The following is a 46,075-nucleotide window of genomic DNA, read 5'->3' on the forward strand; positions in this document are numbered from 1 at the left end:
TGGCGGTGCGGCGCGTGGTCGTGCGCGCTCATGGTGTCCCCCGTGGGTCGTGGCGAACCGCTCGCGCGTTCCGCTTCGCCTGAAGTGAAGCGCACCTCGCCGCGATGGGCAAAGGCTGCAACGGGGACCGTTGTCATTACCCATAACGCCCGCCTGACCTGCGGTTATGCCGGGCGCTCCGGATCGTGGGAAAATCACCCCATGGCCCAGCGCCCCGGTGTGCCGACCGCGCCAGAGCTCCTCCTGGAAACGGACAGGGGCTCCACCGCGATGAGCCCGCGCCGGACGTACCACGTCGGCCGGGACCCCCTCTGCGAGATCTGCCTCGACGACGCACGCGTCTCCTGGCACCACGCGGTGCTGCGTCCGGACGGCGACCACTGGACGGTGGAGGACGAGGACAGCACCAACGGCACCTGGGTCGACGGCCACCGCGTCCGCGAGTGGGCGGTCGGCGTCGGCAGCGAACTGCGCTTCGGCAGCGCCGCCGACGGCCCGCGCGTCCGCTTCGCCGAACCGGCCGCCGACTCCCGCCCCGCCTCGGTCTCCCGCCCGGACATGACCAGCACCTTCCGGCGGCCGACCTCGGTCCGCCCGCTGGCCGACCGGGCCGCCGTCCGCATCGGCCGCGCCCCCGACAACGACCTCGTCATCAACGACCTCGTCGTCTCCCGCCACCATGCGGAACTGCGCGCCCGCCCCGACGGCAGGTACGAGATCGCCGACCTCGGCAGCCACAACGGCACCTATCTCAACGGTGCCCGCCTCGCCGGGGCCTCCGCCATCGGCGAGGGCGACATCGTCGGCATCGGCCACTCGGCCTTCTGCCTGGTCGGCGACCAGCTGCAGGAGTACGTGGACACCGGCGAGGTCTCCCTCGACGTCCAGAACCTCGGCGTGGCCGTCGACCACGGCCGCAAGACCCTCCTCGACGGTGTCTCCTTCCCCGTCGGCGCCACCACCCTGCTCGCGGTCGTGGGCCCCAGCGGCGCCGGCAAGTCCACCCTGCTCGGCGCACTGACCGGCCTGCGCCCCGCCGACCACGGCACCGTCCTCTACGACGGCCGCGACCTCTACCGGGACTACGCCGAACTGCGCAGCCGCATCGGCCTCGTCCCGCAGGACGACATCCTGCACGCGCAGCTCACCGTGCGCCGCGCCCTCGTCTACGCCGCCGAGCTGCGTTTCCCGCAGGACACCGCCAAGGCCGAACGCGAGGCCCGGGTCGACGAGGTGATCGGCGAACTCGGCCTCCAGCAGCGCGCCGACCAGCCCATCCACAGCCTCTCCGGCGGCCAGCGCAAACGGGTCTCCGTCGCCCTGGAACTGCTGACCAAGCCCTCCCTGCTCTTCCTGGACGAGCCCACCTCCGGGCTCGACCCGGGTATGGACCGCTCGGTGATGAACATGCTGCGCGGCCTCGCCGACGACGGCCGCACCGTCATCGTCGTCACCCACAGCGTGCTCAACCTGAGCGTCTGCGACCGCCTCCTGGTCCTCGCGCCCGGCGGCCGCGTCGCCTATTACGGGCCCCCGGACGAGGCGCTCGGCTTCTTCGGCTTCGACCAGTGGCCCGAGGCCTTCGAAGCCTTCGAGAACGAGCGCGAGCGGGACTGGGCCGGCGAGCACCGGGCCTCACCGCTCTACCGCCGCTACGTGGAAGTCGCCGGCGGGGCCCCGCCCGCGGGGGCCGGCGAACGGGCCGCGGGCATCACGCCGAAGCCGCCGCCCAAGGCACAGAGCTGGGGTTCGCAGCTCTCCACCCTGATCCGCCGCTACGCCGCCGTGCTGAGCGCCGACCGCACCTTCCTGATCATCATGGTCGCCCTGCCGTTCGTCATGGGCGCCATGGCCCGCGCCCTGGCCGGCAGCGAGCTCAACGCGGAGACGGCGCTCAACGCCCTGTTCATCCTGTGCGTCGGCGGAGTCCTGACCGGAGCCGCCAACGCCGTCCGCGAACTGGTCAAGGAACGCGTCATCTACCAGCGCGAACGCGCCGTCGGGCTCTCCCGGTCCGCCTACCTGATGTCCAAGGTGGTGGTCCTCGGCGCCGTCACCATCGCCCAGGCTGTGGTCCTCACCCTGGTCGGCCTCGCCGGAGTCAAGACCAACGCACCCGGCGGCAAGGGCCTCTTCCTGCCCCCGCTCATCGAGATCACCCTCGTCGTCGCCCTGCTGTCCGTCACCGCCATGGTGCTCGGACTGCTGATCTCCGCCCTGGTGTCCAAGGAAGAGGTCACCATGCCGCTGCTGGTCCTGCTCACCATCGTGCAGGTCGTCTTCTGCGGCTCCCTGCTGAAACTCACCGGGGTCCTCGTCATCGAACAGTTCGCCTGGTTCGTGCCGGCCCGCTGGGCCATGGGCGCGATGTCGGCCACCATCGACCTCGGCGCCATCGTGCCCGGCAAGATCACCCAGGACCCGCTGTTCGACCACAAGCCCCGCCTGTGGCTCATCGAGGTGGGGGCGCTGGCAGCCCTGGCCGTGCTGTTCGGCGTGCTGACGGGCCGGGTGCTGCGCCGCCACGAGCCGACCATCATGCGGAAGTAGCCGCGATGACCAGCCCCGGCCAAGCCGCGGACTTCCGGCCCACCCACATCGTCCCGCAGGACGGCCTCCCCGCGTGGGAGACCCCGGACCTGTCCCGGCCGACCGTGCCGCTCGACGCCTTCCTCCCCGTACGGCTGCTGTCCCGGCGCGGGGAATGGGGGGAGATCCTGTGCGCCAACGGGTGGTCCGCCTGGGTGGACGGGCGCCTGCTCCTCGCCGTGCCGCAGCCCCCGCCGACGGGCGGGCGCCCGCTGACGCGCGTCGAGGACCCGCAGCCGCTGCTCACCCGCTGCGCCGACGAGCTGGAACGCTACCGGCGGGCCGTCACCGACCTCGCCGCCGGGCGGAGCGATCCCGAGTCCTTCCGGCGGTCCCTGCGGGGACTGCGCGTCGGCGTCGTCGTCGACGGGGAGTCCGTGTGGCTCTACGACGAGACGGCGGGACGGTGGATGTACGCGGACGGGAGCCGCCTGGCCACCTACGCGGTCGTCGCGGGACCCGGTGCCCAACCCGCGCCCCGGACACCGCCGCAGGAAGCCGACACCGAGGGCGGTGCCGACGTACGAGGTGTTCCTGAAGCCCCGCATGTTCCGCACGAACCCACGAGGATCGTGGATCTGCCCGGGCCGGAGGCGGGCTGATGGGCTCCGGTCCGGCTGCGGAGCCGTTCCGGGGGCGTGAGTCCGACCTGCGGGGGCGGCGGATCGCCGGGTACGTGGTGGAGGCCGAGATCGGGCGCGGCGGGATGGCTGTCGTCTACCGCGCGCACGACGTACGGCTGGACCGGACGGTCGCGCTGAAACTGCTCGCGCCCGAACTCGCGCGCAACGACGTCTTCCGGCAGCGGTTCGCACACGAGTCGAAGGTGGCGGCGGCCATCGACCACCCGCACATCGTGCCCGTCTTCGAGGCGGGGGAGACCGACGGGATGCTGTACATCGCCATGCGGTACGTGGCCGGCCAGGACCTGCGGGCCATGCTGGACCGGACGGGCCCGCTGCCCGTGGAGGCGGCGGCCCGGATCGCCGGCCAGGTCGCCTCGGCGCTGGACGCGGCGCACGCCCACGACCTGGTGCACCGGGACGTGAAACCCGGCAACATCCTGGTCGCGGGCGGTACCGACAGCGAACACCCCGAGCACGTCTACCTGACGGACTTCGGGCTGACGAAGAAATCGCTGTCGCTGACCGGGTTCACGAGCGTCGGGCAGTTCGTCGGGACCCTGGACTACGTGGCGCCCGAACAGATCGCCGGGAAGCCGGTCGACGGCCGGTGCGACGTCTACAGCCTGGGGTGCGTGGTCTACGAGACCCTGGCCGGCGGCCCGCCGTTCCAGCGCGACGACGACATGGCGCTGCTCTGGGCCCACCAGTACGATCCGCCGCCCGCGGTGTCCTCCCGCCGGGAGGGCCTGCCGCCGGGGGTGGACGAGGTGCTGGCGCGGGCCCTCGCGAAATCGCCGGAGGACCGGTGGGGGAGCTGCCTGGAGTTCACGGGAGCGCTGCGCCGCGCGGGTGCGGGGGAGGGCGTGAGCCCCGGCGCGGCGGCGTTCGTCCGCGCACCCGCCCGGGCGCCCTCCGACGGGCCACCGCCACCGCCGCCCCGGTGGGCCCTGCCGGTGTTCTAGGCGGGTGCGGCTTCTGGTTCCTGGTCCTGGTTACCGGTCCTGGTCCTGGCTCTAGTGCTCGTTGTCGGGAGCGGGCGTGCACACGACGTGGGCCGTGACCTCGGCGTGTGCGGCCGAGGCGTACCAGCCCTTGCGGCCGTCCGCGTCGACGACGGGGTGGGAGGCCAGGACGGTGTGCTGGAGCGTGCCGTCGCGGCCGTGGTCCCAGTGGGTGGTGGAGTACCCGCCGGACTGTACGGCCGTACCGCGCGGACAGAACACCCTGCTGACGGACACCGCCTGGGCGGAGCCGTCCTTGCGGCCCGTGTCGCCGGAGAGGTGGCGGGCGCCGGGGCCGGTCGCCTGGGTGGGGAGGGCGGTGGAGAGGGTCAGGGCGAGCGCGGAGAGGGCGATCAGGCCAGCGGCGTGAAGCGGCCGGAACAGGCCTTTGGTCATGTTCACGGAGACGAGCGTGTCATGCGGAAACGATCCCCCGATGAGCCGATTTGCGGGTGTTCACTCGAACGGCGCAATGGCGTTGCGGCGGCGGGGGAGCAGGGCGCCCAGGAAGCCGGCCACCGCGCCCGCGAGGAACGCGAGACTGACCGTGCGCCAGAGCAGCGGGCTCAGCTCCACGTCGCCACCGAGGTCGGAGGCGTCGCCGATGCCCAGCAGGGAGAGGCCGAACTGGGCCTGGACCCGGGCCAGCAGGCAGACCACCAGCGTGGCCAGGGCCAGGGCGACGGCCAGGTGGAGGGCGTGCTGCCAGGGACGGACGTGCGCGGGCGAGCGGGCGGCGGCCAGCGCGCCGGCGCAGAGCAGGAGGACGACGGCCAGTGCGACCAGCCACCAGGCCCGGGAGTCCCGCTCCGCGAGCGAGGCCACGTCGATCGTGGACAGGCCCGAGGCGGAGCCGGAGCCCTGGCCGGTGGCGCGCAGCACCTCGTCCAGGACCTGCGGTACGGGCAGCCCGAACGGGCCCTCGGCCTTCCCCTCCCAGGCCCCGCCGAAGCCGAGCGTGAGGGCGGGCCAGACCAGGTTGGGCAGCCCCAGCAGGATCACCGCCAGGGTGCGGTCCGCATGCCCCCGGGTGCCCGCCACGACCAGGCCGACAGCGATGCCGACGACGACGTACGCGAGGAGCAGCGCGACCACGGCGAACGCCGCCGGTCGCACCGCCGCGTGGAAGCGGACCAGCCCCGCCGGCAGCGGTGCGCGCCGGGACACCAGCAGGGCGATCACCAACAGGCCCAGGATCCAGAGCAGTCCGAAGCCGAGGGTGGCGGGGATCGCGGCCTCGAAGCCCACCGTCGGCCCGGCATCGAGGATTTCGCCGATGTCGCCGAGGATCGAATCGCCGGTGGAGATCGCGAAGTTCCGGCGGGCCAGCAGGGCGACGCCGGTCAGCGCCGCCAGCCAGAGGATCACCAAGGGCGCGGCGCGGGCGAGCAGTTCGCGGGCTCCGGCCACGGCCCGGTTGTGCAGGGGGCGCAGGAAGAGCCAGCCGGTGGTCAGCGCGCCGGCCAGGCTGACGGAGAGGGGGAGTACGGACAGGCTCGCGTCGGCCCCGGCCAGGAAGCCGGCTCCGCCCGTCACCTCGACCGAGCCGCCCGCGGCCATCAGGACGACGGCTGCCACCACGTGCGGGAACGCACCGTCGGGCAGATCGCCGGCGCCGGCGAGGGCGAGCCCGGCGGAGGCGACGACCGCCATGACCACGAAGCCTGCCAGGACCGCGACGAGGGCGTCGCGCCAGGCTCGAGCGGCCGGTGCCTTTGTAGGGCTCACCCTGCCACCGTAGGCAGCTCCGCTTGCGGCCACCACCCGGACGGCGCACACAATGGTCGCCAGGAGTGCACCAAATCCGGAGATTTCCGCTGATGATCCGCGGAAGTTCCATAAGGGAACGTCCACGGAGCATCGTCCGAAGGGCCCGCAGTCCGCAGGGTCCGCAGTCCGCAGGTTCGCGGGTCCGCAGGGTCCGCAGCGGAACGTCCACAGGGGACCGGAACCCCTCCGCCTGGGAAGAAGAGCCCGTGACCACTCAACCCTCCGGCCAGCAGCCGCCGTGGCCGACACAGCCGTCACAGCCGCCCTCGCAGCCGCCGTCGTCTTCGTCCGGGCGCCCCGCCGGCCCGCCCTCCGGGCCCCTGTCCGGGGGCCGGGAAGGCCCGCCGCCACCCCCGCCGCCGGCCCCTCCCGGAGGATCCGGGAGCGGGGTGCCCCCCGGGCCGCCCGAGCCCCCGCACAAGCCCTGGTGGCGTTCCCTTCCCCGGCTCGCCACCACGATCGTCGCCCTCGCCGCCGCCGTGACCCTGGCCGTCGTACTGACCAGGCCCAGCGGCGGCGGGGGCACCACCACCTCCGCCGGCAACGAGGTCTTCCTGCAGCCCGTGTCGGCGTCCGGGCCCGACCCCTTCACCGAGTCCACCGCCGCCAAGGAGGCCACGGCCCCGCCCGAGAGCCCGCCGCCCCCGACGACGGGGACGTCGCCCGAGCCGAAGGCCCCGTCGGCCACGGGAACCACGGCCACCCGCAGCGTCAGCGGCGCCTCGCCCGAGCTGTACGCGGGCACGAACAACGTGGCCAGCTGCGACGTGGAGAAGCAGATCCGGGTGCTCTCGGCGCAGCCCGCCAAGAACGCCGCCTTCGCCTCCTCGCTCGGCATCCAGCCGACGGCCGTGCCGGCGTACCTGCGCTCCCTCACCCCGGTCCAGCTCCGGGTGGACACCCGGGTCACCAACCACGGCTACCGGGACGGAGCCCCCACCAGCTACCAGGCCGTGCTCCAGGCCGGGACCGCCGTACTCGTGGACGACCGCGGGGTGCCGCGGGTGCGCTGCGCCTGCGGGAACCCGCTCGGGCCGCCGGTGGCGCTGAAGGCCAACCCGAAGCGGTTCGGGCAGCCGTGGACCTCGTACCAGCCCTCCAGGGTCGTGGTCATCGCGCCGTCCGTGACCATCGTGAACAACTTCGTGATCTACAACTACCAGGACCGCCGCTGGTTCGAGCGCGACCGGGGTGACCACCACGGCCGGCACGACAGGCCGATCCCGCCGCCGGTGATCCCGACGCCGATCTTCACCACGCCGCCGCCGTCACCGACGTTCACCTCGCCGTCCCCGACGGTCACTTCCCCGTCGCCGACCTCGCCGTCCCCGACGGTGTCGCCGACCGACTCGCCGTCGCAGTCGCCGTCCGAGTCGCCTTCGCAGTCCCCGTCGGAGTCCCCGTCGGAGTCTCCGTCCGAGTCGGTCTCGCCTTCGGAGTCGGTCTCGGAGTCGCCGTCCGAGTCGCCTTCGGAGTCGGTGTCGGCGTCGGTGACCGGGTCGGAGTCTCCCTCGGAGTCCCCGTCGGAGTCACCGTCCGAGTCCCCCTCTCCGTCACCGTCGGTGTCCGAGTCGGCCTCCGCCTCACCGTCCGCGGACCGGCGGGCGACCTCGCCGACGCCGTCCGTGTCGCCCTCGAAGAGCGCGGTGGTGCCGTCGCCCTCCCGGAGCTCGTCGGAACCACAGCCTCCGGCCCCGCCCAAGATCTCCTCGGCGGCGCCGGTAGTGCCCGAACCCCCGGTGGCCTCGGTGCGGCCTGAGCCGCCGAAGCCGCCGCCCCCGTCGCTGGTCTCGCCGCAGCCCGAGCTCCCGCCGCCGCCCCCGCCCCCGCCCCCGCCGGTCACCTCGCTGGTCCCGCCCCCGCCGGGTACCGACGAGGGTTCGGATGGCGGTCCGGTCGCCGGTAACGGCAGCCGGTAGGGTCCCGCCCGGCACGCAGACCTCCCCGTGGGCCGCCGGCCCACGGGGAGGTCTGGCAGGTGGGGATCCCGCGTCCGCCCCTGGACGGCCGGCCCGCTCTCCTTCGCGGACAACGGGATCCTCAACGACCATCAAGGCCATCAAGCTGTTCCGAGACCACCTCGGCTGCTCGATCCACGAGGCTCCGGACATCCTCCAGTCCCGCTCCGAGCACCTGCGCCGCGAACAGTCGGACGGCTGCACGACGGGCGGAGTCAGCCAAGCGACTGGGTTCGCCGAGCAGGCGCCTCGATTGGATGAGGCAGCTGTGGAGTTGCGGCCGGTGCTGCGAGGTCGAGGGCGCGGGCGAGGGCGGCGGTGACGGGAGCCCAGTGGCCGGGCAGGTGTTGCAGGATCCAGTCGGTGGCCAGCGCGAAGAAGTCGGCCAGGTCGCGTTCGACGGCGTCGAGGAGGGTGCGCAGTTCGGTGACGGACAGTTCGATCACCGGGCTGTCGCTCAGCTCGCCGTTGACGGTGAGCCGGACGGTGTCGCCCAAGCGCTCGGCCATGGGCGACACGGGGTCGTGGCCGAACCCCAGCAGACTGCCACCGTCGGCGAACCGGTGCCAGTCGCGCCAGTCCTCCAGCCCGTCACAGCACCCCGGCTGGAAGGTGACGCCCGTGGACGTGTCCCTGACCTGCAGGCCGCCGGCAGCGAAGACGTCCTCGAAGGTCAGCAGTCCGTGGAGGAAAGAGGCGAGGGGGTCGGCCGGCCGGGGCGGCCGGTCCCCGTCGGGGTCGCTGTCATTCCAGCCGGCGATGCCGGCGATCGCCGCCCCGACCTCGGTGGGTGAGAGCTCCCCGCCGAGGGGCAGGAAGCCGAACCGCTCGATCCCGGCGACAGGCCAGAGGTCGAAGTCGTCAGGGGTGCACATCTCGAGGACGGGCCGCATCACGATCACCCTGCGAAGTGTTCCGCATCCCGCGCACGCGCCGCCTCCCCATTACGTCCGGCACTCCGACCGGCCAACGAGCCGGTCCCTTCGGCCAGTCGGCCGGGCCGGCGGCCGGCGAGCCCGGAATCGGCCCCCTGCCCCATCGTTCTGTCCCGCCGGACAAGCGGAGGACAGAACGATGGGAGGGGGCCGCCTCACATGCGGACCTGCTGTCGTGCGGGGCGGCTAGCGGACGCGGCCGTACATGTTCGGGTTGTACGCGCTGAAGCTGGAGACACGGACCTGCTTGCCCGGGCGGGGGGCCTCGATGTACTTGCCGCCGCCGAGGTAGATGGCCACGTGGTGGATGCCCGAGGCGCTGCCGTTCGAGGTCCAGAACACCAGGTCTCCGCGGCGCAGTTGGGAGCGGGAGATCGGGGTGGTGGCCCGGTACTGGTCGGAGGCCACCCGGGGGAGGGTGATGCCCGCGGAGCGGTACGCGGCCCGGACCAGGCCGGAGCAGTCCCAGCCGCGGGGACCGTTGCCGCCCCAGACGTACGGGTCGCCGAGGTGGCTGTTGGCGAAGGAGATGGCGCCCTCGATGCCCTGGCGGACGGGGGCGCCGGAGGAGCCCGAGGAGCCCGAGGAGCCGGAGGAACCTGAGGAACCCGAGGAGCCGGACGAGCCGGAGCCGGAGTTGCCTGCGAAGCGCTCGTACTTGGCCTTGTGCTGGGTCCAGCGCCACCACCCGGTGCCGTCCTTGTACCAGTACACGCGGTCCGTCGCGTCCCAGCCCGCGCGGCCTCGGAAGGTCGGCTCGGATGTGCGTACGGAGGAGGAAGAGGGGGAGGGAGAGGGTGAGGACGAGGAGGCGCCGGAAGAGGAACGGCCGCTGTTCGCAACGTACTTGCTGTAGTGCTGGGTCCAGCGCCACCAGCCGGTCGCGTCCTTGTACCAGTACTTCGAGCCGTCCCAGCCCGCGTGCGCCGGGGCCGGTTCGGCGGACGCGGTGCCCACTCCGGTGCCCATCAGCAGGGTGGCGCCGACGGCCGCGACCACGGCGCCGCGCAGGGTGCAGCGACGGCGGCGGGCCTTGGCGGCCGTCATGGCCGTCGTGCCGCGCGCGCAGCCGGTGCAGTCACAGCTGTCGGGTATTTCTTCGGTGAACTCGGGCGTGCGCATGCATGGTTCCTTATCCATCGGGGGTGTTTTCAGCGGGCGTCGGCGGCAGGGCCGCGCGCCGTGTAGAAGGCAACGGTCAAGTCCTTGACCAGGGCCTTGCGTTCGTAGTCGTCCATGCTCACGAGCCCGCGGTCCGACATCCGGTGAACGGTGTCGTCGACGGCGTCGAGTACGGAGGTGAGGACGGAGTCCCGGTGCCGGGCATCGATCGAGGCGACCCGGCGGCGCTGCATCGCGGCGGCGACCTCGGGGGCGTACTCGACGTGCAGCGGCCGGGCGGAGAAGACTTCGACGCCGACGGCCTTGCACTCGGCGGCGAGCAGCCGGGTCAGCTCGTCGCCGACGGCCTCGGTGTCGCGCAGGGTTGCCGGTCCGGCCGGCTCCGGGCCGAAGGAGTCGGCCGGCATCCGGGAGAGCACTCGGGCGGTTGTGGACTCCACCTGTCCGCTCAGGTACGCGGTGTGGTCGTCGACCGCGAGCAGTGCGCGTGCGGTGTCCCTGACCCGCCATACGACGAGGACGACGGACCGTAGCGCGGTTCCCTCGGAGTCGACGACGCAGAGGGGCTCGCTGCGCCAGTGGCGCAGCCGTACGTCGACGCGGGTGTGCCGGGGCAGCGGGTTGGACCAGAGGAGGCCGGTGCGCCGGATCGTGCCGCGGTAGCGGCCGAAGAGGGTCAACGACCAGGCCTGGCCGGCGCGGCCGCGCCGCAGTCCGCAGAGCGCGGCGAGCGTCAGGAGCGCGCAGCACGCGACGACGGCCAGGGGCCAGGCCTCGGCGGGGGAGGTCGAGGGGCGGAGCTCCTCGAACCGCGCCAGGACGGCGACGCCGGCCGTGGCCAGAGCGGCGGCGAGCAGGGCCCACCAGCCGGAACAGGCCCGCGCGGGGTGTTCGGTGAGCTCGGGGTCGAGCACGGCGGGGAGCGTCCGCGGGGTGGCCGGAGCCGCTGGGGCCGGTCGGGCGGGCCGGGGTATCGCCGCGTGTACGGCGGCCTGCCGGAGGGTGTCGGGCTCGGCGGGTCCGCGGCTTGCGCGGGGGCGGTCGGGGCTGCCGGGAGCCCCGGCTCCGCCGGGTGCGCCGGATCCGTGGGCTCGGCTGGGGCCGCCGGGGCCGCCGGGGCCGCCGGGTCCGAAGGCTCCGCCGGGTTCGGCTGAGCCGCCGGAGCGGACGGTGGGCGTGACGGGGGCGCCGGCCTCTTCCTCGTCGCGGAAGAGCGGACCGAGGACGAGCGGATCCCGGTAAGGCCGTACGACCAGACTCCCGCGCCCGGTGCGGGGTCCGAGGGAGCCGCCGTCACCCGAGTCGGAGGCGTAGGCCCAAGCGCGGTCCGAGCCGGGGCCCGAGTCAGTGGCAGGCGTAGGGGGCGAGGCGTAGGCCGAGCCGTGGTGCGAGGTGGTGCCAGTGCCAGTGCCAGTGCCAGTGCCGGTGCCGGTGCCGGTGCCAGTTCCAGGCGCAGGCGCATAGGCGGCGGCCGAGTCGTGGCCGGATCCAGTTCCAGGGGCAGGCGCAGGCGCAGGAGCTGACGCAGAGGTCGAGCTTGAGCCGTGGCCCGAGCTGGGGCCGGAGCCGGAGCCGGTTCCAGTTCCATGGACAGGTGCAGGCCCTGACATAAAGGTCGAGGCAGCGGCCGAGCCGCGGTCAGAGCCGGATCCAGTTCCAGGCGCGGACGCAGAGGCCGATCCGGTGCCCGATCCCGTGTCGGATGCGGAGCTGGGCGCCGAGTCGGCGCCGGACGGGGACCCAGTGGCAGGGGCGGGCGCAGTGACCGGAGCGGCGCCCGACGCAGGGGGCGGGGCAGACATCGAGGCCAGGGTGCGGTTGGGGGGCGCGGCGTGGAGTGGGGTGTCGTTCAGGGGGGTGGGGGCGGTGGGCCGGGTGGATATTCGGTCCGGGGTTTGCGGCCCTTCCTTTGCCACGCTTTCCCTCCCGCCTTCCACCACTTCGTCCTCCCCTCCTCTCGGTGCTCCGGCCGGTTGTCCGGTCGTCTTCGGCGCTTGCGACAAGCCACACCCCACACAGCCGTGGGCGCCAACGACCCCGTGCCGGGGGGTTCCTGACGCCAGCAAAGATGATCATGAACGGATCGATCTTCGCGAAATCGTACAAGTCGCCTATTCGGCGAAAGTCGCGACAGGCCGGGACTTTGGTCCCTTTTCGTCCCGATGTTCGGCGTCCTGGGTGGCCGCTACCGCACAAGGGGTCCGGGGCCCCGCAGACACGCCGGGCCCGCCCTTCGCGTACCGCGAACCCGTGCCCTTCCCCGTACCGCCGCCGCCGGCTCCCGCAGACCGGCACGCACCGGCGAAGGGTGAGACCCTGAAGGTGTGGCCGAAAGGGGAGTGACCCCCCAGGTCGAGTGGCCTGCCCGGACGGACACGAGCCTCGCGCTCAACCACATGGGCACCTTCGACTGGGACCTCGACAGCGGGCAGATGTTTCTGGACACCACCGCCCTCGAGGTCCTCGACCTGCGCCCCGAGGAGTTCACGGGCACCCCCGCCGGACTGCGGATGCGCCTCGCGCCCGGCGAGGAGGCCCGGCTCGACGCGCGGGTCGCGCAGGCGCTGAAGGCCGGCCGCAGCCACTACGGGGCCTACGTGCGCAGCCGCGACCGGGACGGGGCCCCGGGCTGGACCCATGTCCAGGGCCGTATCCTGCGCGACCCGCACGGGCGTCCGTACCGGGTCATCGGGATCGTCCGGGACGCCGTGCACGACCCCGGCGAGCCCGGCGCGGCCGGTGAGCGCGACGAGGGCCGGCGCCGCATGACGGGGGTCGTCGAGCGGACCACGGCGATCCTGGCGCACGCCCGCACCGTCAACGACGTCACCGACGTCCTCAAGGACCCCGAGGCCCTCGGGCATCTCGGCGCGGTCAGCGTCATGCTCGGCGTCGTCGACGGCGGCCGGATCCACCTGGTCGCGGAGGGACAGCTCGGCGCGTACGTACCGGAGACCGAGTACACGCGGATCGACGCGCCGCTGCCGCTGAGCGAGGCCGTACGCACGATGCGGCCGGTGTTCATCGGCTCCCGCGAGGAGTTCCAGCAGCACTACCCGGACCTGTGGCCGTACATCGAGCCGCTGTCCGTCCGCAGCGGCGTCTACCTGCCCCTGATCGCGCAGGGCCGTCCCGTCGGCGCGCTCGGGCTGCTCTACACGCGGGAGGGCGATTTCAACGCCGAGGAGCGCAACGTACTGATGGCGCTGGGCAGCGGCATAGCGCAGAGCCTGCAGCGCGCCATCCTCTTCGAGCAGGAGCACGACCTCGCCGAGGGCCTCCAGAAGGCCATGCTGCCGCGCCGGATCCCGGAGGTGGCGGGCGCGCTGATCGCCGTGCGGTACCGGGCCGCCCGGATGGGGCGGGACATCGGCGGCGACTGGTACGACGTGGTCCCGCTCGGCGAGGGCCGGGTCGGCGTGATGATCGGCGACGTGGAGGGCCACGACACGGACGCCGCCGCCGTCATGGGCCAGCTGCGCATCGCGCTGCGCGCGTACATCGCCGAGGGCCACGACCCCGGCGCGGCCATGGCGCGGGCCTCGGCCTTCCTGCGGGACCTGGAGACGGAACGCTTCGCCACCTGCACGTACGCCGACATCGACCTCACCAGCGGCATGGCCCGGCTGGTCCGCGCGGGCCACCTCGACCCGGTGGTGCGGCGCGGCGACGGCAGCTGCCACCGGGTGCAGGTGGCTGGCGGGCTGCCGCTGGGCCTGCCGGCGCGCGAGCCGGGGGCGGCCGGTGCGGGAGCTTCCGGCGGCCCGGGATCCCCCGATGCCGCCGGTACGGGATACCCGGTCACCAGCCTCGAACTGCATCCCGGGGACACCCTGCTGCTGTGCACGGACGGTCTGACCGAACGGCCCGGCAGGGACTCCGACACCGGTCTGCACGAGCTCATGGAAGCGGTCCGGGACGGGCCGGCGGAGGTGGAGGAACTCGCCGACGTGCTGTGCGACCTCGTCGGGGACTCGGGCGGCGGGGACGACATGGCCCTGCTCCTGCTGCGCCGCCGCGGCACCCCGCTCCCGCGCGGCAGCGGCCCGCTGCGCCACCGGCTCACCCCCGGGGACCCGAACGCCCCGGCGCTGGCCCGCCATCTGATCCGGGCGGCAGCCGCCGCGTGGGGTGCGTGGGAGCAGGCCGACGAGATCGAGCTGGCCGCGGACGAGCTGATGACCAACGCGCTGGTCCACACGGACGGCGTCAGCGGCGTCAGCATGCGGCTGACCCCGGAGGGCCGGATCCGGATCGAGGTGGAGGACACCAGCAGCGCCCTGCCGCGGCGCCGGGAGGCCGACGACTGGGCGGTGTCGGGACGCGGCCTGATGCTGGTGGACCGGCTCGCGGATGCCTGGGGCGTGGAGCCCCGGGGTGACGGGAAGTGCGTGTGGTGCGAGTTCGCCGTCCCGGCGCCCTCCCGCTCGGATCCCGCCGACCCGGATCCCGCCGACCCGGCCTCTCCCCTCGCGGACCCCGCCCTCCCGCCCCTGGGGCCCGGCACGGTGTAGGCGTCGGCCTGCGGGGGCGGGTACGGGTAGAGGTACGAGTACGAGTACGAGTACGGGCGAATGGCTGACAGTCACCGACTCGCGTTGTGTTCATGTACTCATATGCCCGGAGCTGGATGATCCTGCCTGGATGTCCACCCTGCGCCCGCTGTTGCCCGTCGTGCTGCCGGCCCTGCTCACCGCGCTGCTCGTGGCGCCGGCGCTCCCGCAGGCCCACGCCTCGGGGAGCGGTGAGCGCGAGGGGATCGAGACGGCCCGTACCGCCCGGCAGATCGCTCCCGGGGTACGGCTGGAGTCCTACGACCGGCTCGAAGCCGACCGGTGGCTGCGCATCGACGAACTCGACGTCCAGCTGGCCGGTACGGGTACGGGTGCGCGTGCGGGCAGTGGCGCGGGTACCGGCACCGGCTCCGGCACGGGTGCCGGTCCGCGGGTGGAGTACCTCGGCGGTCGGGGCGTCGCCACCGTCGCCGACTCCGCCGCCCGCCACCCCGCCGGGCCGGGCCGCCGCGTGGTCGCCGCCGTGAACGGGGACTTCTTCGACATCCGAGGCACGGGCGCCCCGCTCGGCCCCGGCATCGGCGCCGGCCGGCTGCTGCACGCGGCCTCGCCCGGCGCCGGACAGGCCGTCGGCTTCGGCGCCGACGGGCCGGGCCGGGTGCTGCGCCTCGCCCTCGGCGGGAGCGTCACCCTGCCCGGCGGCCGGGTCCGCCCGCTCGCCGGTTTCAACACCGCGCGGCCGCCGGCCGAGGGCTTCGCCGCCTACACCGCCGACTGGCCGGCGGACGGACTCCCCGTGTCCGGACCGGCGGTGGAACTGCGCGACGGCCGGGTCGCGGCCGTGCGCGCGGCGGTACGCCGGTCCGTGCGCCGGGAGCGTCCCGTACCCGGCACCACCGTGCTGGTCGCGGCCGGCGCGGCGGCGCCGGAACTCGCCGCCCTGCGCCCCGGTGACGCGGTCGCCGTGGCGGCCCGGCCGGTGGCGGTCGGCGGTGGGCCGCTCCCGGCGAACGCGGTCGGCGGCCGGGAGGCGCTCGTGGTGGCCGGGGTCCCGCAGAACCACGACGGCGAGCCGAACAACGCGGCCGCGCCGCGCACAGCCGTCGGATTCTCCCGCGACGGCCGCCTGGCCCGCCTGGTCACCGTAGACGGCCGTCAGCGCGACAGCGGAGGGCTGACCCTGACGGCGCTCGGCCGGCTGATGCACCGGCTCGGCGCCCACGAGGCCCTCAACCTGGACGGTGGCGGCTCCTCGACCCTGCTCGCCGCGCTGACCGGGGAGACGGCCCTGACCGTGGAGAACTCCCCGTCCGACGGCCGCCAGCGCACGGTCCCCAACGGCCTGGTCCTGACCGCCCCGGCCGGCTCCGGCCGCGCCACCGGCTACCGGATCGAGCCCGTCGGCGGGGCCGCGCGCGCCTTCCCCGGCCTCACCCGGACCCTCGGGGCCACCCCCTACGACGCACACCTCGGCCCGGTGCCGGCGCAGGAGAAGACGCCGGGGTGGTCCCTCCCGCAGGGCCGGGGCCGGATCGATCCCGGCGGGGTCCTGCGCGCGTCGGGCACCGGCCCGGTGGAGGTGCGGGCCCGCCTCGGAACGGCGAGCGGGGTGCTCCGCCTCGATGTTCTCGGCCCCCTGACCCGGATCCGGGCCGTTCCGGAGCGGATCGGGCTCGCGGAGGAAGGAGAGACCGCGCGGTTCGTCCTGACCGGATACGACGCGCAGGGCGCCGCCGCCGTGGTCGAACCCCGGGACGTGGAGCTCGACTTCGACCGTTCCCGGTGGAGGGTGGCCGACGACGGGCGCGGCGGATTCACGGTGACCGCCCGAGTCCCGAACGCGACGGGCCAGCTGCGCGCCACGGTGCGGGGGGCGGTCCCGGCCGCCTCAGGTTCCGCGGCTGCGGCGGGTGCGGCGGGTGCGGCGGGGCCAAGGGGCGCCTCGCCCGCACCGGACACCTCCGGCGCCGCCGTGCCCCCGAACCGGGCCGTGGCCCCGAACCGGGCCCCGAACCGGGCCCCGAACCTGGCTCTAGGCCCGGCCCCGGCCCCGGCCCCGAACCTGACCCTGGGCCCGGCCCTGGCCTCGGCCTCGGCCCCGGCCCCGGCCCCGAACCTGACCCTGGGCCCGGCCCCGGCCCCGAATCTGGCCCCGGCCCCGAATCTGGCCCCGGCCCCGGCCCCGGCCCTGGCCTCGGCCCCGAACCCGGCCCCGAACCTGACCCTGGGCCCGGCCCTGGCCTCGGCCCCGAACCCGGCCCCGAACCTGACCCTGGGCCCGGCCCCGGCCCCGAATCTGGCCCTGGGCCCGGCCCCGGCCCCGAATCTGGCCCCGGCCCCGGCCCCGAACCTGACCCCGGCCCCGGCCCCGGCCCTGGCCCCGAATCTGGCCCTGGCCCCGAACCTGGCCTCGGCCTCGGCCTCGGCTCAGAGCCTGGCCGCCCCAGCGGCCCCGGCCTCGGCCCTAGTGGCCCTCGGGGTGGGCCTGTCCGACGTGCCGCTCGCTGACCTGGAGGACGCCGCCCGCTGGGCCGGTCCAGGCGCAGCGCCCGGAGCGGGTCGTCCGGGCCGGGGGCTCGCCCTCGCACCGCCCGCCGGGGGCAGGACCGCCGCAGCGACCCCGCCCCGGCCCCTCCGGGTCCCCGAACTGGCCCGGTCGCTCACCCTCTGGGTGAACGGCGACGGCTCCGGGGCCCGGCCCGCGGTGGAACTCGCCGACGGAGACGGGGCCGCCGCAGTCCTGCGCGGGCCGGCGGTGGACTGGACCGGCTGGCGGCAGATCAGCCTGCCGCTCCCGGCAATGGCGGAGCGCCCGTTCACCGTGACCCGCCTCTCGGCCACCACCCCCGCGGCCACCCGCACCCCGGCCAAGGCCCAGGCCAACGCCAAGGCCCCCGCCCTGGACCCGGCTCTGGCCCCGGTCCCGGCCTCGGTCCCGGCCTCGGTCCCGGTCCCGGTCCCGGCCCTGGCCCCGGCCCCGGCCCCGGCGTCGGTCAAGCCCGTCGCCGCCCCGCGGCTGTTGCTGGACACGCTGGTGGCGCGGACGCCGCCGACCGGGGTGGTTCGGACGGACGGGGCTTCGGACCCGATCGTGGCCACGGCGGCCCGGGTGGACGCCCGGCCCTGGCGGTTCGCGGTCGGCCCCGCCGGAGCCCGGCCGGCCGCGGCCTCCGCCGTCGACTTCGCGCTGACCGGCACCGGCCGTCCGGCCTTCGTGCACCGGGGCGTACGGTTCCTGACGCTCGGCGCCACGCGCCGCACCCTCGCCGGCGGCGGGCTGGACCGGGTCACGGCCCTGCGCGCGGCCCTCGCGACGGCCGCCCGGGAGCCGGGCACGGGCGCGCTGGCCGTCGTAGAGCCGTACGCGCCACAGGCCGTCGACCGCAAGGAGGCCGCCCTGCGCCTGCGGCTCCTGGCGGAGTTCCGCCGGGCCACCGGCAAACGGGCCGCGGTCGTCATCGTAGGTACTCCCCGCTTCGCGGCCGGCCGCACCGAGGGCCTGCTCACCGTCGCGGCCCCGCGCACCGGCCGCACCGTGATCGGCGCCGACGCCTTCGCGGCGGGCGACTGGCTCTCCGTACTGCCGGCCGGCAGCCGGTGAATCCGGTCAGGAACGGAGAAGCGCCGACCGCCCACCCGCCCGTAGCGTGAAACTCATGGACATCGACAGGGACTTCGACATCAACCTCGCGCAGTGCTTCATCGCCGTCGACGACCACGACACGGCGGTCCCCTTCTACCGGGACGTCCTCGGGCTGGAGGTGCGGGGCGACGTCGGCTTCGAGGGGATGCGCTGGGTGACCCTCGGTTCGCCCGCGCAGCCCGATGTGGACATCGTCCTCGAACCGCCCGTCGCGAACCCGAACGCCTCGTCCGCCGACCGGGAGGCCATGGCGGAACTGCTGGCCAAGGGCCTGCTGCGCGGAGTCATCTTCCGCACCGACGACTGCGACGCCACCTTCGAACGCATCCGGGCCGCCGGCGGGGACGTACTGCAGGAGCCGATCGACCAGCCGTACGGGGTCCGGGACTGCGCCTTCCGCGACCCGGCCGGCAACATGATCCGGTTCCACCAGCCCCGCACGCGCTGAGATCCACCGCCCCTCTTACCGGGCGCCGCCCCCGGACGACACCGCCGATCGGGTAGACAGGGGAGCGTTGCCGCGACCGCTAAAGGCGGCGCCGGCCCGACAGAGCGGCGTCAGCCCAACAGTATGGAGACACGATGAGCAAGGTCACGAGGACGGGCACGCAGTCCGCCGAGCCGCACGCCGCCGACGTCCACGACCTGATCCGCGTACACGGTGCGCGGGTGAACAACCTCAAGGACGTCAGCGTCGAGATCCCCAAGCGCCGGCTCACGGTCTTCACCGGCGTGTCCGGCTCGGGCAAGAGCTCCCTGGTGTTCGACACGATCGCCGCCGAGTCGCAGCGGCTGATCAACGAGACCTACAGCGCCTTCCTCCAGGGCTTCATGCCGACCCTGGCACGGCCCGAGGTGGACGTCCTCGACGGGCTGACCACCGTGATCACCGTCGACCAGCAGCGCATGGGCTCCGACCCCCGCTCGACGGTGGGCACCGCCACCGACGCGAACGCGATGCTGCGCATCCTCTTCAGCCGGCTCGGCAAGCCGCACATCGGCTCGGCCAAAGCCTTCTCCTTCAACGTGGCGTCGATCAGCGGGGCCGGCGCCGTCACCATCGAGCGTGCCGGGCAGACCGTGAAGGAGAAGCGCAGCTTCAGCATCACCGGCGGCATGTGCCCGCGCTGCGAGGGCCGGGGCTCGGTCAACGATATCGACCTGACCGCGCTGTACGACGACACCAAGTCGCTGAGCGAGGGCGCCCTCACCATCCCCGGCTACACGATGGAGGGCTGGTACGGCCGCATCTACGCCGGCTCCGGCTTCTTCGACATGGACAAGCCGATCCACAAGTACACCAAGCGGGAGCTGCACGACCTGCTCCACAAGGAGCCGACCAAGGTCAAGGTCGACGGGATCAACCTCACCTTCGAGGGGATCATCCCCAAGCTCCAGAAGTCGATGCTGTCCAAGGACGTCGAGGGGCTGCAGCCGCACGTCAGGGCCTTCGTGAAGCGCGCGGTGACCTTCAGCGTCTGTCCCGACTGCGCGGGCACCCGGCTCAACGAGGGCGCCCGGTCCTCGAAGATCAAGAAGATCAGCATCGCCGACGCCTGCGCGATGCAGATCAGCGACCTGGCGAAATGGGTCCGCGACCTCGACGAGCCCTCGGTGGCCCCGCTCCTGGCCACGCTGCGCCAGACCCTCGACTCGTTCGTGGAGATCGGGCTCGGCTACCTCTCGCTGGACCGGCCCTCGGGCACGCTGTCGGGCGGCGAGGCCCAGCGCGTCAAGATGATCCGCCACCTCGGCTCCTCGCTCACCGACGTCACCTACGTCTTCGACGAGCCCACCGTCGGCCTGCACCCCCACGACATCCAACAGATGAACCGCCTCCTGCTGCGGCTGCGCGACAAGGGCAACACGGTGCTGGTCGTGGAGCACAAGCCGGAGACGATCGCGATCGCCGACCACGTCGTCGACCTCGGCCCCGGCGCCGGCCAGGGGGGCGGCACCATCTGCTTCGAAGGCAGCGTCGAGGGGCTGCGGGCGGGCGACACCATCACGGGCCGGCACTTCGGCGACCGGGCGAGCCTCAAGGAGACGGTGCGCGAGCCCAGCGGAAAGCTGGAGATCCGCGGCGCGAAGAAGCACAACCTGCGAGGTGTCGACGTCGACGTACCGCTCGGGGTGCTCGTCGTGGTCACCGGAGTCGCCGGCTCCGGCAAGAGCTCGCTCGTCCACGGCTCGATCCCGGCGAGCGAGGGCGTGGTCTCGGTCGACCAGGGCGCGATCAGAGGCTCCCGGCGCAGCAACCCGGCCACCTACACCGGCCTGCTGGACCCGATCCGCAAGGCCTTCGCCAAGGCCAACGGGGTGAAGCCGGCCCTGTTCAGCGCCAACTCCGAGGGCGCCTGCCCCGCCTGCAACGGCGCCGGGGTCATCTACATGGACCTGGCGATGATGGCCGGCGTCTCCACCACCTGCGAGGAGTGCGAGGGCAAGCGCTTCCACGCCTCGGTCCTGGAACACCACCTCGGCGGCCGCGACATCAGCGAGGTCCTCGCGATGCCGGTCACCGAGGCCGCCGAGTTCTTCGGCGAAGGCGAGGCGCGCACCCCGGCCGCGCACAAGATCCTGGAGCGGATGGCGGAGGTGGGCCTGGGCTACCTCAGCCTCGGCCAGCCGCTGACCACCCTCTCCGGCGGCGAGCGGCAGCGGCTCAAGCTGGCCACGCACATGGCGGACAAGGGCGGGGTCTACGTACTCGACGAGCCGACCGCCGGCCTGCACCTCGCCGACGTGGAGCAGCTCCTCGGGCTGCTCGACCGCCTCGTCGACTCCGGCAAGTCGGTGATCGTGGTCGAACACCACCAGGCGGTCATGGCACACGCCGACTGGATCATCGACCTCGGCCCCGGCGCCGGTCACGACGGCGGCAGGATCGTCTTCGAGGGCACCCCCGCCGACCTCGTCGCCAACCGCTCCACCCTCACGGGAGAGCACCTGGCGACCTACGTGGGCGCGTAAGGCCCTTAGAGCCGTACGAGGGTGACCTCGGTCGCCTTCACGCTGGTCCACACCGCGGCGCCGTCGACGATTCCCAGTTCGGCGGCGGCCTCGGGGGTGATCTCCGCGACGAGGTCGGGCGCCCGGTCCGAGCCGATCAGCACGCGCAGCCGGCTGCCGACCGAGGTGATCTCCCGTACGGTGCCGGGCCATACGTTGCGGGGGCTGCCGCCCGGGCGGTCCCGGTGTACGGACACCGCCTCGGGGGCGATGATCGCGAGTGCCTGTGCCCCTTCGGGCAGCGTCTCGGCCACCACCAGGCGGCCCCCGGCGGCGAGTTCCAGCCCGTGGGCCGAGGCCGTGCCCGGCCAGGCGTTGCGCCCCAGCATCCGGGCCACCCACGGGGAGCGCGGGTGCCGGGTCACCTCGGCGGGCGGAGCGTCCTGCAGGGTCCGCCCGTCGGAGAGTACGAGGACCCGGTCGGCCAGGGACACCGCCTCGACGGGGTCGTGCGTGACGATGAGGCATACCCCGCCGAAGCCGGCCAGATGCGTGCGCAGGGTGTGCCGGACCCGGGCGCGGGTGGTCTGGTCCAGGGCCGCGAGGGGCTCGTCGAGGAGCAGCAGCCGGGGCCGGGCGGCCAGCGCGCGGGCCAGCGCCACTCGTTGGGCCTGCCCGCCGGAGAGCTGCGCGGGCTTGCGGTGGGCGAGGTGCCCGACGCCGAGCCGGTCCAGCCAGGCCTGTGCCTCGGCCCGGGCCGAGGCCCGCGGCACCCGGCGGGCGCGCAGCCCGTACGCGGTGTTGGCGAGCGCGCTCAGGTGCGGGAACAGCGCCCCGTCCTGGGGAACCCAGGCGACCTGACGCAGGTGCGGGGGCAGGTCGCTCACATCGGCGTCGCCGAGCCGGAGCTCGGCATGGGCGCGGGGGGTCAGACCGAGCAGGGCGCGCAGCAGGGTGGTCTTGCCGGCGCCGTTCTCGCCGACGACGGCGATGGTGGTGCCGGGTTCGGCGTCGAGGGTGAGCTCGTTGAAACCGGTGACGGTGGCGTGCAGCGGCCAGTGCCCGCCGTCGGCCGGAGCCCCGGCCGACGACCGCGCAGGCTCCGCGGGGGAGACCGGAGCCCCGGGCGGTACGGGTCCCACGGGATCCGGGCCGGCAGCCTCCTCGGGGACCACGGACGCACCGGGGTCCTTGCGGGCGACCGGGGTTCCCGTCCACCTCCCGCGCAGGGCGATGAGTACGGCCATGGCGATCGCGAGCAGCAGCAGGGACACGGAGGTGGCGGCTTCGGGCTGGTCCTGGAGCAGCAGGTAGACCTGGAGCGGCAGGGTCTGGGTGGTGCCCGGGAGGTTGCCCGCGAAGGTGATGGTGGCGCCGAACTCGCCGAGCGCCCGCGCCCAGGTCAGCGCGGCTCCTGCGACCAGGCCCGGGGCCACCATCGGCAGCGTCACGGTGAAGAACACGCGCAGCGGGGTGGAACCGAGGGAGGCGGCGGTCTCCTCGTAGCTCGGCCTGAGCCCGGCGAGCGCGCCCTCCAGGCTGATCACGAGGAAGGGCATCGCGACGAAGGTGGCCGCGACGACCGCGCCGGAGGTGTGGAACGGCAGCGTGATCCCGAAGGTGCCCTCCAGCCAGGGTCCGAGCAGCCCGCGCCGGCCGAAACCGAGGAGCAGGGCCACACCGCCGACCGTGGGCGGCAGCACCATGGGGAGCAGGACCAGCGAGCGCACCAGCGCCTTGCCCTTGAACTCGACGCGGGCCAGCAGCCAGGCGAGCGGCACCCCGAGGAGGAGGGAGAAGCCGAGCGCCCACAGGGACACGACCAGCGAGAGCCGGAGCGCCTCGACCACCCCGGGGCTGGTGAGGTGCGTGCCGAGATCGCGCCACTGGGTGCGGGTGAGGATGCCGACGAGCGGCATCAGCAGGAACGCCACGGCGAGCAGCGCGGGGAGCGCCAGAGCCACGGGGGGCCGGGCGCGGCGGGTACGGAGTCTGCTCATGTGGGTTCCTGGCCGGGGGTGTCGGGACGCCGCCGGGGAGGTCGGGAGGCCCGGCGGCGTGTGAAGCGTAATGCGGGGGCGGCAAACGGAGAGGGACCGCCCGTCCCCCCGGACCGGGCGGTCCCTCTCCGTTCGCCGGAACCGGCAGGCGGTTACGGCTTCTGGAAGCCCGCGTCCTGGAGGATCTTCTGGGCCTCCGGGGTGCTCAGCCAGGCCACGAACGAGGCCGCGGCCTCGGCGTTCTTGGAATCCTTGAGCGTGGCGGCCGGGTACGAGGCCACGGCGTTCTCGGCGTCCGGGATGTCCACGACGGCGACCTTGTCACCGGACTTGAGGGTGTCGGTCTTGTAGACGAGACCGGCGTCGGCCTCGCCCAGCTCGACCTTGCTCAGCACGGCGCGGACGTTGGGCTCCTGGGAGACCGGCTTCACCTCGACCTTCTGGGCGTCGAGGATCTGCTTGCTGTAGCGGCCCACCGGGACCTCGGGCGCGGCCAGCACGACCTTGAGCTTGGTGTTGGCGAGGTCCTTGAGGCCGGCGACCTTGAACGGGTTGCCCTTGCCGGTGGCGATGACCAGACGGTTCTTGGCGATGATCGCCGGGTCGTTGGTCTGGGCCAGCAGGCCTGTCATGGTCTTGTTGTCGGCGGTGACCAGCGCGTCGGCCGGGGCGCCCTGCTTGACCTGGGCGGCGAGCTCCTGCGAACCGGCGAAGGAGAAGGTGACCTTGGTGCCCGGGTGCGCCTTCTCGTACGCGGCGCCGGCGGTCTTGAAGACGTCGGTGAGGGAGGCGGCGGCCAGGACCGTCAGGTTCGCGGCCTTGGGCGCGGCGGACCCGGAGGTGCTCGGGGAGGCGGCGGCCCCGTCCTTCTTGTCGTCGCTGCTGCCGCAGGCGGCGAGCGCCGGTACGAGCAGGGCGGCGGAGAGGGCGAGCGCGGCGGTACGGCGGTTCAGGGGCAGGATCGGGGACATGAGCTGGTGCTCCTCGGTCGGGTCGGCGGCCGGCCCTGTGCCGGATCCGCGCGGTGGTGACCCGCGCCGGTGACGGGCGGAGCGGGTGGGAAGCGTCGTACTGAGTGGTGTGGAACGGGGTGGTGCGGTGGGACTGAGCGGTACGGGGTGGGGTCAGGTGCGGTCGATGTGCACGCTGGTGGACTTCACGCGGGCGGTGGCCCGCATGCCCACCTCCAGCCCGAGCTCGTCGACGGCCTCCCGGGTGAGCAGGGAGACCAGGAGGTGGGGGCCGGCCTGGATCTCGACCTGGGCGGTCACGTCGCCGAGCTTGACGGCGGTGACGATGCCCGGGAAGGCGTTGCGCGCCGAGGTGCAGGTCTCGCCGTCCTCGGCGTGGGCCCCTTGCGCCACCTCGACGGAGAAGGCGGCCAGGGCACGGCCGTCGACCACCCGGCGACCGCTCTCGTCGCGATGGGTCGCGACGCGGCCGGCGTCGGCCCAGCGGCGCGCGGTATCCGGGCTGACGCCCAGAAGGCGGGCCGCCTGACCGATGGTGTAGGACTGCATGTGCGACAAGGTAGGGGCACGTGTCCCGCATTTGCAATTCCATTGGGATGATATCCATGGCAGATACCGCGGCCTTGTCGTAACCGCCAAAAGCCGTTCCGTTTCAACGGGCTCGGCCCGGCCCGTCCCGCCTCGCTAGAGTCGGGGCATGGCTGAAGAGGGAACCGCGGGTTCGGGGTCGGCGCGGGTCGACGTGTGGATCTGGTCGGTCCGGCTGACGAAGACGCGGGCGATCGCCGCCACCGCGTGCCGTGCGGGACACGTGCGGGTCAACGGCGAGCGCGCGAAGCCTGCCCAGGCGGTGCGGGCCGGGGACGAGGTGCGCCTCTTCCATGCGGGGCGGGAGCGCATCGTGGTGGTCCGGCGCCCGGTGTCCAAGCGGGTCGGCGCCCCGGCCGCCGCGGAATGCCTGACGGACAACAGCCCGCCGCCGCCGACCCCGGTGGAGGCCGCGGTGGTCGGCATCCGCGACCGCGGCGCGGGCCGCCCGACGAAGCGCGAACGGCGCGAGATCGAAACCCTGCGCGGCGGTCGCTAGTGCTCTGACCGCCTCGCGTGGACCACCCTGCAGGACCCCGTCGGCAACGAGTTCTGCGTCTCCGACTGGCTCTTCCCGGGCAAGCTGACTCTTCCCGGGCGGATCGGTGCCTTGCGCGACGGTCGGGCCGCGGTGGCCGTTCCTTGTCGACGCCGCGACGCCGCGACGCCGCGACGCCGCGACGCCGTAGCCGCGTGGGCGGAGCAACACCGCCCCGCATGGTTCAACCCGGACCCCCTGCCACTCTGCGCCCTCAGCTGTACCGGCGAGTTCCCGCCCTGCACCCGGGTTGAGCAAATTTCTGCAAGCCATTGCGGCAGTTCTCTCCACAAAGGGCCCATTCGGGCTGTCCGGACGCGCCGGGTGGCGAGGTTTTCGGTTCACAAGGGGTTCACGCGCTGGTGACAGGTGGATAACCTCCCCGCAAAACCTTGCGGCAAGTTTTCAATGCCGCGGAGCCGCAGGGCTGTTGGGCCCCACTTCGAGGAGCAGACCTTGAGATCACGCACGCGATCACATCCCAGAGGGCGGTCCACGGCCCTGGCGCTGGCAGTCGCCGGATGTCTGGCGGCCGCACTGCCGGCCGCCGGAGCCTCTCTCGCCGCGGCGGCCACCGCGACCGCGGCCACGGCCGCCCCCGCCGCGGCGGCCGGTGACGGCACGGCGACGGTCTTCTACTACACCAAGACCCGCAACTGGGCTGCCTACAACCTGCATTGGGCTCCCGACGGCGGTAGCTGGACGACCGTCCCCGGCACCGGGATGGAAGCAGCCTGTACCGACTGGGTGAAGAAGACCGTCAGCCTCGGTTCGGCCGCCGGCCTCCAGGCGACCTTCAACAACGGCCAGGGAACCTGGGACAACAACGGCGGCAAGAACTACGCCCTGGGTACCGGGGTCATCACCGTCAAGGACGGGGTCGTGGCCCACAGCGACCCCTGTGTCACGGACCCCGGTACCGGCACGGGAACCGGCGCGAGCGCCACCGTCTACTACGCGACGACCACGGTCGGCTGGTCGACCGTCAACCTGCACTGGGCCCCGTCCGGCGGCTCCTGGACCGCGGTCCCCGGCACCGGCATGGACCCGGCCTGTACGGGCTGGGTGAAGAAGACGGTCCTGCTCGGCTCGGCCTCCGGACTGGCCGCCACCTTCAACAACGGCAACGGCACCTGGGACAACAACAACGGAAGGAACTACGCGCTCGGTACGGGCCTGTCCACGGTGAAGGACACCACGGTCACCGCGAACGCCGCCGACCCGTGCGCCGCCGTCGTCCCCGACACGACCGCACCCACCGTGCCCGCGAACCTGCGGGCCGCCGCCACGGACGTGTCCACCGTCGTGACCTGGGACGCCGCCACGGACGACCGGGGAGTGACCGGCTACCAGGTCACCCGCTCCGGCGGCACCAAGGGCACTTCTCTCACGTCCGTCACCTCCACGGTCCTCACCGAATCCGGCCTGGAGGAGCGCACCGCCTACACCTACACGGTCAAGGCGGTGGACGCCGCCGGGAACCTCTCCACCGCTTCCGCCGCGGCCTCCGCCACCACGGGCACCCGGCCCCCGGCCCCGGCCGGATCCGCGCCGCTGGGCGGCGACCCGCGCAAGGACCCGATCTACTTCGTGCTCACCGCCCGCTTCAACGACGGTGACAGCGCCAACAACCGGGGCGGCAGCCAGCACGTGAAGTCCGGGAACGCCGCCAACAACGACCCCATGTTCCGCGGGGACTTCAAGGGGCTGGTCGAGAAGCTGGACTACGTCAAAGCCCTCGGATTCTCCGCGATCTGGATCACTCCGGTCGTGCTGAACCGCTCCGACTACGACTTCCACGGCTATCACGGCTACGACTTCTACAAGGTCGACCCCCGCCTGGAATCGGCGGGCGCTTCCTACCAGGACCTCATCAACGCCGCCCACGCCAAGGGCGTCAAGATCTACCAGGACGTGGTCTACAACCACAGCGCCCGCTGGGGAGCTAAGGGCCTGTTCACCCCCACCGTCTTCGGCGTGCGCGACGCGCAGTGGTCCTGGTACTACGACGAGAAGCAGACCGGCTTCGAGTACGACGGCCTCACCGTGGACCCCAAGAGCGGAAAGTCGTACTACAACGGTGACTTGTGGTCGACGGCCGAGCCGGCCGGGAACACCTGCGTCAACTGGGGCACGGCCACGCCGTACAAGAGCGCCGAGGGCTACACGATCTACAACTGCCAGTGGCCCAACCCGACCTCGGGCATGTTCCCCAAGGCCCTGTTCCACCAGTGCTGGATCGGCAACTGGGAGGGCGAGGACGCCCGTTCCTGCTGGATCCACGAGGACCTCGCGGACTTCAACACCGAGAACGCCGCCGTCCAGAACTACCTCATCGGCGCCTACAACAAGTACATCGACATGGGCGTCGACGGTTTCCGGGTCGACACGGCCGTGCACATCCCCCGCGTCACCTGGAACCGGCGCTTCCTGCCCGCCATCCAGCAGCGCGTGGCCCAGCAGTTCGGCGCCCAGAAGGCCCAGGACTTCTACGTCTTCGGCGAGGTCGGCTCCTTCGTCAACGACAAGTGGAACCGCGGCTCGGCCAACCAGTCCGCCCAGTACTTCACCTGGAAGGAGTCCGCGACGTACAGCGCGGACGACGCCACCGCCGCCGTCCAGCAGTACACGACCGACAACGACCCGGCCAAGCAGCCGACCAGCACCAACGCCTTCCTGAGCGGCAACCTCTACCACGCCCCCGACCACAGCAAGTTCTCCGGCATGAACGTCATCGACATGCGCATGCACATGAACTTCGGGGACGCGAACAACGCCTTCCATAACGGCAAGGACTCCGACGACAGCTACAACGACGCCACCTACAACGTCGTCTACGTCGACAGCCACGACTTCGGCCCCGGCAAATCCTCCACCCGCTACGCGGGCGGCACCGAAGCCTGGGCCGAGAACATGGCCCTGATGTGGACCTTCCGCGGCATCCCGACCCTGTACTACGGCTCCGAGATCGAGTTCCAGGCCGGCAAGCAGATCGACTGCGGCCCGACCTGCCCGCTCGCCGGGACCGGCCGCGCCTACTACGGGGACAAGATCGCGGGATCGGTCACCGCGTCCGACTTCTCCAAGGTCGCCGCCGCCACCGGGCCCGTCGCCACCACCCTCGAATCCCCGCTGGTCAAACACCTCCAGCGGCTGAACGAGATCCGACGTGCCGTGCCCGCCCTCCAGATGGGCCAGTACTCCACCGAGGGGGTCTCGGGAGGCATGGCCTTCAAGCGCCGCTACACCGACACCGCCACCGGAGTGGACAGCTTCGCCCTGGTGACGGTCACCGGGGCCGCCACGTACACCGGCGTACCCAACGGCACGTACAAGGACGCGGTCACCGGCGATGTGAAGACCGTCACCGCCGGCACCCTGTCCGTCCCCGCTCCGGGGAAGGGCAACCTGCGGGTCTACGTCCTCGACCTGGGCGGCAGCAACGCCGCCCCCGGAAAGGTGGGCGCGGCCGGGCCCTACCTGAAGTAGAGCCGCGGGCCGGTCACCGAAGGAGGCCGGACAGGAGCTCGCGCTGGTCGTTGGCGAGGAGGGCGAGTTGCGTCCGGTTGGCGAGGCCGCACTTGTGCAGGGCACGGGAGAGATGGGTCTTGACCGTGCCCTCCGCGAGGCCGAGCCGTTCGGCGATCTCCCGGTTGCCGAGTCCGTCGGCCAGCGCGACCACGCAGCGCAGTTCGCCCTGCGAGAGGCTGTGGACGCGCGCCATGACCTCGGGTGTCGGAGCCGGATGGTGATGCGTGGCGAACCGGCTCATGACGGTGGAGATCACGTCGGGGCTGAGCACGGCGCGGTGTCCGGCCGCGCTGTGCACGGCCTCGCGCATCTCCGCGCCCGAGGCGGTCTTCAGCACGACGACGTCGGGGGAGTCAGCCGGCCGCGGAGCCCGGCCTGCCCGAGGCCGGTGCCCGGAGCGACCGTACGGGCGCTCCCGCCGGCCCGTTGCGGACGTCGAGCGTCCAGCCGGCGGAGTCAGCCCGCAGCGACAGCCGCACCGCCGAACCGGGCGCGTACCGCAGGATGTTGGTCAGCCCCTCGGTGACCACCCGGCGGGCCGCCTCCCGATGAGCGCGGGCAGCCGCTCGAAACCCTCGGCGAACCCGTCCGCGAGCCGTACGTCGACCTCCGCCGCCCTGACGCTGCCGAGCGAGCGGCTCAGGGCGTCGAGTCCGGCGACGCCGTCCGGCGCCCTCGTGTCCAGCTCGCGGAGCCGAAGCACGGCGGTCATGCCCCGCAGATGGTCCGAGGCGACCGCGCACTGCCGCTGCGCCGCGTCGAGGAGCCCGTCGGCCGCCGGATCCCGGCCGCCCGGAGCTCCGTAGCGATTAGACGGTGAACGGCCCTTGTTTCGGGGCCTGAGCCCCGCCCTCGCGGGCCATTTCGTAAGCGGAAGTGAGCGAGCCCACTCAACTCGCTCGCGTGTTCGAATTACGCGTTATCCTGGATCCATGCACGCACTCCAGGGCTCGCTCTTCGACCAGGGCGACGAGATCCGCATCGGCCCGCTGACGGGCGCCCGGCGTACGGAACTGGGCGCCGGTGCCTGGGTGGACCACCTGCCGGGCTGGCTGACGGGCGCCGACGCGCTGTTCGAACGGCTCGCGGCCGACGTCCCGTGGCACGCCGAGCGCCGGCAGATGTACGAGCGGGAGGTGGCGGTCCCGCGCCTGCTGGCCCACTACGGCGAGGCCGACCCGCTGCCGCATCCCGCCCTCGCCGAGGCCAGGGCCGCGCTGAGCCGCCACTACGCCCCCGAGCTGGGCGAAGCCTTCGTCACGGCGGGCCTGTGCCTCTACCGCGACGGCCGCGACAGCGTCGCCTGGCACGGCGACCGCACCGGCCGCTCCGCCACCGAGGACACGATGGTCGCGATCGTCTCGGTGGGCGACCCCCGCGACCTGGTCCTGCGCCCCCGTGACGGCGGCCCCACCCTGCTCCGCCTGCCCCTGGGTCACGGCGACCTGGTGGTGATGGGCGGCTCCTGCCAGCGCACGATGGAACACGCGATCCCCAAAACGGCCCGCCCGGTGGGCCCCCGGATCAGCGTCCAGTTCCGCACGCGCGGGGTCCGCTGAGCCGACGGGCGCGGAGGCCGGGGGTGCCGGGGATGCCCTACGCCGTGTCGAGTTCCTTGGGCGGGCGGCCTGCCGAGGCTGCCGCGTGGAGGGAGCGCAGGGCCAGCAGCAGGATGCCGATGTCGTCCAGGTAGACCGGGTCCGGGATCAGGTCCACCGGGGAGACCGTGTACGCCACGGCGGCCCAGAACAGGGCCTTGTCGCGCAGCGGGATGCCCGCGTCGCGCAGGAGCCGGCGGGCGGCGAAGACCCGTACGAGGAGTACGGCCGCGGTGACCGCCAGGCCGGCCGCCACCACCGCCGCCACGATGAGCCAGGCCGTCGTCGTGTCCATCAGGCGCCCTGGGTCCGGAGCCGGCGGCTGACCTCGCCGAGCCCGTCCGCGAGCGCGTCGAGCTGTTCGGGGGTGAGGACGTCCACCAGTACCTCCCGGACCGTGGTCACGTGCCCCGGCGCGGCCTCCGTCAGCCGGGTGCGGCCCGCGTCGGTGAGGACTGCGTATATCCCCCGGACGTCGGAGGGGCAGGTGCGGCGGCGGACGAGGCCCGCCTTCTCCATCTGCGTGACCTGGTAGGTCAGGCCGCTCTTGGAGTTGACGAGCCCGTTGGCGAGCTCCGTCATGCGCAGTTCGCCCTCCGGCGCCCTGGCGAGCCGTACGAGGATCTCGTACTGCGGGTGGGAGAGTCCGGAATCGTCCTTGAGCTGCTGATCGAGGCGCCGGTTGACCAGGGCGGAGGCGGCCAGGAACCCGTCCCAGGCCCGCATTTCGCGGTCGTCCAGCCATTTCGTCTCAGCCATGCGTCCAGGCTACACGCGACGTTCCAATTTGAATCAGCGGCGGATGCGGAGCTAGGGTCGGGGGTAGTGATTCGAATTTGAACAACCCGGGTACGGGCAACCGGCCCCGGGCCGCCCGACCGGAAGGACCCCCACCATGAGCAGCCCCATGACCAGCTCCTCCGTCACCACGCCGAAGCCGCGCGCCGGCGAACCGGCCGCGTCCTCCGCGCGCCCCTCCGGCGCCCCGGCGCCGGCCGTCCCCGCCCACGACGCCGGCCTGCTCCTCCTGCGCGTGGTCCTCGGCCTGACCATGGCCGCCCACGGCACCCAGAAGCTCTTCGGCTGGTTCGGCGGCGGCGGCATCAGCGGCACCGGCCAGTTCTTCACCGCCAGCGGCTACCCGGCGGGCGATGCCATGGCCGTCCTGGCCGGGCTGACCGAGACCCTCGGCGGACTCGGCCTCGTCCTCGGGCTGCTCACCCCGCTGGCGGGCGCCGCCCTGGTCGGCACCATGATCAACGCCATCGCCGTGCACGGGGCCGGCTCCTTCTTCGCCCCGGAGGGCATCGAGTACGAGCTCCTGCTCACCGCCGGCGCCGCCGCCCTCGCGCTCACCGGCCCCGGCCGGTACGCCGCCGACCGCTTCCTGCCCGTCCTGCGCGGCCACCGCCTCGCCCACGGCGCCCTCGCGGTCGGCCTCGGCGTCGTCACCGCGGGCGTGCTGCTCCTCGTGCGGAACTGAGTACGGAACCGAGCCGCTCCGAGGAGCCGCCCCGGGGAGCCGTGCCGCGGAGCCGCCCCGGGGGCGGCTCCGCGCGGGACCCGTACGGGCTGATTGAGTGCGCGCATTCGGGGGAAAGTGCCCTAAATGACACAACCCATCGAAGACTACGCACTCATCGGCGACCTGATGACCAGTGGACTGGTCGGCCGCGACGGGTCCATCGACTGGCTGTGCCTGCCGCGTTTCGACTCGGCCGCCTGTTTCGCCGCACTCCTCGGCGACGAGGAGAACGGCCACTGGCGCATCTCCCCGGCCGCCGCCCCCGACTCCGCGCGCTGCGTCCGCCGCGCCTACGTCGACGGCACGCTCGTCCTGGAGTCCTTCTGGGAGACCGAGGACGGCGCCTCGTTCAAGGTCATCGACTTCATGCCGCAGCGCGACACCGCGCCCGACCTGATGCGCATCGTCGAAGGCCTCACCGGCGAATCGACCGTGAGCAGCATCCTGCGCCTGCGCTTCGACTACGGGCACGTCGTGCCCTGGGTCCGGCGCGGCGGCAACCGCGAGGGCGACCGGGTCGCCGTCGCCGGACCCGACGCCGCGTGGCTGCGCAGCGAACCTTCCGTGCACACGTGGGGCGAGGGCATGAGCACCCGCTCCGAGTTCACCGTCGCCGCCGGGGAGCGCGTCGCCTTCGTGCTCAGCTGGCACCCCTCGCACGAACCGCGCCCCGAGCCCCTGGACCCGTACGCCGCGCTGGAGCAGAGCCTGGCCGACTGGCGGGAGTGGACCGGCCGGTGCACCTACGAGGGCCCCTACCGGGAAGCGGTGGTCCGCTCCCTGATCACCCTCAAGGCCCTCACCTACGCCCCGACCGGCGGAATCGCCGCCGCCGCGACCACCTCCCTGCCGGAGGAGCTCGGCGGCGTCCGCAACTGGGACTACCGCTACTGCTGGCTGCGCGATTCCACCCTCACCCTCGGCTCGCTCGTGGCCACCGGGTACCTCGACGAGGCCCGCGCCTGGCGCGAATGGCTGCTGCGGGCCGTCGCGGGCGACCCGGCCGACCTGCAGATCATGTACGGGATCGGAGGCGAGAGGCGCATCCCGGAGAGCGAGCTGCCCTGGCTGAAGGGGTACGCGGGCTCCGCGCCGGTCCGGGTCGGCAACGCGGCCGTCGACCAACTCCAGCTCGACGTGTACGGAGAGGTCCTCGACTCCCTGTACGTCGCCCGCTCCGCCGGACTCCCCGCCGAGTGGCACTCCTGGAAGATCCAGCTCGCGCTCCTCGACTTCCTGGAGCAGAACTGGCACCGGCCCGACGAGGGACTGTGGGAAGTGCGCGGCCCGCGCCGCCACTTCACCCACTCCAAGGTGATGGCGTGGGTCGCCGCGGACCGGGCCGTGCGCACCCTGGAACTCAACCCCAAACTCCCCGGCGACGTGCACCGCTGGCGCGCCATGAGGGAGGCGGTGCACCAGGACGTGTGCGAGAACGCCTACGACGCGGAGCGGCGCACCTTCACCCAGTACTACGGGTCCCGCGAACTGGACGCCGCCACCCTGCTCATCCCGCGCGTCGGCTTCCTGCCGCCCGACGACCCCCGCGTCATCGGCACGGTCGACGCGGTGCGCGAGGAACTGGGCCGCAGCGGTCTGGTCCGCCGCTACAGCACCGAGGGGCTCTCGGTGGACGGCCTGCCCGGCGACGAAGGGGCCTTCCTCGCCTGCTCGTTCTGGCTGACCGACGCCCTGCACCTGACCGGCCGCGAGAAGGAGGCGCGGGAGCTCTTCGAGCGGCTGCTGGCCGTACGCAACGACGTGGGACTGCTCGCCGAGGAGTACGACCCCGTCTCGGGACGCCAACTCGGCAACTTCCCACAGGCGTTCAGCCACGTCGGCCTGGTGAACACCGCGCTCACCCTGGGCGGCGGGAGCCCGGCGGTCGTGGCGGGGTGAGGGCGAGCCGGTCAGTCCGGGCGCAGCGCCCGGGCCAGCCGGCCGCGCAGCCGCGCGAACTCGGGGGAGGCGCGCAACCCCGCGACGTCCGTCGCCGGGTCACGGGGGAGCGGCACCGGCAGGTCCTCCACCACCCGGCCGCCACCGGGCCCCGCCGCCATCACCAGGACGCGGGACCCCAGCAGCACCGCCTCCTCCACGGAATGCGTCACGAACAGCACCGTCGTGCCGAGCCGACCCGCCAGGGAACGGACCTCCTCCTGGAGGCGCTCCCGGGTCAGCGCGTCCAGCGCGGCGAACGGCTCGTCCATCAGCAGCAGTTCGGGCTCCGCCGCCAGGGCGCGGGCCAGGGCCACCCGCTGCTGCTGGCCGCCGGACAGCTCCCAGGTACGGCGGCCGGCCATGCCGGGCAGGCCCACCCGGTCCAGCAACTCGGCGGTCCTGTCCGGCCGCCGGGACCGCGGCACCCCGTGACGGGCCAGCGCGAAACCGAGGTTCCCGCCGACCGTGCGCCACGGGAACAGCCTCGGCTGCTGGAACACCACCCCCGCACCCCGCCCGGGGCGCGGGGCCCCGCCCCGGACCAGGGCGGTGCCCGAAGCCGGACGGGCGAAGCCGGCGATCACCCGCAGCAGGGTGGTCTTGCCGCAGCCGGAGGGGCCGACGAGGACGACGAACTCGCCTGCGCGGACCCGTAGGTCCACCGAGTCCAGCACCGTCACGGGCTGCTTCGCCGGGCCGTAGCGGACCGACACCCCCGAGAGGTCCACGGTGAGGTCGTCATCGGAGGCACCCGTGGCGACGCCGATGGCGGGTTCAGTTCGCGGCACGACCGAGCTCCTCCACCGCGAGGGCCCGGCCGAAGGCGGCCTCGTCCGGAACGGCGTCCACCTTCTTCTGCTCCTTCAGGAAGACGGCCGCGTCGTGCAGGGTCGCCGCCAGCTTCCCGGGGGCGCCGGGCGTGCCGAGGTAGTCGGGGCCGGTCTGCTCCTTCGCGCTCAGCAGCACCAGCTCCGCGAGCTGGCGCTTCGCCTCCTCCGGGGCCAGCCCCAGCTCCGCGCCGATGGACTTCGCGGCCTGGTCGGGGGCGGTACGAGCCTGACCGACGGCCTGGTCCTGCGCCTTGATCCAGGCCGTGACCACCTCGGGGTGCTTGGCCGCGAACGCGTTCGCCACCACGCCCAGGTCGGCGGTGGGCTTGCCCTGTTCCGCGAGCTGCCGGCTCGTGATGAGCACCTTCCCGTCCTTGGTCAGCTCGCTCAGCGTCGGTGTCCACACATAGGCCGCGTCGATGTCCCCGCGCTTCCAGGCGGCCAGGGCGTCCTGCGGCTGGAGGTCGATGGTCTGTACGGCCGACGCGTCCACCCCGGCGGACTTCAGTGCGGCGAGCAGCGAGTAGTGGGCGGTGGAGCCGAAGGGCGTGGCCACCTTCTTCCCGGCCAGGTCCTTGACCGAGCCGATCGCCGGCTTGGCGACCAGCGCCTCGTTGTCGCCGATCAGGTCGTGGATCCAGACCACCTTGTACGGAATGTTCAGCGGGGCGGACAGGCCCTTGGTGACGGGGCTCGACCCGGCCAGGCCCAGGTCCACCGAACCGGCGATCACGGCCGTGTTGACGTCACCGCCGGACTCGAACTTCACCCACTTCACGTCGGCTCCGGGCAGTGCCTTCTCCAGCAGCCCCTGGTTCTTCACGATCAGGTCGGCATTGGGTATCGCCTGGTAGGCGATCCGTACGGTGGTCCGCCCCGGCCCGGCCGCCGAGCCGTCCCCGTCCGCCCCGCAGGCGACGGTGGCGGAAGCGGCCAGGGCGACGGTGGCGGCCAGCAGCAGGGTGCGGCGGGACACGTTTCTGGGCATGACTTAACTCCACGAGTGAGAAAGGGTGTTGGGGAAGAAGGGGGGAGAGGCGGGCGTCAGCTGCGCCCGCGCCAGGGGACGGCGAACCGTTCGATCCCCCGGAGCAGGGCGTCGAGCACGATCCCGGACAGTCCGATGGCGAGGATGCCGGCGATCACCAGCGCCGTCTGGTTGTAGCGCTGGGCGTCGCGGATCATGCCGCCGATGCCGGGCACACCGTTGATGGTCTCCGCCGCCACGACGGAGGTGTACGCGACCCCGACGGCGATCCGGATGCCGGTGAGGATCTCGGGCAGCGCGGAGGGCAGCCGCACCGACAGCAGCAGCGATGCCGGACCGGAACCCAAAGCCCGTGCGGCTTCGACGAGTTCGTCCGGTACGGTCCGGACGGCCGCCGCCGTGGCCGCGGCGATCGGCGGCAGTGCGGCGATCACCAGCAGCCAGATCTTCGGGGCCTCGTCGATGCCGAACCAGATGACCAGCAGCGAGAGGTACGCGAGCGGCGGCAGGGTGCGCAGGAAGGTCACGGCCGGCTCCAGCACCACGGCGATCGGCCGGACGGTGCCGATCAGCAAACCCAGCGGCACCCCGGCCAGCACGGCGTACGCGGACCCGGTGCCGATGCGGCCCAGACTCACCCCGAGGTGTTCGACCAGCAGGTGGCCGCCGTAGCCGCGGACACCGTCGTGCGTGGTGGACGCCAGCAGGAACTGCCGCCACACCTCACCGGGCGAGGGCACCAGTACCCTGGGCCACAGCTCGGCCGCCACGGCCGCCTGCCAGGCGGTGAGCAGCACGGCCAGGGCGAGGAGGCGCAGCGCGCTCCAGCGCAGTGCCTCCCGGATCCGGGCACGGGACCGCTGCGGTGAGGTGTCCGACGGGGCTTCGGGCGGGGCCGGCCGGGGGCGGACCCCGGTGGTGAGCGCGGTCATGCGGCCGCCGCCCCGGTCAGGGCGCGCAGGCGCGGGGCGACCTCTTCGCCCACCCGGTAGGCCTCTTCGAGGTGCGGATAACCCGACAGGATGAACTCGTCGACTCCCAGGGCGCGGTACTCCGCCAGCCGCGCCGCGACCTCGTCGTGCGAGCCGACCAGGGCCGTCCCCGCTCCCTCGCGGACCAGGCCGATGCCCGCCCATAGATTCGGCGCCACCGTCAGCCGTTCGGCGTCCGCGACCCCGCCGTGCAGGGCCGCCATCCGGGCCTGCCCGGTGGAGTCCATGGCGGCGAACCGCTCCTGGCTCGCCCGGACCGCCGCCGGATCCAGCCCGGCGAGGATCCGGTCGGCCTCCGCCCAGGCCTCGGCCGCGGAGTCCCGGCTGATGATGTGCAGCCGGAGTCCGAAGCGGACCGTGCGGCCGGCCGATCGGGCCCGCTTGCGCAGCCGGTCGATACGTGCCGCGATGGCCGACGGCGGCTCGCCCCACAGGAGTTGTACGTCGGCCTGCCGGGCGGCGACCTCCTCGGCGGCGGGCGAAGCCCCGCCGAAGTACAGCGGGACCGGGTGGCGCAGCTCCGGATCGGTGAGCCGGGCCCCTTCGATGTGCAGGTGGGCGCCCTCGTGGTCCACGGACTTCCCGTCCAGGAGGTCGCGCAGCACGGCCATGACCTCGCCGGTGCGGGCGTAGCGCTCGTCGTGCGCCAGCCGGTCCCCGTAAGCGCGCTGCTCGGCGGGGTCCCCGCCCGTCACCACGTTCAGCCCGAGCCGGCCACCGGCGAACCGGCGGAAGGCGTCGGCCTGTTGGGCGATCAGTGTGGGGCTCGAGAACCCCGCGCGGAACGCCACGAGGAATCCGATCCGGGTGGTGTGCTGCGCGAGCGCGGCCGTCAGGATCCACGGATCGACACAGCCGAGCCCCACCGGCGTCAACAGCGAATGGAATCCGGCCTGTTCGGCGGCGCGCGCGACCTGTGCGAGGTACGGAACGTCTGCGGGCCGGCGGGTGGCCGTACGGCTGCGTCCCTGGACGGCGGTGACCCCGCCGGGGTCGCGGCCGTCCCCGCCGGTGGGCAGGAACCAGTGCAGCAGGAGCGGATTCTCGGGCATGGCGAAACCTCGTCGGAGCAGCGTGACGCGACGCACCGCCGCGCGAGGAGCGGCTGCGGGCGACGGTGGCACGTGTACGGGGAAGTGCGGGCAGGAATGCGGGAGTCCGCGCTACCGGAGGCGTGGCCGGGACCAGTCCTGTGGCCAGGGCTGCGGCCGCCGCGAACGGCGCGGTGAAGAGCGTGCGGAAGAGCACGGTGGAGGGTGCGCCGAGAGGCGCGGACTCATCCGTACGGAGTCAGATACGGCGGACCGGTGAGGTCAACAGCCGTGCGTACGGGAGACGGCAGCCCGACAGAGCATGGTCGACACACGCAGCAGATCCACGTGACGACGCGATACGAGTACGGAGGCCATGGGGTGCATCCTGTCGGTGTCCGGGGGGTATCGACAAGCGGGGTCCGGATCGTGGACGAAATCGTCCCAGATGTTGGGCGGTGGGGTGATCTCGGCGGCTACCGGCCGCGGTTGAAGGGCAGCTTGCCGAGCACCACGGCCATGCCGCACGTGTTGGTGAGGGCGGAGAAGACCAGCCCGGCCGCGATCCCGGCGCTGAGGAGCTGGAACGCGGGATGCACCAGCAGGCCGAGGAGCAGGCCGAGGAGGACGATCGCGCCGGCGGTGAACCGGACCTGACGCTCCATGGCCCAGACCCGGCGGGGCCCCTGAGCCGGGTACTCGAGCGGGTGCCCGTGCGCCGACCAGGAGGTGGTGCCGCCGGTCAGGCTGGTGGCCGGGATGCCGTACCCGGCCAGGGTCCGGGCCGCGTTCTCCGAGCGGGTCCCCGAGGCGCAGACCAGCAGCAGCTCCTGGTCCCCGGCGGCCTGACGCAGCTCGGGCAGGGAGTGGCCGATCCGGTCGAGCGGAATGTTCAGCGCGCCGGGCAGGTGGCCGGAGGCGTACTCGCCCGGGGTGCGGACGTCGACGATCCGGAACTCGGTGTGACGGGCGTGGGCCTGGCTGACGTCGAGGAGGGCGGGGCTGCTGCTCATGGCGGACGGGCTCCTTCGGGAGGCGGGGACCGGCGGACCGGTGCTGATGCGCGACGTGCCGGGGATGCGGTGGGACCGCGGGCGCGCGCCGGGGCGACGGGATCATCGGGGCGGCGCGGGGCGGGCGGGTCGGAGCGGGCAGGCGTCAGCGGGGACAACAGGAGCGCGACAGGAGGCGCTGGGTGACGGCCATGGCGCGGAGCATAGACGAAGCGGCGGGGAGGACAAGACACCCGTTCCACCATTCGGGACGGCGGTACGCCGATCGGTGCCGGGCGGACGGCGAAAAGGGTGCGGGGCCACGGGATACGTACCCCCGCGGCCCCGCACCTCTACCGGTCGACTGCTACACGGAGGCGGCCGTAGCCGAAGCCGTAGCCGTAGCCGTGGCCGAAGCAGCATCGGACGCCGGGTCGTCCTCGTCCACCGGGATGCTGACCAGCCAGCGGGTGTCCTGGCGCGGGCGCAGGTACAGCGCCCAGTACAGGGTGGCGACGGCGGTGATCCCGCCGGTCCACAGCAGGTACTGGGTCTCCTGCTGGGTGAGGATGTACGCGAGCACCAGGATCAGCACGACCGGGACGGCGGGCCACAGCGGCATCCGCCAGGCGGCGCTCTCGCGGTGCGCCCCGCGGCGGCCGGCCAGCGCGGCCACGGCGACCAGCAGGTACATGCCGGTCACCGAGACTCCGGTGACCCCGTAGAGCGTGTCCAGGTTGACGAAGCACATCGCCGCGCCGGGGATGCCGACGAGCAGGGTGGCCACCCACGGGGAGCCGAACCGGCCGAGCCGCGAGAGCGCGGAGTTGACCGGCGCGGGCCAGGCCTTGTCGCGGGCGGAGGCGAACAGCACCCGGGAGTTCTGGATGACCATGACGATGCCCGCGTTGACGATGGCGAGGGCCACGCAGAGGCTGACGAAGGTGCCGACGGCCGAGTTGGACCAGGCGGTCACCATGGTGCCGAGGTCGCCGGAGGTCAGGGCCTGGAGGTCGGGGGCGCCCAGGGTGATGGCGATGACGGGGACCAGGATGACGGCGGCGGAGATGGCGAGGGTGGCCAGCACGGTCCGCGGGACGTTGCGGCGCGGGTTCTCCAGCTCCTCCGAGAGGTAGACGGCCGTCGAGAAGCCCTGGGTGACGAACAGGGCGATGGCGAGCCCGGAGACGACCATCATCGCGGTGACGGTGGAGGTACCGCCGCCCTCCGCCGCCACGGTGCCGTGCACGAGGGCGCCGGCGCCCCGCTCGCTGTGGGCGAAGCCGAGTACGGCGACGAGCCCGGCGGCCACGACCTCCAGGACGAGGAAGATGCCGGTGATCCAGGCGTTGGCCCGCAGGTCGAGGAGGCCGGCGAGGGTGGCGAGCAGCATCACGGCGGCGCCCGCGGCCGGGGCCGGTACGTCGATGACGGGGGCGAGGTAGTCGGCGGTGCCCATGGCGATCACGGGCGGCACGATCATCACGACGAGCAGGGACAGGACGAAGACCAGCCAGCCGGCGAGGCGGCCGGACAGGGTGGACACCATCGCGTACTCGCCGCCGGCGCTGGGGATGAGGGTGCCCAGCTCCGCATAGCAGAACGCGACCCCGATGCAGAGCAGGGAGCCGATGGCGATGGTGAGCGCGGTCCAGGTGCCGAGGCTGGAGAAGAGGTCCGGGACCACGACGAAGAGGGTCGAGGCCGGCGTCACGCACGAGAGCGTGAGCAGGGTTCCGCCGACGACCCCGATGGAACGCTTGAGCTTCTGGGGCACGGGACCGGTGGCGGGGGAGAGGGCCTGAGGGGCGCTGATCGTGTCGGACATCGGTGCGGTGTTCCGATCGGCAGATGCGGTGAGTGAGCGCGGGAGCGGTATCGCCTCCGAGGCGGTGGTGGGCACATCTGGTTCGGTGGCTCCCGGGCCGAATGGAATCTCCGCGAGATCCGCAGGTCAAGACCTGTTTACCTGCGGATTTCGTCGTCCGGCGGCGGTCCGGTCGCCCTGCGCGTCATGAACGCCGTGTAAACGCTGCGCGATCACCGTGTGCGATAACCGCATGTGACCGCGGGTAAATTTCCCTCCGCTTTGCCCCCCGCCGCCCTCCCGTGTCAGGGGAGGGCGGGGATCCGCTCCAGGACGCCGCCCGCGAAGACGTCGTAGAGCGGGAGCGTCTCCAAGTGGACGTAGCCGATGTGGCAGTCGCAGACCGCGAGCGGGCAGGCGCGCGGGCGCAGGGCGGCCCGGTAGGAGCCGTCGTAGAGGTTGCCCAGCTCCGCCTTGACGAAGTGGCAGCGGCGGACCGTGCCGGCGCCGTCCACCGAGATCACCGAGGCGCCCGTGCGGCAAGGCAGGCCCGCCGAGCGGTGCGGGTGGCGGCTGAACGGGAAGAGCGGGTCCAGGGCCGTCCAGTCGGCCGCCTCCGGGTCGGTGTAGGCGTGCCCCTCCGCCGCGTTGACCCACAGGTACACCCCGGGCGGCAGCGCGGCGCGCAGCCGGCGGGCCTCCGCGAGGTGTTCCGGCAGGCCGACCACGCCCACGCTGAACCACACCCCGGCGTCGGCCAGTTCCCGGCACTTGCCCAGGAAACGGTCGTACGGGGTCTGCCCCGGGTGGTACGTGCACCACAGCGCGAGCGTGTCCCGGTCGGCCTCGGCGGTCCAGCCGGTGCGGCCGCTCAGGTTGGTCTGGATCGCGACCCGGCGCACGTGCGGCAGGTGCGACAGCTCCACCAGGGCGCGCCGGTACCAGGAGCGGACCAGGCCCTCGCCCCACGGGGTGAACAGGACGGACAGCCGGTCCCCGGTGTTCCCGGCGGCCCAGCCGGTGAACCGCTCCAGGGCGGCCCGGTCGGCCGTCAGCAGCTCCCGGCTGTCCCGCCGCTTGGCGAACGGGCAGTAGGGACAGTCGTAGTCGCAGGAGGACAGCGGGCCTCGGTAGAGCACCGTCAGGTCCATCGGGGACCCCTCGGCCCGCGCCCGCGCGCCCGTCACTTGCGCTCGTACGCGGCCATCGCGGCCCGTACGTCCGCCGAGAACAGCGCCGGGCCCGCCGCGTCCGAGTGCGCCAGCCCCTCCGGGGTCAGCCGCAGCAGCTCCGGGTCGTCCACGAGCCAGCCGCGCTCCGCGAAGGCCGCAAACTCCGCCGGGAAGTCCTCCCACGGACCGCTCCCGAACCGCCCCCGGTACTCGCTCACCGGCATCCCGCGCGCCTGGAGCAGGGACTGCAGCAGGTGCCGGCGCCGCGCCTCCTGCGCGTCGATCCTGCGGCCGTGCCCGGCCCGCGCGAAGTCCTCCTCCGGGCGGCTCACGTAGTCGTCGATGATGCCGCGGATCTCGGTCATGCCGACCGCGTAGTCGAAGGAGTAGTGCAGCCCGGCCGTGTAGGAGCGGGCCCCGCAGCCGAGGCCGATCATGCCGTCGGTCTGGCACGCATGGTCCTCCGGGCCCTCCGCCGGCGCGTCCGCCCGGCGGAACATCCGCATCGACACCTGCTCGTACCCGGCGGCCAGCAGGTGGTCCCGGCCGGCCCGGTACAGCCGCAGTCGCTGCTCGTCCCACCCGGCGGCCGTGGACTCGCCCGGCCTGCGCCCCAGGCCCGTCAGGGGGCGCACGTACAGCGGGTAGAGGTAGAGCTCCTCCGGGCGCCAGGCGAGGGCCGCGTCCAGCGAGCGGCGCCAACTCTCCTCCGTCTGCCCGTCGATGCCGTAGATCAGGTCGATGTTCAGGACCGGTATCGCCGCGTCCCGGACCCGGGCCAGGGCCGCCTCCACGTCCGCCCGCTTCTGCGGACGCACGGCGGAACGCGCCTCGGCGGGCACGAAGCTCTGCACGCCCAGGCTCAGCCGGGTCGTACCCCGGTCGGCCAGCACGGTGAGCCGGTCCGCCGTCGCCGTGGCCGGCGAGGCCTCCACGGACAGCGGCACCGCCCGCAGATCGGCGCCCGCACTCTTCTCCGCGATGTCGCAGAGCCGCTCCAGCTCGGACGCCGTCAGGAAGGTCGGCGTCCCGCCGCCGAAGGCCGCCGCCGCGAACCGCACGGGCTCCACGTCGCCCAACGCGCCCCGGACCGCGGTCGCCTGCCGCTCCAGCGCGTCGAGATAGGCCGTGGTCAGCCCCTCCGGCGCGCCGATCCGGGTGAAGAGGTTGCAGAAGCCGCAGCGCACCTCGCAGAAGGGGATGTGGAGGTAGAGGGACAGGGCGTCCTTGGGCTGGCGTGCCCACTCCCGGCTCAGCTCGGCGGGTTCGGGCAGCGGGCGGTACGCCGTCTTGTGCGGGTAGGCGTAGACGTAACTCTCGTACGGAGTCGTGCCGTTCATCGGGGGTGTGGTGAATATCCGCGTCAAAGGGGTCATCGGGGGGCGGGCTCCTCGTGGTTCAGGTGGAACTGTGCGTACGGGACCGTCCAGACCGCCTCGTGGGCGAGCCGGTGCCCTGTGTACCCGTCGTCCCCGTACGTGGTCCCGTGGTCGGAGCAGACGATCGCGAAACAGCGGCGCCGCGACCGCATCGCGTCGAAGAGCCGCCCGATGTGCCGGTCGACGTACTCCAGCGCGGCCGCGTGCGTCTCCCGGGAGTCGCCGTCCGCCGCGGTCGCCCCGGGGGAATGGAACCAGTTGGGCTGGTGCATCGCCGACACGTTCAGGAAGAGGAACAGCCGCCGGTCGTAAGGCAGTCCGGCCACGAGCCGCTCGGCCCGGGACACCTGGGCCTCGAAGGAGGTCGGCGACGCCACCCCGAACTCCGGTTCCCAGTGCGACTCCTGGAACATCCCGGGCAGTACGGAGCCCAGCGCGGCCGCCTTGTTGAAAAAGCCGACGCCGCCCACGCACACGGTCCGGTAGCCCGCCCCGGCCAGCCCCGACACCAGGTCCGGAGTGTCGAACACCCAGGTGCGCCCGGCGGTGGTCTCGCTGCCCGGGAACCGCGCGGCGAACAGCCGCGGATGCGGGCCCGGCCCGTCGGGGGTGGGCAGGAAGCCCGCGAACATGGCCTGGTGGGAGGCGTAGGTGAAACTCCCCGGCGCGTGCCGCCGCTCCCACACCCCGCCGGGCAGGTGCGCGGCCAGGTTCGGGATCCGGCCCTGGGCGGCCAGCCGCTCGGCCACGTCGTGGCGCAGCGTGTCGAGGGTGACGAGCAGCAGGTCGTCGTGGCCGACGACCTCGTTCATGTCAGGGGCGGACGGGGGCGTGTGCATGCTGTTCCTGTCGTACGGCGGCCACTTGGGCCGCATAGGTGTCCTGGCCCTCGGCGGGCGTGCCGGGCAGTCCCGTCAGCCGGGGCAGCAGGTCACCGAAGGCGTTGACCTCGCCCACGGCGAAGCTCCGCCAGCCGAGGGCGGGCAGCAGATCGACCCCGACGCACAGGGTGCGCGGGAAGGAGGCCGCGGCCCGCTCGCAGACGGCGAGCGCGTCCGTCTCCCACCGGCCGCCCGCCGCCGCCACGGCGGCCACGGCCGCGTCGAGATCGCCGCGGGCACCGCCGAGGTGCAGGTTGGTGAGCGGACCGGCCGCGGTGCGGACCACGGCGTGGGTGGCCCGGCCGGCGACGACCACCACCCGGAGATCGGCGGAGCGCCCGTGCTGGGAAGCCTTCGGCAGCCACCGCTCGATGTGCAGGCCGTCGGGGGCCAGTGCGTCGACGATGGCGCCGATCACCCGCTCGTCCTCGTACCGCCGCAGGCGCAGCGCGTTGTGCAGGGCCCCCGACGGGGTCCGCTCCACTGAGGTGGTGGCGCGGATCCGGCCGCCCACGCCGGTCTCCACCGCGAGCACCCCGGAGGCCGAGGAGCCGTGCGCGAGCTTCACGAACGCCCGGCGGTGGCCGGGGAGCGCGAGCACCGCCCGGACCTCCTCCCAGCCGCGCACCGGGGCACGGACGGCGTCCGGGCCCGAGGTCGGGGAGGCCGGGACGGGAATCCCGGCAGCCGCCAGCACCCCGTGGCAGAGCCGCTTGTCGAACAGCACCCCGAGGTCGTCGGGGTCGCTCGTCAGCGTGCCGCCGGCCGACCGCACCCCCTGCGCCACCGCGTGCACCGCCTCGGTGAACCGCCGGTACCAGCGTCCGGTGCCCTCGACCCGGGTGGCGTCGGAGGTCCCGCGCAGCAGGCGCTCCACCTCGGCGTCCTCGCCGGGGGAGTCGATCCGTACGCGCTCGCCCGCCCGGAAGACGGCCCGGCCGGTGAGCACGTCCCGCCACGGAACCACCCGGGCCTCGGGCAGCCCGGCGGCGCGCACCGCGTCCTGGAAGAGGGCGACCCGGCGGTTGCCCGGATTGCCGACGACGGCGAATGCCGCGGGTGCAGTACGCGTCACTCCGCGACCGCGACGTAGCGGTACCTGGTGTTGCCATCGACGTCCGCGGTCTGGGGGTCGCTCAGATCCACCTCCACGCCGTGGGGGGCGAGCGCCGCGCTCAGCTGCTCCCGAAGTGGTTCGCCGACGTAGTGGTGGTGCAGGTCGAGCTTGGTGAGATGGGTCAGGGGGCGCCCCGCCAGCAGGGCCCGGGCGCCTTCGTCGGTCAGGACGCCCATGGAGAGGTCGAGCACCTCCAGCCGCTCCACGACCGGAGCGGTGGCGAGCGCCGCCGCGACCGCGTCCTGGATCTCGCTGTTGCGCAGCGCGAGCCGGCGCAGGGCGGGCAGCCGCTCGCCGCTCAGGAACGGCTCCAGGTCGCCGACTTCGGCATCCCCGCCGTAGCCGGAGGTGCCCAGCCACAGGTCGAGCTCGGTGAGGGCGGGGAACTCGCTCCGCGCGACCCCGGCCACCACCTCCTTCGGGAGCCCGCCGGCCTCCAGGCGCAGCACGCGCAGCGCCCCGTGCTTCACGGGCGGGAAGACCAGCCCCTCGCCGCCGCGCACCCCGAACTCCTCCAGCGCGGGGTACGCCGGCAGCAGCGGACCCACGTCCGACTGCTGGATCCAGGAGATCTCGCACTCCTCGAACGTGATGTCGCCGACGAACAGAGCCCGCAGAGCGGGGAGCTTCGGAGCGGCTTCGACCAGCGCCTCCACGATCCCGGCACTGGAGGCCTCGTACGCGTCGGACCAGCCGCCCACGATCAGGGCCCGCACCTGCCGGGTGTCCACGGACTCGGTGAACCGGCCGAAGGCCTGCGCCCACTCCTCCTCGGCGTCGTACGTCGCCACCGAGATCCGCCAGGCCACGTCCCCGGGCTCGGGCAGCGCACGGGTGTCCTTGGGCCCCGGGAAGTCGAAGGCGGGCAGGCCGCCGAGCTCGCTCAGGTGGGTCCCGATGGTCATGTGCCCAGCTCCTGACGGTATGGCGGGCGGTGGTGCCCGGCCGTGCGTGTCGTGCGACAACAGTTCTACCAAGCACCACCGACAGCCCCGGGGGGGGCTCCTCCCGGGGGGGCGGCCGGGGGTGGTGGTGGGCGTCGGGGCCGGTAAGTGTCAGGTCGACGATTGTGGTAGGCAAACAA

36 protein-coding genes and 1 pseudogene are annotated in these 46,075 nt (G+C 73.2%); 13 read left to right on the forward strand and 24 right to left on the reverse strand.

Annotation, left to right across the window (positions count from 1 at the left end; genetic code table 11):
* The first annotated feature begins 201 nt into the window (after positions 1 to 201).
* Genes ACFWBW_RS27195 through ACFWBW_RS27205 form a run of 3 tightly spaced genes read left to right on the forward strand, consistent with a single transcriptional unit; the run spans position 202 to position 4,177 of the window.
* Positions 202 to 2,550, forward strand: coding sequence for an FHA domain-containing protein (locus tag ACFWBW_RS27195; protein ID WP_385377360.1), 2,349 nt, complete (start codon positions 202 to 204; stop codon positions 2,548 to 2,550).
* 5 nt (positions 2,551 to 2,555) lie between these two features.
* On the forward strand, positions 2,556 to 3,191 hold the full coding sequence (locus ACFWBW_RS27200; protein WP_385377363.1) for a hypothetical protein: 636 nt from the start codon (positions 2,556 to 2,558) through the stop codon (positions 3,189 to 3,191).
* The gene (locus tag ACFWBW_RS27205; protein WP_385377366.1) at positions 3,191 to 4,177 is read left to right on the forward strand and encodes a serine/threonine-protein kinase; all 987 of its coding nucleotides are present in this window, start codon (positions 3,191 to 3,193) and stop codon (positions 4,175 to 4,177) included. The genes ACFWBW_RS27200 and ACFWBW_RS27205 overlap by 1 nt, the downstream gene beginning before the upstream one ends.
* 51 nt (positions 4,178 to 4,228) lie before the next feature.
* On the opposite strand, the gene ACFWBW_RS27210 is transcribed toward ACFWBW_RS27205, so the two are convergent.
* Positions 4,229 to 4,618, reverse strand: coding sequence for a hypothetical protein (locus tag ACFWBW_RS27210; protein WP_385377369.1), 390 nt, complete (start codon positions 4,616 to 4,618; stop codon positions 4,229 to 4,231).
* A 54-nt stretch (positions 4,619 to 4,672) separates the two neighbouring features.
* Positions 4,673 to 5,944, reverse strand: coding sequence for a streptophobe family protein (locus ACFWBW_RS27215; RefSeq protein ID WP_385377372.1), 1,272 nt, complete (start codon positions 5,942 to 5,944; stop codon positions 4,673 to 4,675).
* A 362-nt stretch (positions 5,945 to 6,306) separates the two neighbouring features.
* On the opposite strand from ACFWBW_RS27215, the pseudogene ACFWBW_RS27220 reads away from it, so the two are divergent.
* Positions 6,307 to 7,539: pseudogene (locus tag ACFWBW_RS27220) on the forward strand (DUF6777 domain-containing protein); the annotation flags it as partial.
* Between the two features lie 620 nt (positions 7,540 to 8,159).
* On the opposite strand, the gene ACFWBW_RS27225 reads toward ACFWBW_RS27220, so the two are convergent.
* From ACFWBW_RS27225 to ACFWBW_RS27235, 3 genes are all read right to left on the reverse strand, one after another.
* Positions 8,160 to 8,837 carry a hypothetical protein gene (locus tag ACFWBW_RS27225; RefSeq protein WP_385377473.1) on the reverse strand — a complete coding sequence of 226 codons (678 nt, stop codon included), beginning with the start codon at positions 8,835 to 8,837 and terminating at the stop codon, positions 8,160 to 8,162.
* Between the two features lie 228 nt (positions 8,838 to 9,065).
* Positions 9,066 to 10,001 (reverse strand): C40 family peptidase, encoded by a 936-nt coding sequence (locus ACFWBW_RS27230; protein ID WP_385377375.1) that lies wholly within the window; start codon positions 9,999 to 10,001, stop codon positions 9,066 to 9,068.
* Positions 10,002 to 10,030: 29 nt separating this feature from the next.
* On the reverse strand, positions 10,031 to 10,915 hold the full coding sequence (locus tag ACFWBW_RS27235; protein WP_385377377.1) for an SPFH domain-containing protein: 885 nt from the start codon (positions 10,913 to 10,915) through the stop codon (positions 10,031 to 10,033).
* Between the two features lie 1,410 nt (positions 10,916 to 12,325).
* Here ACFWBW_RS27235 and ACFWBW_RS27240 point away from each other — a divergent pair.
* The 4 genes from ACFWBW_RS27240 (at position 12,326) to ACFWBW_RS27255 (ending at position 21,131) form a co-directional block, all read left to right on the forward strand.
* Positions 12,326 to 14,515, forward strand: coding sequence for a SpoIIE family protein phosphatase (locus tag ACFWBW_RS27240; protein WP_385377380.1), 2,190 nt, complete (start codon positions 12,326 to 12,328; stop codon positions 14,513 to 14,515).
* A 130-nt stretch (positions 14,516 to 14,645) separates the two neighbouring features.
* Positions 14,646 to 18,116 carry a phosphodiester glycosidase family protein gene (locus tag ACFWBW_RS27245; protein WP_385377383.1) on the forward strand — a complete coding sequence of 1,157 codons (3,471 nt, stop codon included), beginning with the start codon at positions 14,646 to 14,648 and terminating at the stop codon, positions 18,114 to 18,116.
* 55 nt (positions 18,117 to 18,171) lie between these two features.
* Positions 18,172 to 18,606 (forward strand): VOC family protein, encoded by a 435-nt coding sequence (locus ACFWBW_RS27250; RefSeq protein WP_385377386.1) that lies wholly within the window; start codon positions 18,172 to 18,174, stop codon positions 18,604 to 18,606.
* A gap of 134 nt (positions 18,607 to 18,740) precedes the next feature.
* Positions 18,741 to 21,131 carry an ATP-binding cassette domain-containing protein gene (locus tag ACFWBW_RS27255; protein ID WP_385377389.1) on the forward strand — a complete coding sequence of 797 codons (2,391 nt, stop codon included), beginning with the start codon at positions 18,741 to 18,743 and terminating at the stop codon, positions 21,129 to 21,131.
* Between the two features lie 5 nt (positions 21,132 to 21,136).
* Here the strand turns inward: ACFWBW_RS27255 and ACFWBW_RS27260 are convergent, their stop codons facing one another.
* The 3 genes from ACFWBW_RS27260 to ACFWBW_RS27270 all read right to left on the reverse strand — a co-directional run bounded on the left by ACFWBW_RS27260 (position 21,137) and on the right by ACFWBW_RS27270 (position 24,630).
* Positions 21,137 to 23,110, reverse strand: coding sequence for an ABC transporter permease (locus ACFWBW_RS27260; protein WP_385377392.1), 1,974 nt, complete (start codon positions 23,108 to 23,110; stop codon positions 21,137 to 21,139).
* 152 nt (positions 23,111 to 23,262) lie between these two features.
* On the reverse strand, positions 23,263 to 24,081 hold the full coding sequence (gene modA / locus ACFWBW_RS27265; RefSeq protein WP_385377395.1) for a molybdate ABC transporter substrate-binding protein: 819 nt from the start codon (positions 24,079 to 24,081) through the stop codon (positions 23,263 to 23,265).
* 153 nt (positions 24,082 to 24,234) lie between these two features.
* Positions 24,235 to 24,630 (reverse strand): molybdopterin-binding protein, encoded by a 396-nt coding sequence (locus ACFWBW_RS27270; protein ID WP_385377397.1) that lies wholly within the window; start codon positions 24,628 to 24,630, stop codon positions 24,235 to 24,237.
* A 148-nt stretch (positions 24,631 to 24,778) separates the two neighbouring features.
* On the opposite strand from ACFWBW_RS27270, the gene ACFWBW_RS27275 reads away from it, so the two are divergent.
* Together ACFWBW_RS27275 and ACFWBW_RS27280 are read left to right on the forward strand one after the other, a co-directional pair.
* The gene (locus ACFWBW_RS27275; RefSeq protein WP_385377400.1) at positions 24,779 to 25,168 is read left to right on the forward strand and encodes an RNA-binding S4 domain-containing protein; all 390 of its coding nucleotides are present in this window, start codon (positions 24,779 to 24,781) and stop codon (positions 25,166 to 25,168) included.
* A gap of 447 nt (positions 25,169 to 25,615) precedes the next feature.
* Positions 25,616 to 28,696, forward strand: coding sequence for a carbohydrate binding domain-containing protein (locus tag ACFWBW_RS27280; RefSeq protein WP_385377403.1), 3,081 nt, complete (start codon positions 25,616 to 25,618; stop codon positions 28,694 to 28,696).
* Between the two features lie 13 nt (positions 28,697 to 28,709).
* Here ACFWBW_RS27280 and ACFWBW_RS27285 read toward each other — a convergent pair whose 3' ends face one another.
* Genes ACFWBW_RS27285 through ACFWBW_RS27295 form a run of 3 tightly spaced genes read right to left on the reverse strand, consistent with a single transcriptional unit; the run spans position 28,710 to position 29,450 of the window.
* Complete coding sequence (locus tag ACFWBW_RS27285) at positions 28,710 to 29,075, reverse strand: response regulator transcription factor (protein ID WP_385377406.1); 366 nt, start codon at positions 29,073 to 29,075, stop codon at positions 28,710 to 28,712.
* A 16-nt stretch (positions 29,076 to 29,091) separates the two neighbouring features.
* On the reverse strand, positions 29,092 to 29,268 hold the full coding sequence (locus tag ACFWBW_RS27290; protein ID WP_385377409.1) for a hypothetical protein: 177 nt from the start codon (positions 29,266 to 29,268) through the stop codon (positions 29,092 to 29,094).
* Positions 29,250 to 29,450: a hypothetical protein gene (locus ACFWBW_RS27295; protein WP_385377412.1), complete on the reverse strand. Its 201-nt coding sequence runs from the start codon at positions 29,448 to 29,450 to the stop codon at positions 29,250 to 29,252. The genes ACFWBW_RS27290 and ACFWBW_RS27295 overlap by 19 nt, the downstream gene beginning before the upstream one ends.
* Before the next feature lie 220 nt (positions 29,451 to 29,670).
* On the opposite strand from ACFWBW_RS27295, the gene ACFWBW_RS27300 reads away from it, so the two are divergent.
* Complete coding sequence (locus ACFWBW_RS27300) at positions 29,671 to 30,297, forward strand: alpha-ketoglutarate-dependent dioxygenase AlkB (RefSeq protein ID WP_385377415.1); 627 nt, start codon at positions 29,671 to 29,673, stop codon at positions 30,295 to 30,297.
* 37 nt (positions 30,298 to 30,334) lie between these two features.
* On the opposite strand, the gene ACFWBW_RS27305 is transcribed toward ACFWBW_RS27300, so the two are convergent.
* Both ACFWBW_RS27305 and ACFWBW_RS27310 read right to left on the reverse strand, forming a co-directional pair.
* Complete coding sequence (locus tag ACFWBW_RS27305; RefSeq protein WP_385377418.1) at positions 30,335 to 30,631, reverse strand: YkvA family protein; 297 nt, start codon at positions 30,629 to 30,631, stop codon at positions 30,335 to 30,337.
* A complete protein-coding gene (locus ACFWBW_RS27310) occupies positions 30,631 to 31,095 on the reverse strand; it encodes a MarR family winged helix-turn-helix transcriptional regulator (protein WP_385377421.1) in 465 nt (154 codons plus the stop codon). Before ACFWBW_RS27310 ends, ACFWBW_RS27305 begins: the two co-directional genes overlap by 1 nt.
* Positions 31,096 to 31,231: 136 nt before the next feature.
* Here ACFWBW_RS27310 and ACFWBW_RS27315 point away from each other — a divergent pair, with 136 nt between their 5' ends.
* Positions 31,232 to 31,819 carry a DoxX family protein gene (locus ACFWBW_RS27315; RefSeq protein WP_385377424.1) on the forward strand — a complete coding sequence of 196 codons (588 nt, stop codon included), beginning with the start codon at positions 31,232 to 31,234 and terminating at the stop codon, positions 31,817 to 31,819.
* Positions 31,820 to 31,945: 126 nt separating this feature from the next.
* Complete coding sequence (locus ACFWBW_RS27320) at positions 31,946 to 33,760, forward strand: glycoside hydrolase family 15 protein (protein ID WP_385377427.1); 1,815 nt, start codon at positions 31,946 to 31,948, stop codon at positions 33,758 to 33,760.
* A gap of 11 nt (positions 33,761 to 33,771) precedes the next feature.
* Here the strand turns inward: ACFWBW_RS27320 and ACFWBW_RS27325 are convergent, their stop codons facing one another.
* The 11 genes from ACFWBW_RS27325 to ACFWBW_RS27375 form a co-directional block, all read right to left on the reverse strand.
* The gene (locus tag ACFWBW_RS27325; RefSeq protein ID WP_385377429.1) at positions 33,772 to 34,590 is read right to left on the reverse strand and encodes an ABC transporter ATP-binding protein; all 819 of its coding nucleotides are present in this window, start codon (positions 34,588 to 34,590) and stop codon (positions 33,772 to 33,774) included.
* Positions 34,577 to 35,620 (reverse strand): glycine betaine ABC transporter substrate-binding protein, encoded by a 1,044-nt coding sequence (locus tag ACFWBW_RS27330; protein ID WP_385377432.1) that lies wholly within the window; start codon positions 35,618 to 35,620, stop codon positions 34,577 to 34,579. The genes ACFWBW_RS27325 and ACFWBW_RS27330 overlap by 14 nt, the downstream gene beginning before the upstream one ends.
* A 56-nt stretch (positions 35,621 to 35,676) precedes the next feature.
* Positions 35,677 to 36,552, reverse strand: a complete 876-nt coding sequence (locus ACFWBW_RS27335) for an ABC transporter permease (protein ID WP_385377435.1) — start codon at positions 36,550 to 36,552, stop codon at positions 35,677 to 35,679.
* Positions 36,549 to 37,664 carry an LLM class flavin-dependent oxidoreductase gene (locus ACFWBW_RS27340; protein ID WP_385377438.1) on the reverse strand — a complete coding sequence of 372 codons (1,116 nt, stop codon included), beginning with the start codon at positions 37,662 to 37,664 and terminating at the stop codon, positions 36,549 to 36,551. Before ACFWBW_RS27340 ends, ACFWBW_RS27335 begins: the two co-directional genes overlap by 4 nt.
* A gap of 455 nt (positions 37,665 to 38,119) precedes the next feature.
* Complete coding sequence (locus ACFWBW_RS27345) at positions 38,120 to 38,656, reverse strand: rhodanese-like domain-containing protein (protein WP_385377440.1); 537 nt, start codon at positions 38,654 to 38,656, stop codon at positions 38,120 to 38,122.
* Positions 38,657 to 39,002: 346 nt separating this feature from the next.
* Positions 39,003 to 40,463 (reverse strand): APC family permease, encoded by a 1,461-nt coding sequence (locus ACFWBW_RS27350; RefSeq protein ID WP_385377443.1) that lies wholly within the window; start codon positions 40,461 to 40,463, stop codon positions 39,003 to 39,005.
* Positions 40,464 to 40,747: 284 nt separating this feature from the next.
* Positions 40,748 to 41,593, reverse strand: coding sequence for an STM4011 family radical SAM protein (locus ACFWBW_RS27355; RefSeq protein WP_385377446.1), 846 nt, complete (start codon positions 41,591 to 41,593; stop codon positions 40,748 to 40,750).
* 32 nt (positions 41,594 to 41,625) lie between these two features.
* Positions 41,626 to 42,990, reverse strand: a complete 1,365-nt coding sequence (locus tag ACFWBW_RS27360) for an STM4012 family radical SAM protein (protein WP_385377449.1) — start codon at positions 42,988 to 42,990, stop codon at positions 41,626 to 41,628.
* Positions 42,987 to 43,805 (reverse strand): STM4013/SEN3800 family hydrolase, encoded by an 819-nt coding sequence (locus ACFWBW_RS27365; RefSeq protein ID WP_385377476.1) that lies wholly within the window; start codon positions 43,803 to 43,805, stop codon positions 42,987 to 42,989. The genes ACFWBW_RS27360 and ACFWBW_RS27365 overlap by 4 nt, the downstream gene beginning before the upstream one ends.
* Before the next feature lies 1 nt (position 43,806).
* A complete protein-coding gene (locus ACFWBW_RS27370) occupies positions 43,807 to 44,949 on the reverse strand; it encodes an STM4014 family protein (RefSeq protein WP_385377452.1) in 1,143 nt (380 codons plus the stop codon).
* On the reverse strand, positions 44,946 to 45,896 hold the full coding sequence (locus ACFWBW_RS27375; RefSeq protein WP_385377455.1) for an STM4015 family protein: 951 nt from the start codon (positions 45,894 to 45,896) through the stop codon (positions 44,946 to 44,948). Before ACFWBW_RS27375 ends, ACFWBW_RS27370 begins: the two co-directional genes overlap by 4 nt.
* Between the last annotated feature and the right edge of the window lie 179 nt (positions 45,897 to 46,075).

This window comes from Streptomyces sp. NPDC059957, from assembly GCF_042730015.1.
Classification (GTDB): domain Bacteria; phylum Actinomycetota; class Actinomycetes; order Streptomycetales; family Streptomycetaceae; genus Streptomyces.

Excerpts from the sequence above, each read along its gene's own strand:
- ACFWBW_RS27245 (WP_385377383.1), top strand. The coding sequence starts at position 14,646 with ATGTCCACCCTGCGCCCGCTGTTGCCCGTCGTGCTGCCGGCCCTGCTC.
- modA (WP_385377395.1), bottom strand. The coding sequence starts at position 24,081 with ATGTCCCCGATCCTGCCCCTGAACCGCCGTACCGCCGCGCTCGCCCTC.
- ACFWBW_RS27295 (WP_385377412.1), bottom strand. The coding sequence starts at position 29,450 with ATGACCGCCGTGCTTCGGCTCCGCGAGCTGGACACGAGGGCGCCGGAC.
- ACFWBW_RS27260 (WP_385377392.1), bottom strand. The coding sequence starts at position 23,110 with ATGAGCAGACTCCGTACCCGCCGCGCCCGGCCCCCCGTGGCTCTGGCG.
- ACFWBW_RS27355 (WP_385377446.1), bottom strand. The coding sequence starts at position 41,593 with ATGGACCTGACGGTGCTCTACCGAGGCCCGCTGTCCTCCTGCGACTAC.
- ACFWBW_RS27360 (WP_385377449.1), bottom strand. The coding sequence starts at position 42,990 with ATGACCCCTTTGACGCGGATATTCACCACACCCCCGATGAACGGCACG.
- ACFWBW_RS27335 (WP_385377435.1), bottom strand. The coding sequence starts at position 36,552 with ATGACCGCGCTCACCACCGGGGTCCGCCCCCGGCCGGCCCCGCCCGAA.
- ACFWBW_RS27200 (WP_385377363.1), top strand. The coding sequence starts at position 2,556 with ATGACCAGCCCCGGCCAAGCCGCGGACTTCCGGCCCACCCACATCGTC.
- ACFWBW_RS27270 (WP_385377397.1), bottom strand. The coding sequence starts at position 24,630 with ATGCAGTCCTACACCATCGGTCAGGCGGCCCGCCTTCTGGGCGTCAGC.
- ACFWBW_RS27305 (WP_385377418.1), bottom strand. The coding sequence starts at position 30,631 with ATGGACACGACGACGGCCTGGCTCATCGTGGCGGCGGTGGTGGCGGCC.
- ACFWBW_RS27365 (WP_385377476.1), bottom strand. The coding sequence starts at position 43,805 with ATGAACGAGGTCGTCGGCCACGACGACCTGCTGCTCGTCACCCTCGAC.
- ACFWBW_RS27275 (WP_385377400.1), top strand. The coding sequence starts at position 24,779 with ATGGCTGAAGAGGGAACCGCGGGTTCGGGGTCGGCGCGGGTCGACGTG.
- ACFWBW_RS27255 (WP_385377389.1), top strand. The coding sequence starts at position 18,741 with ATGAGCAAGGTCACGAGGACGGGCACGCAGTCCGCCGAGCCGCACGCC.
- ACFWBW_RS27315 (WP_385377424.1), top strand. The coding sequence starts at position 31,232 with ATGAGCAGCCCCATGACCAGCTCCTCCGTCACCACGCCGAAGCCGCGC.
- ACFWBW_RS27340 (WP_385377438.1), bottom strand. The coding sequence starts at position 37,664 with ATGCCCGAGAATCCGCTCCTGCTGCACTGGTTCCTGCCCACCGGCGGG.
- ACFWBW_RS27375 (WP_385377455.1), bottom strand. The coding sequence starts at position 45,896 with ATGACCATCGGGACCCACCTGAGCGAGCTCGGCGGCCTGCCCGCCTTC.
- ACFWBW_RS27350 (WP_385377443.1), bottom strand. The coding sequence starts at position 40,463 with ATGTCCGACACGATCAGCGCCCCTCAGGCCCTCTCCCCCGCCACCGGT.
- ACFWBW_RS27195 (WP_385377360.1), top strand. The coding sequence starts at position 202 with ATGGCCCAGCGCCCCGGTGTGCCGACCGCGCCAGAGCTCCTCCTGGAA.
- ACFWBW_RS27320 (WP_385377427.1), top strand. The coding sequence starts at position 31,946 with ATGACACAACCCATCGAAGACTACGCACTCATCGGCGACCTGATGACC.
- ACFWBW_RS27280 (WP_385377403.1), top strand. The coding sequence starts at position 25,616 with ATGCCGCGGAGCCGCAGGGCTGTTGGGCCCCACTTCGAGGAGCAGACC.
- ACFWBW_RS27250 (WP_385377386.1), top strand. The coding sequence starts at position 18,172 with ATGGACATCGACAGGGACTTCGACATCAACCTCGCGCAGTGCTTCATC.
- ACFWBW_RS27205 (WP_385377366.1), top strand. The coding sequence starts at position 3,191 with ATGGGCTCCGGTCCGGCTGCGGAGCCGTTCCGGGGGCGTGAGTCCGAC.
- ACFWBW_RS27330 (WP_385377432.1), bottom strand. The coding sequence starts at position 35,620 with ATGCCCAGAAACGTGTCCCGCCGCACCCTGCTGCTGGCCGCCACCGTC.
- ACFWBW_RS27230 (WP_385377375.1), bottom strand. The coding sequence starts at position 10,001 with ATGCGCACGCCCGAGTTCACCGAAGAAATACCCGACAGCTGTGACTGC.
- ACFWBW_RS27310 (WP_385377421.1), bottom strand. The coding sequence starts at position 31,095 with ATGGCTGAGACGAAATGGCTGGACGACCGCGAAATGCGGGCCTGGGAC.
- ACFWBW_RS27225 (WP_385377473.1), bottom strand. The coding sequence starts at position 8,837 with ATGCGGCCCGTCCTCGAGATGTGCACCCCTGACGACTTCGACCTCTGG.
- ACFWBW_RS27300 (WP_385377415.1), top strand. The coding sequence starts at position 29,671 with ATGCACGCACTCCAGGGCTCGCTCTTCGACCAGGGCGACGAGATCCGC.
- ACFWBW_RS27345 (WP_385377440.1), bottom strand. The coding sequence starts at position 38,656 with ATGAGCAGCAGCCCCGCCCTCCTCGACGTCAGCCAGGCCCACGCCCGT.